Below are 53,077 nucleotides of genomic sequence, written 5' to 3' on the forward strand. Positions count from 1 at the left end.
GATGAGCTTAACCGAACGCTATCAAAGTCTTCGTCAAGCTTGGTGAACCGCCGGATGCGGACCCGCATGTCCGGTGGTGTGAGAGGACGGGGGCTAGCCGCCCCCTCCTACTCGATGCTAAAATGGGTAGGGGCCGGGGCTTTATCATTGACCTGCCCCGCCCCCGTTGCTTATAATGGGGGGGTAAAATTGTTGGAACATGCCCGAGTGGTGTTCAGATGGTTTTACCCGGTGGACGCCAAAGAAGGGGGGTTCTCAAGAATCGCCATTATTTCCCTGGCCATGTAGAGGCGGTTCCTGTTCCGGCCTGTAATTTCGTATAGAACTCCATCCTTAACCAGGATTTCCATGTACCTTTTAGCCATGGAGTAGGTAACATTGAGTTTTTGGGCAACCTGGGGTATGCTTACGACAGGGAAAGAAAACAGAAGGTCACATAAACCTAGTAAGCCGCCAGAAATCCTTGATCGTTGAAAACGCTCCCTGTATGCCGCCTGGAGTTCCTGAAGTTTAGTCGCTCGAGTTAAGGCATCCCTGGCCTGGTAGCGTATCCCCCGCAAGAAGAAAGAGAACCAACTTTCCCATGCACTATTTGTGTTGACTGCTTGCAGTAAGTCGTAATAAGACCCGCGCTGGGATTCAAAGTACGGACTTAAGTATAGCAAGGGTTGCGGGAGGATATCCCAGGCGCATAGGAGCAATACGATAAGCATGCGGCCAAGACGTCCGTTACCATCTAAAAAAGGGTGGATAGCTTCAAACTGGTAGTGAATCATCGCCAGCTTTAAAAGCGGCGGTAGCTGTATATCTTCGTGGAGAAACTTTTCAAAGGAATCCAGTAAAGCCGGCAACTCAGAAACCGGAGGGGGTACGAAAACAGCGTTTGCTAGAGTGCTCCCCGGCGGCCCTATCCAGTTCTGGACCTTTCGAAATTCTCCAGGCGAGCGACCGGCGCCCCGGACCTCTTCAAGCAAAAGGGCGTGTAGTTCCCTTAGCAATCGAAGGCTTACTGGTAGCTCTTTGAGTCTTTGTAAACCGTATTCCAGAGCACGAACATAATTGAACACTTCAGGAACATCTTTCCTGACGAAATCCCCGTTCCACAACCGGAGCTGGCCCGACGCTTCGTAAACGTAAAGATCAGAAAGGGATGCTTGTGTTCCTTCTATGCGTGAAGAGAGCACGGCTTCATGCCGGAGAAACGGCCTGATCAATAGGTGAGGATTTGGAATCATCTTACCCAAGCCGGAAAGTTCTCCTATGGCACGGTCAGCGGCGGAAAGTTCAGCAATAAGCTGAGGAGTCCAGTTAATATCGGGTGGGAGCGGGTCCGGTATAAATGCCCACCCTCCTTCCTGAATACGAATTATTCGGCCGTTGGGGCGAGGGAAATCTTCCGGTTTCAACGAATCACCGCCTTAGTCTTATTGTACTAAAGTATAATTTCCTTTACTGTTATTATACTTTATGACCTGAAAATATAATAACCATATTCTGGTTAAAGGTCAACGTGCAAAATTTTGGTCCGGTACATGAATATCGTGTTTGGGTACCTATATCCACGAGCTTATGAACAGTGGTTTGGGGAACGTATATCACGGGGGTTTTTAAGCGTGTATCGTTTGGTTTACGCCGATGCCGGGGGGCGTTTTTACGATCATCCTGAAATGGCCGCCGTTGGACGGACCGGGGACCGCTTTGTGGAGATAACCCCTTCCGAGATGATGCCCCTGCCCCGGGGTGCTTCCCTGGTGCTCATACCGGCCGGCAGTCCGGTGGGGCTGGGCCGGCGGGGTAATTTTGTTCTGGTGGAAAGGGTGCGGGGGGCCCCCGTTTTTGCCGTGGCCGCCCTTTTACCCCAGGGTTACACCCGCACCCTCCTGCCGGCCTACCGCCGGCCGGCGGGGGAAAAGCCCCTGCCCCTTTTCGGTTATGCAGCGGTGGCCTGGCATAAGGGTGGTTTGTGGGTGGCCGCCCGGCAAACGGACAACCCCTACCGCTGGGATCCCGGGCATTACAATACCCCGGAGCTGGAGCGTTTGATTTCCGGGCGCCTGGGCCGCCATCCCGTGAATCCCATCCTGGTCCAGCTGGCCCGTTGCGCCCGGGAGTACTCCTGCTTTACCGCCCAGAACATTTTTTACCGCCGCTGGGAGGGGGGAGTGCCCGTTTCCCCCCGTTGCAATGCCCGCTGCCTGGGGTGTATCTCCAGTCAGCCGGCCGAATGCTGCCCCTCCCCGCAGGAGCGGATTTCATCCGCTCCCCCGGTGGAAGCGGTGGTGGAAGTAATGGAGGAGCACTTGAGACACGCCCCCGGGGCCATCATCAGTTTCGGCCAGGGATGCGAGGGTGAGCCGCTCCTGGCCGCCGGTACCATTGCTGCGGCCATTTCCCGGGTGCGGCGGCTGGTATCCCGGGGGACGATCAATATAAACACCAATGCCGGCCATACTGCCGGCATGGAAAAAATCATCTCCAGTGGGGTTGACTCCATACGGGTAAGTTTAATCAGCGCCAGACCCGGTATTTATCGTGCCTACCACCGGCCCCATTATTACGATCTCCACGACGTGCGCCGTTCCATCGTGCTGGCCCGGCAGGCAGGGGTGTTTGTTTCCCTGAACCTCCTGGTTCTGCCCGGCCTGACCGACCGCGAGGAAGAGATAAAAAGCCTCCTGGCCTTTATCCAGGAGACCGGGGTCCAGATGGTACAGTTGCGCAATTTGAACATAGACCCGGATTACCTCTTCGGCCGCCTGCCCCCGGCCCGGGGGGAGCTGGCCGGTATAGGAAAGCTCATCAGCCGGTTAAAAAAAGTGCCGGGTCTTCTGGTGGGAAATTTCAGCCGGGAGGTGTAGCCGTAGCGTACCGGTTTCTACCTTCTTTTTTGGCCCGGTACAGGGCCCGGTCGGCGGCCAGGATCAAACCTTCGGCGTCCCGGGCGTGATCCGGGTAAACCGCCACCCCCAGGCTAATGGTCAGACGCCCCCCCGGCTGCTTTTCGCCGTGGGGGAAGGAGTGTTTTTCCACCTTCCGGCGCAGTTTTTCCGCCACGGTAACCGCCCCGGCCGGCTCCGTTTGGGGCAGCAGGATGATAAATTCCTCCCCGCCATAGCGGTACACGGTATCCGCGTCCCGGGTGTTGGAAACCAACAAGGCGGCCAGCTGCCGCAGGACTTCGTCCCCGGCCAGGTGCCCGTTGGTATCGTTGTAATTTTTAAAGAAATCCACGTCGGCCATAATTAAGGCCAGGGAGATGGAGTAGCGCCTGGCCCGGGAAAGCTCCCGCTGCAGGTCGAGCGCCAGCTGGCGCCTGTTGTAAAGGCCGGTCAGGGGGTCCCGGCTGGCCTGGTGTACCAGGGTGTCCATCAACTGCTTGCGCCGGAGCAGGGAACGGGTGCGAATCAACAGCTCCCTTTTATCCACCGGCTTGAATAGAAAATCGTCCGCCCCGCATTCCAGGCCGCGAATTTTATCCTCCCGTCCCTGGCGGGAAGTGATGAATACCACCGGGGTATCCTTCAAGCCGGGGTTCTCCTTCAGGTGCCGGCAAACTTCAAAGCCGTCCATACCGGGCAGGACGACGTCCAGGAGGATCATGTCGGGTCTTTGTTGTTCGGCTATACGCAACGCTTCCGCGCCGTCGGCGGCAGTAATTACTTCGATGCCTTCCCCGGCCAGATATCCGGCCAGGATCTTGCGCTGCAGGGGGCTGTCTTCCACCAGGAGCACCCGGGTTGCTCTGCTGGGTGCCAGGGGCTGGTCGGCAAGTTGCTTTTCCAGCTGGCGCAGGGTAACCACCGATTTTAATCGCGCGGACAATTCCAGCCTGTTGATGGGCTTGTGCAACACTTCGTATACCCGTAACCACGGGCATTCGGGGAAGCTGTTCTGGGAACTGGTGATGAGAATCACCGGCAGGGCTTCCCCCTGCTCCTGTAAAAAAGTGGAGAGACAACCGGAATGTTGCTGCGGGTATGGAGGCTCAAAGACGAGAACATCGGACCAGCCCCGGCGAATGGCCTCAACGGCCTCCTCCTCCCGGGTGGTGATGAGCAAATTAAACAGCTCGTAATCCAGCTGTGAAGCCACGGTGGTGATGGTTTCGCGGCTGCTGGACAGCAGCAATACGAGAGGGTGAAAAACAGGGCCCGGCAAAGCAAAAACCTCCATTGATGCTGAAAGCATTATTACAGCGATATTAACAGGTATTACTGTCGCGTGTGGTAAGACGCTGCTATAAAAAGCAAAAGAACCTGGGCAGTTTGCTCGCTGCGATGTTAGTCATTGTAAAAACAAAGAATTGCTTCAAAGGGCTGTTTATTGATTGACTTGATAATGAATGCTCCTGGCTCTACATCATTACCTTATCATGAAATTTCTCTCAATTCAAGACTGACAAGTCTTGCCCCCCCTTCCCTCCTGTGTTATAATTAGTAAGTATGCAATTGAGATACAAGAGGTTTTTAGTGAGGTGATTTTCCAGTGAAGGAAGGCATCCACCCCAAATACGGGCCGGCAAGGGTAATTTGTGTCTGTGGCAACACCTTTGAAACCGGTTCGACCAAAAAGGAGCTCAAGGTAGAAATTTGTTCCAAATGCCACCCCTTCTTTACCGGTTCCCAGCGGACTGTTGAGACCAGGGGAAGGGCGGACCGGTTCCGCAAAAAATACGGCTTAAAGTAGGGTAGCAGAGCGGTGGCTCTGCTATTTGCTTGGAGATGCCGCCGCCCGTAAAAACAAAGATCGTTTGGCTTTTTTTGCGGCGGGTAAGCGCCGCCCGGGCGGTTTCGCCTCCAGTGAGCGTAAGGGGAGAGTATGATGGGCGATTTCCAATACGGCGGGCAGGCCGTCATTGAGGGGGTTATGATGCGGGGACCGGCATTAAGGGCCGTGGCGGTGCGGCGGCCCGATGCCACCGTGGTTCTGGATACCAGGCCCGTGGGTTCCCTGGCTGCCCGTTTCCCCGTGCTGAAATGGCCCTTCGTCAGGGGAGTGGTGGTACTAATTGAATCCCTGGTCATGGGCCTGGAGGCCCTCTCCTTTTCGGCCAACCAGGCCGTGGGGGAGGAGGAGGAACTGAGCACCCGGGACATTGTATTAACCCTGGCCGTGGCCTTGGCCCTGGGGATATTTTTGTTCGTGATCCTGCCCGCCGGTCTCGCTCATTTCCTGGCCGGCTTTATGCGGGGGGCTCTGGTCCAGAATTTTGTCGAAGGAGTCATTCGTTTGGGCGTCTTTCTCCTTTATGTGGCCTCCATTGGGATGCTGCCCGATATCCGGCGGGTCTTTCAGTATCATGGGGCGGAACACAAGGTGATCAATGCCTACGAGGCCGGCGAGGAGCTTACCGTGCCCAATGTACAGCGCCACTCCACCTTTCACCCCCGTTGCGGCACCAGTTTTATCCTCATTGTGCTGGTGGTAAGCATTTTTCTTTTCTCCCTGCTGGGTAAGCAGGTGCTCTGGTGGCGGATTACCTCCCGCATTTTATTGCTGCCCGTGCTGGCGGGAGTTTCCTACGAACTGTTAAAACTTTCGGCCAGGTACCCCGGCTTCTTCCTGTGCCGGCTTTTCATCGTCCCCGGCCGGTGGTTGCAGGGTCTGACCACCCGTGAGCCCGATAACGACCAGGTGGAAGTGGCCATCTCAGCCCTGAGAGCGGTGCTAGGAGGTGATGCAAGGCGTGCTCGACAAACTGGACAGCCTGGAGCAGCGCTATGAGGAATTAAGCAACCTTATTGCCGACCCGGAAGTAATTAACGACCGGTCGCGCTGGCAGCAATATGTCAAGGCCCACGCGGAACTGGAAGAGATCGTCGGCGTGTACCGGGAGTATAAAAAGGTGTGCCGGGAAATCCGGGAGGCAAAGGAACTCTTGCGGGAAAAGCTGGAGCCGGATTTCCGGGAACTGGTGGAGACGGAGCTTGAGGCGCAGGAGGAGAAGAAAGGGGAACTGGAGCACAAATTAAAAGTGCTTTTGCTGCCCAGGGACCCCAATGACGAGAAGAACGTCATTATGGAAATACGCGCCGGTACCGGGGGGGAGGAGGCGGCCCTTTTTGCCGCCGACCTGTTTCGGATGTACACCCGGTATGCCGAGCGCCAGGGCTGGAAAATTGATTTGATGAATACCAGCTACACTGACCTGGGCGGGATCAAGGAAGTTATTTTTCTCATCGAGGGCAGGGGGGCATACAGCAAGTTGAAGTTTGAAAGCGGCGTGCACCGGGTGCAGCGGGTGCCCACCACCGAGTCGGGGGGCCGCATCCATACTTCTGCCGCGACGGTGGCCGTGCTGCCGGAAGCCGAGGAAGTGGATGTGGAGATCAACCCCAACGACCTGCGCATAGATGTCTTTTGCTCCACCGGGCCGGGGGGGCAGTCGGTGAACACCACCCAGTCCGCGGTGCGCGTTACCCACCTGCCCACGGGGATTGTGGTCTCCTGCCAGGATGAGAAAAGCCAGCACAAAAACAAGGAAAAGGCCATGCGGGTCCTGCGGGCCCGTTTGCTGGACCGATTGCAGGAGGAGCAACAGCAAAAAATTGCCTCCGCCCGCCGCTCCATGGTCGGTACCGGGGACCGCAGCGAGCGGATCCGCACTTATAACTTTCCGCAAAACCGCGTCACCGACCATCGCATCGGTTTAACCATCCACCGCCTTGAGGAAGTGCTCATGGGCGAGCTGGATGAAATTATCGACGCTCTGGTCACCACGGATCAGGCCCGGCGCCTGCAACAGGTGGATAACGCATAAATCGAGGAGAGTTTTTATATGAATATCGCCGCCGCCCTGGCCAGAGCCAGGGCTTTCCTGCGCCAGAAGGGTATTGACGCCGCCCCCCTGGAGGCGGAGGTGCTCCTGGCTCATGTTACCGGCATGGACCGGGTGGGTTTATACCGGGAGGCCGGCCGCCTCCTCACCCGGGAGGAGGAAGAAAAATTCCAGGAACTTTTGCAGCGGCGCGCTGCCGGGGAACCGGTGGCCTACCTGACGGGTTGCCGGGAGTTTATGGGGCTTTCCTTCCGGGTCACCCGGGATGTACTCATTCCCCGCCCGGAAACGGAGCTTTTGGTGGAGACGGCCCTGGAGCTTCTAGGCCGCGGGGACGGCGCACGGGAGCTTTTGCTTGCCGACGTGGGCACGGGCAGCGGGGCCATTGCCGTGAGCCTGGCCCACTACCTGGGCAAGGGCACCATCTATGCCACCGACATTTCTCCGGCGGCCCTGGCGGTGGCCACCGAAAATGCCCGGCGGCACCGGGTAGCCGGCCACATTATTTTTTTAGCCGGGGACTTGCTGTCCCCGCTGCAAAAAGTCCTTCCACCCGGCAGCCTGTCCCTGGTGGCCGCCAACTTGCCCTATATACCCTCGGCTGCCGTTGGCCGGCTAATGCCGGATGTGGCCCGCTATGAGCCGCACCTGGCTTTGGACGGCGGTTGTGACGGCCTGGAGCTCTACCGGCGCCTGGTTCCCCAGGCCCGGGAGTTGCTGGCGCCGGGTGGATACCTGCTCATGGAGATCGACCCCTCCCAGGCCCCTCTCATGGCCCGGTTGCTTCCGGAAGGCACCTGGTGCTACCAGGTGCGGCGGGACCTGGCCAGCCGGGAGCGGTTGGTGGTAGCACAGCGTATGGCTTCTTCTCCCCCCGGGAGAACCCTTCCGGGGTAATGTACTAAAAAGCCGTCCACGCGGTGAGTACACCGGTGAAAAAAATTAAGAGGCCGCTGGTCACCGTGAGCCAGCGCCAGCTGCGCTGACCCAGCATGTTCTGGGCCAGGTGGGAAAGCTTCACGAACAAAAGCCCTACCCCCACCAGGGCCAGCGCCCCTCCCAGGCCAAAGGCTACCACCAGGCTCAGGCCCACCAGGGGTGTGCCGCTGCCGATGGAGAGCAGCATTACCGTTAAAGCCCCCGGACAGGGGACCAGACCGTTTGTGACTCCCACCAGTAACAGCCCCCAGCGGTCCCGGCGCACCCCGGTTCCCACGGGCAGGTGTCCCGGCCGGCCGCAGTGGGGGCAGCAGCCACCCCGCGTAAAAAGCAGCCGCAGGCCGATAAAAGCAATGAGGACGCCCGAGATCAGCTGCAACCACACTTCCAGTTCCTGCCTGGGTACTCCCGCCGCCGCTACGGTGAGCCAGGTGACCCAGCGGGTGCCCATGGCCAGGACCAGCACCACCAGGGTATGGGTGGCCGCCGTGATCAGCCCTAAAAGCAGCGCGTCTACAGCCCGTCCCCGGGAAAGGACCAGGTAGGCCCCCATGATGCCCTTGCCGTGTCCTGGTTCCAGGGCGTGCAAAACCCCCAGGCTGAAGGCCGATAAATAGGTAATGCCGAAACTCAAACCCCTCACCCCGACCGCAAAAATTCCCCCGTTTATGCTGCCAGTATGACTGAAGAGGACACTACAGCATATTACCCCGGTGCCATTTTTTAGAACGGCGGTTCTTGACAAAAGATGGGTTATTTGATTAAATAATAAATGTTAGCACATTGGAATGATTCTGATCTAGGAGGCATAACTATGAAACTGGAGGAGGCGCTGCACAAGCTAAAAGCGCAGGGTGTGCGCCTGACGCCGCAGCGTCAGGAAGTGCTACGCATTTTGATCGAGGAGACGGATGGGGAGGAGCACCTCAGCGCCGAGGAAATCTGGCGCCTGGTCCAGAAACGTTACGCCAGCGTCAGTTTTGATACCATTTACCGCACTTTAAACCTGTTGATCCGTTGCGGTCTGGCCAGCGAACTGGATTTCTCCGACGGCTGCCGGCGTTTCGAGTTTGCCGGTAACGGGCACCACCACCACCTGGTTTGCCTGAAGTGCGGCCGGGCCGAGGAACTCGCCTTTTGCCCCGAAGACTGCCTGGCCCGGGTGCAGGTCGAAAGGCCGGGGTTCAAAATTACCGGCCACGCGTTTAAAATCTACGGATATTGCCAAAGATGTCAGTAAGTACAGATAGAACATTCAAGAGGCCGCTCTAGCTAATTCTGCTTTAAAAACAAGCGGCAAGATACAAATTATGGTGCCTGCTGTTTTCCTTTCCGGTTTTCGTGGTTTCAATCGTTTCTCCGGGACGACATCCGCCCTTGCCTGTTTTGGTTCTGGCATAATACGTGTGGGGGTGTAAGAACTTGAAAAAAAGGGTGCTTTTTTTGCTTGTTGTAGCCCTGCTGTTGTTCAATATACCCGGATGCGGCACCACTACTGCATCCGGCCCGCCGGCGGATGGGAAAATAGCGGTGGTGGCCACAATCTATCCCCTTTACGATTTTGCCCGCCAGGTGGGGGGGGACAGGGTGGAGGTGACCAGGCTCCTGCCTGCCGGCGCGGAGCCCCACACCTGGGAACCGACGCCCAGAGATATGGCTGCTCTTACCCGGGCAAAGGTCTTCATCTATAACGGCGCCGGTATGGAACCCTGGGTCCAGCGGCAGTTGGGCATGCTTGAAGAAAAGGGGGTAAAAGTGGTCGAGGCCAGCCGGGGTGTGGATCTTATTACCGGTAGCCCGGAGCACCGCCATGAACACAACGAGGGAAAGGCAAGGGAAGAAATCGCAGGTGTGGACCCTCATGTCTGGCTGGACCCGGTACTGGCGCAGGAAATGGTAAAGAATATACGGGATGCCTTTATGGCCGTGGACCCGGACCACGCATCCTACTACAAATCCCGGGCCGAAGAGTACATAGCCGAACTCCGGGACCTTGACCGGGAGTACCGGCAAGCCGCGCAAAGCTTCAAGAGGCAGGAGATCGTTACCTCCCACGCGGCCTTTGGATACCTGGCCCGGCGTTACGGGCTGCGCCAGGTGCCGGTAATGGGTCTTTCTCCCGAGAGCGAACCCGATCCGGCCCATATGCGCGAGATTGTGGCCTTTTGCCGGAAACACAACGTCAAGTATATTTTCTTTGAAACCCTGGTTAGCCCCAAAATATCCCAGGCCCTGGCCCGGGAAGTGGGGGCCCAAACACTGGTGCTCAACCCCGGGGGGAACATAACCCCGGAGGAGGAAAGCCGGGGGGAAAATTACCTTTCCATCATGAGGCAAAACCTGGTCAACTTGAAGATTGCCCTGGGGGAGAAATCATGAATCCGGTAGTGGAAGTACGGGATTTATTCTTTAGCTACGGTGAGGAAATGGCCCTGGAGCGGATTAACCTAACCGTGGCCAGGGGGGATTTTTTCGCTCTGATGGGCCCCAACGGTTCGGGTAAGACTACCCTGGTAAAGTTGATCCTGGGTCTTTTGAAACCCCTTTCCGGAGAGGTAAGGTTGTTTGGCGTCCCGGTACAGCGTTTTCACCGGTGGCACCGGGTTGGCTATGTGCCCCAGAAGGCCACCAGTTTTGATGTCCGGTTTCCGGCCACGGTGGAGGAGGTGGTCCTGTCCGGCCGTTTCGGCCTCCTGGGTCCGGGGCGCCGGCCGGGGAGGGAAGACCGCCGGGCAGTGGAGGAAGCCCTGGAACTGGTAGGAATGGGCGACGCAGGCCACCGAATAATAGGCCGCCTTTCCGGCGGACAGCAGCAGCGGGTGTTCATTGCCCGGGCGCTGGTGGGCAAGCCCGAACTGCTGGTGCTGGACGAGCCGGTGGTGGGTTTGGACAGCCGGGCGCTTGACTCCTTTTATTCCTTGCTCGAGCACCTGAACAGGGATATGGGCATTACTCTGATCACCGTAACCCATGACACCGGCGCCGTGGCCCGGCGGGTGGGCAAGGTGGCCTGCATCAACAAGCGTTTAATTTGCCACGGCACCCCGTCCCAGGTGTTGACAACCGCCAACCTGGCCCGCCTCTACGGGGCGCCGGTCCGGCGGGTGGTACACAGCCACTAGACAGAAGCAGAGCCGTGTTTTGGTGAGTGCTAGGCGGCACCAAAGCGGGTTCACTGAACATTTACCAGTTAAAGAAGGGGACTCATGTATGGGGGAAATTTTCGCGTATGATTTTATGGTCCGGGCGCTGCTGGCCGGGCTGGTGGTGGGCGTCCTCTGCCCGGCGGTGGGCGTGTTTCTGGTTATGCGCCGTTATGCCTTCATGGCCGACACCCTGGCCCACGTCTCTCTGGCCGGGGTGGCCCTGGGCATGATCCTGGGTGTTTTCCCATCCCTGACCACCCTGGGGGTGACCCTGGCGGCGGCGGTTGGCGTCGAGCGCCTGCGGGCCACCGGGCGGCTGCACGGGGAGGCTGTCCTGGCCCTGATGATGAGCAGCGGGCTGGCCCTGGCCGTGGTCCTGATCAGCCTGGCCCGGGGTTTTAACGTGGACATTATGGGCTACCTGTTCGGCAGTATTCTCACCGTCGGCTCTGGGGACTTGCTTCTGATCCTGGCGGTGGGAGCTGTAGTCCTGGTGATGCTGTCCTTTTTTTACAAAGAGTTGTTTTTTATCTCCTTCGATGAGGAATGCGCCCGGGTGGCCGGTTTGCCGGTGGACCGCCTGAATGTGCTCTTCATCCTGCTGGTGGCCCTGACTGTAACTGTAGCCACCAGAGTGGTAGGGATTTTGCTGGTCAGCGCCCTGATGGTCATCCCGGTGCTTACCGCCCAGTTGTTCTCCGGCAGCTTCCGGCGCCTCTTCTGGCTTTCCCAGGTCCTGGGTATAACGGTTTGCTTCTGGGGTCTGATCCTCTCCTACCATTTGGGCACGGCTCCCGGCGGCTCCATCGTCCTGCTGGCGGCGGCGGTTTTCGCGCTGGTCCAGCTCGGTACGGCTGCCCGGCGTGCCTGGCAGCGCCGCCACCTGGCCAATGGCGCGGAAGAAAAACTCCCCCTGGTGAAACTGGGGGAGCGGGTGTCCGGATCGTAGTACGGAGCGACGGGGAGCGACCGGCGCCAGGTGGTTAGATGAGAGTTCCTAAAAAATATGCAGGCCTTATCTCTTTCAGGAATGATTACTGTTCGAAAGCTTCTTCCACAGCTTTTAAAACAAATTCCGCGTCCCTGATGGCCATATCGGCGTCTTCCAGGCCATATTCCTCGGTAGGGATGAAATCCTCGGCGCCGTAAAAGCTTAATTCCCTTTCCTTGCGCAGGCGCTTGGAAATTTTTTTGACCTCATCCAGGCGTTCGTTCAGGGCTGGAGGAAGTAAATGGCGGTGTTTTTCCAGCGTGCGCCCCACATCGTGTATTTTGGGGACTTCCACGCCAATTGCCCTTAACACGGCTTTTAGCAACAGTTCCACTAATTCCTGGGCCTCTCGCACCACATCGGAGTAGGCCTCATTTTCTTTGTAAAAATTGAGTGCTTTAAAACGCACCCGGGCCTTCTTCAGGTATGCTGCGGAAAGTTCATCTGTTTTCAAAGGTCTATCCCTCCCGGGAAACCTAAATTTTCCGCCTGCCATTCCCATGTGTTACTGCGCCGCACTTTACGTGCACCTGATTGCGCCAGTATGTTTGCCGTAGCACTGATAATGCGGGCAATTAAACCGGCGGGGTCATAAATAATTAAATGATGCCCAACCAGATCGTAATATATCGGGTGTAACTTTAACGCTTCCTCCCTGGTCAGGATGTAAGGAGAAAGTTCGCAAAGGATGTCTTCCTGTTCATATAACTCCTGGGCCAGGGATTCGTGTTTCATTTCTATATTTTCCACGAATTCCTTCAACCGCCGGCTGAAACCGGGGGCTTTTTTCAAAATAATCAGCACATCAAGATCGGAATTTTTACGGTTGTCTCCCCGGGCGTAAGAACCAAAAATGGCGCATCCCAGCAGGCAATCGCCATAGTAATCAAGGATCTCCTTTAGCACGGCGATAATATACTGCCGGTGGTGGGCCGAAAAAGTCTTCAGTTGGGAAACGGGGCTTTCCAGCATCTGGGACGACCCCTCCTTTAAGATTGCCTGTTATCAAGCGCAGTTGATTTGTCGGTGGAGCGGATCACCGGCCAGATTCTACCACAGAAAGGAAGAACAGGCAACTATTTAATCACCAGCCGGCGCATCAGATAGAGGGGCAGGGGAAACAACACGGCGGTTAATGTCACCAGCCACATAAAATCCCAGATCAACGCGGCATGCACCCGGCCCAGCACCAGGCCGCGTACCAGGTTGACCACGTGACAAAGGGGGCTGGCCCAGGCCAGCGTTTGTATTATCCGGGGCAGGCCGCTCAAGGGGAAAAAGACGCCGGAAAAGAGAAAAAGGGGCGTCATGATCAGGGAGAAGAAATAATTGAAATTTTCTATGTTGGGCACGAGCCCCGTCCAGATCATGGAAAGAACGGCAAACAAGAACCCCCCCACGGCCAGCACCGGGGGCACCAGCAACGCCCAGGGCGAGGCCACCAGGCCCAGGGCCAGGATGACCACCAGGATCACCGAGCCGTAGAGGACACTTTTAAAGGTGCCGTACAGTATTTCGGCCACAATTACATCGTCTATGCTCACCGGGGTGGCCACCATGGCGTAGAAGGTTTTCTGGTACTCCATGCGCACGAAAGTCCCGTAGGTGCATTCGTAACTGGTGGCGAACATGGCCGAAGAGGCCACCAGCCCGGGAGCCAGGTAGTTCAGGTAGGGCAATCCTTCCATGGGTTGCACGTAAGCGCCCAGGCCCAGTCCCAGCGCTGCAATGTACAGGAGGGGTTCAAAAAAGTTAAAGGAAAGGTTGGTTTTCCAGTTACGGCTGAAGACAATCAGATGGCGGCGCAGAACCTGCCATACCAGCGGGGAAACGTCCAGGGATTTCATGCCCGCAACCCCCTTCCGGTGAGCTTTAAAAACACGTCTTCCAGAGTGGCGGGGCGCAGCAACAGGTGGGAGAAACGCACGGGCATGCCCTGCAGGGCCTGGAGGACGGTCTGACCGTTATCCCGGGGGAAAAGGAAGAGGCTGTCCCCTACCGCCAGGTGTCCTCGGAGCAGGTGATTTGTTCGCCCCACAATCATTGCCGTTGTATCACCGCAGTCCGCGGCCGGCTGGAACTGCCCGGTGCACTCCACCCGGCCCAGGCCCACCTCCACCACTTCCCGGCCGATGTGTTTGGCCACCAGTCCCTGGGGATCGCCTTCCTCCAGAATTTCGCCCCGGTCCATGATCACCAGCCGGTCGCAAAGCTGGCTGGCCTCTTCCAGGTAGTGGGTGGTCAGCAGCAGGGTCACCCCCCGTTCTTTCAGGCGGCGCAGGCGCTGCCAAACCAGGTGGCGGGCCTGGGGGTCGAGCCCCGTGGTTGGTTCGTCAAGGATCACCAGGTCGGGGTTGTTGATCAGTGCCCGGGCAATGGTCAGGCGGCGTTTCATGCCCCCGGAGAGGCGGTCCACCCTGTCGTCGGCCCGGTCGGCCAGGTCGAAGAATTCCAGCAGTTCCATGGCCCTGGTACGGGCGGTGGCGGTCGGGATGCGGAAATAATTAGCGTAAACCAGCAGGTTTTGCAGTACCTTTAAATCCGGGTCCAGATTGTTTTCCTGGGGCACCACCCCCAGGCGGCTTTTTATTTCCCGGGGCTTTTTTTGTACTTCCATGCCCAGGACGGTGAGCCTCCCGGAAGTAACGGGGGACAAACAGTAGATCATATTCACGGTGGTGGTTTTTCCCGCCCCGTTGGGGCCGAGAAAGCCGAAGCACTCCCGGTGGCGCACGCGAAAGTCGATGCCGCGTACCGCCACTTTACCGTTGTATTCCTTGGTTAGCTTTTCCGCAACTATGACATCCATCCTCGTCTCTCCGGTGAATGTTGTCGCCCGCTTCAAACTTTATTCTATAACAAAAAAGGCTTCCCTACCATGGGGCAATTCCCCGTGGTTGTATCTTTTTGGCGCCATTTTGTGGTATACTTTTTGTGGTATACTAACAGGCAAAGTTTACAAGTCGAAGGTGTTACCATGGAGCAGCGGACAGCGTACTGGCGGGTGGATCCTACCAGACCCGATCCCGGGATCATGGCCCGGGCCGGGTTAATTTTGCGTCGGGGAGGGCTCGTGGCCTTTCCCACCGAAACGGTTTACGGCCTGGGAGCCAATGCCCTGGATGGCCTCGCCGTAGCCCGCATCTTTGAAGTCAAAGGACGTCCCCAGGACAATCCCCTGATTGTCCACGTGGCCGACCGGGAAACGGCGTGCCGGTTGGTCCGCAGGGTGCCCGCCGGTGCGGGCAAGCTGATGGACGCCTTCTGGCCGGGGCCCCTCACCCTGGTGCTGCCCGCGGCACCTGTTGTTCCCCGCCAGGTCACGGCGGGGCTGGACAGCGTGGGCATACGCATGCCCGATCATCCAGTGGCCCTGGCCCTGATTGCGGTTGCGGGCGTGCCGGTAGCGGCGCCCAGCGCCAACCTTTCCGGCCGCCCCAGCCCCACCACCGCCGGGCACGTTCTACAAGACCTGAACGGTCGCATTGAAGTCATCCTGGACGCCGGTCCAGCGGGGGTGGGTCTTGAGTCGACAGTGCTGGATCTTACCGGGGATGTACCCGTGATTCTCCGTCCGGGGGGTATAACTCGCGAGGAACTGGAAAAGGTTATTGGTGAAGTGCGGGTAGACCCGGGCGTTGATGGACGGCCCGGCGGAGAGTTCCGCCCCCGTTCGCCGGGCATGAAGTACCGGCATTACGCCCCCCGGGCTCCCCTGGTGCTGGTGGAGGGTGAGCCGGAACGGGTGGCGGCCCGCTTGAAGGAACTGGCCGGAATTTACCGGTCCCGGGGTCTGCGGGTGGGGGTCCTGGCCACCGCCGAGACGGCCGGGGAATACAACGGGAACCGGGTGGTGGTGGCCGGCCCGCGGCAGGACCCTGCCGCCATTGCTTCCCGTCTTTTTGCCGCCCTGCGGCAGCTTGATGAGCTGGGGGTGGACGTTATTCTAGCCGAGGGTATTGAGCCCCGGGGTTTAGGACTGGCCGTAATGAACCGCCTGCGGCGGGCCGCGGGCAACCGCATTGAGCGGGTGTGAGGCTCACCGGAGCGAGCGAGAGCCAAAACAGGCCAGGTTGGAAAGTGGGGATAACTCAGCATAGAAGGTGTTTTCTGGAGGCAGCAGCGGTGAGTATTCCAACCTTGCTTTTGCTGGCGGTGGCTCTGGGCACCGATGCCTTTTCCCTGTGCCTGGGCATTGGGATGACAGGGGTCAAACGCCTGCAAATATTGCTTATTACTTTGACCGTGCTTCTTTTTCATATTGCCATGCCCCTTGTGGGCTTTCAAGCAGGGGAACTGGTGGGGGGCCTCCTGGGTCGCGCGGCCACCATAGCGGGAGCAGTGCTGCTCCTTTACCTGGGGCTGCGCATGATCAGGGAAGCCTTTAGCGAGGAAGAACCGCGCGTTGTTCTTCTAAACAACTGGGGGTTGTTTCTTTTGGGGGCCAGCGTAAGCATGGATGCTTTGAGCGTAGGTTTTACCCTTGGTACCCTGCGGACGCAGCTACTTTTTACCGTAATCACCTTCGGGCTGGTAGCCGGCCTGATGACCTTTTCCGGGCTGGTGCTGGGCCGCTACCTGGGGCATGTGGTGGGGGAACGGGCGCGGCTTTTGGGCGGGCTGATCCTGGTGGGTATCGGGGTTAAGCTCTTTTTATGAGTGCGGTATACCGGGAGGCATGATTTATGGCGAAGAAAGTGCTTTTTGTGTGCACCGGCAACACCTGCAGGAGCAGTATGGCGGAGGCTCTGGCCAGGGACATGCTGGCCAGAAAGGGTTTGCAGGGGGAGATTGAAGTCGTTTCCGCGGGGATAGCCGCCCTGCCCGGTAGCGAGGCATCGCCGCAGGCTGTGGCGGTGATGGAGGAAATGGGCCTGGATTTGAAGTCCCACCGAGCCACCCTGCTTACCCGGCGGGATGTGGAAGAGGCCGACCTGGTGCTTACCATGACTCAAAGCCACAAGAAGCTGATCCAGGAACAGGTACCGGATCTGGGGGGGAAAATTTTCACCCTGGCTGAATATGCCGGCAGGGGCGGCGATGTCCCCGATCCCTTCGGTGGGCCGGTGGATGTTTACCGCCAGTGCGCTGGCGAGCTGCGTTATCTCATCTCCCTGGTGCTGGACAGGCTGGCCGCCGAAATGGCCGGACCGGCACAAGCAAGCACGGATTCCGGGGCGGCCCCGCCTTCCGGCGACCAGGGGGAAGCAGGTAGCGACCCGGGAGCGGCTCCGCCAGGCAATGGTCAAAAGGCATAACCCGGGCAGCCGGGGCCCGCATAAATTGAAGCAGGAAAATAGCGTTTTTTGTAGAAAGAAACTGGTTGTATTTCTTCTCTTGAGAAAAGGGGTGAAGTTGGTTCGTGCGGATTGCCCTGGCCGCCGACCACGGTGGCTTTCGTTTAAAAGAAGAGGTTATTTCTTTTTTGCAGGAGAACGGAATTGCCTACCATGATTTCGGCACCTATTCGGAAGAAGCAGTAGATTACCCCGATTTTGCTCTCCCGGTTGCCGAGGCCGTGCGCAGCGGGGAATACCAGCTGGGCATCCTTTGCTGCGGTACGGGCATCGGGGTGGCCATTGCGGCCAACAAGGTGCCGGGTATCCGGGCCGCTCTTTGTCACGATACTTTTTCCGCCCGGGCCTCCCGGGAGCACAACGATGCCAACATCCTGACCATGGGCCAGCGGGTAATCGGCCCCGGGCTGGCCCGGGAGATTGTGCGGGTGTGGCTGGCTTCTCAATTTGCCGGCGGGCGTCACGCCCGGCGGGTGGCCAAGATCGCCGAAATTGAAAAGAAATACGGCAAAAGAGAAACGAAAAGCGACATCATGCGCAGAATGTTCGATCAAGGAATGACCGTTGCTCAGATAGCAAAGGAGCTGAACGCAAACTACGCGTTCGTCTACGGTGTGATTAAACGGTACAAAGAGGAGCTTGAAGCTCAGAAATAGGTGGTGGCAACGGCCGTTAGCCGCAAAAGCACGTCGTGGGGGAGGAACCGACATAATGGATATGAACAGACCTTTAGCTGCAGTGGACCCTGAAATTGCCCGGGCAATTGAGCTGGAGTTGGGCCGCCAGCGCGATACCCTGGAACTGATCGCCTCCGAAAATGCCGCCAGCCGGGCGGTAATGGAGGCCCAGGGTTCGGTGCTCACCAACAAGTACGCCGAAGGTTATCCCGGGCGGCGTTATTACGGTGGCTGCCAGTTCGTAGATATTGCGGAGGAACTGGCTATAAACCGGGCCAAGGAGCTGTTTGGTGCCGAGCATGTCAATGTGCAGCCCCACTCCGGTGCCCAGGCCAACATGGCGGTTTACTTCGCCCTGCTGGAACCGGGAGATACCATCCTGGGCATGAACCTGGCCCACGGCGGCCATCTCACCCACGGCAGCCCCTTGAATATGTCCGGAAAATATTTTCGTGTGGCTTTTTACGGGGTAGAAAAGGATACGGGCCTGATCAACTACGAGAAGGTTTTTGCCGCCGCCTTTGAACATAAGCCGAAGATCATCGTGGCCGGGGCCAGCGCCTACCCCCGGGCCATTGACTTTTATAAGTTTAAGGAAATCGCCGAAGAAGTGGGGGCCTACCTGATGGTGGACATGGCCCACATTGCCGGGCTGGTGGCCGCCGGTGAGCACATGAACCCGGTGCCCTACGCCGATGTGGTGACCACCACCACCCATAAAACCCTGCGCGGCCCCCGGGGCGGCATGATTTTATGCCGGGCTAAATATGCCCCGACTATTGACAAGGCGGTCTTCCCGGGTATCCAGGGCGGGCCCCTGATGCACGTCATTGCCGCCAAAGCTGTAGCTCTTAAAGAGGCGCAGCAGCCGGAATTCAAGGAATACCAGCGGCAGATCGTCAAAAACGCCCGCGCTCTGGCCCGGTTCCTGATGGACCGGGGTTTTGAACTGGTCAGCGGCGGCACCGATAACCACCTGATGCTGGTGGATTTGCGCAACAAGGGGGTTACCGGCCGCGAGGCGGAAGCCATCCTGGATTCCGTCGGCGTAACGGTAAACAAAAATGCCATCCCCTATGACCCGCAGCCCCCGGCGGTGTCCAGCGGAATACGCATCGGCACGCCGGCTGTGACCACCCGCGGTCTAAAGGAAGCGGATATGGAGACGGTGGCCGAAATCATCCACCTGGCTTTGAGCTTCCGGGATAATCCAGACAAGCTGAACCGGGTGCGTGAAATGGTGGCCGGGCTGTGCCGCCGGTACCCGCTGTATTAGGCGGGGCACTAAGAGAACAAAGGACCGGCGCACTGCCGTTCCCGGAGACCGGAGGTGAGCGGCCCTGGTTAAAAGACCTTCATTTGATGAGATTTATATGGAAGTGGTCGACGTTATTGCCCGGCGCTCCACCTGCCTGCGCAAAAAGGTGGGAGCTGTAATTGTGGTGGACCGGCGCATTATTTCCCACGGTTACAACGGGGTGGTCAGCGGAGCGGAGCACTGCATTGATACCGGCCAGTGCCTGAAGGATCTGGCCGGCCGGGAAGACTACAAGCCCTGCGTTCACGCCGAGCAAAACGCCATCTGCCTCTGTGCCAAGCGGGGCCTGGCCGTGGGCGGCGGCACGCTTTATGTGAACGCCGACATCTGCTTGACCTGCGCCAAGCTCATTGTCTCCTGCGCCCTGTCCCGGGTGGTGGTGCGCCGGGATTACCGGGGCACCGAGGAGGGCATAGAGTTCCTGCGCCGCCACGGCGTGCAGGTGGACCTGTGGGAGTGACCGGCCATCGCCAGACGAAAGGCAGCCCTTTTCGATATCGGAGCCACCCTGATCACCGGACCGGAAGTGTCTCCAACCAAACAAATTGCCCGGCTGCTGGGGTTGCCCCCGGAGCAGGACCGGCTGGTGGGGGATGTAATTATGTGCCGGGAGTTTGCTGGCCCCCGGGAGGTCTGCGCCGCCCTGGCTGAAGTGGCCTCCCTGAGTCGGCAGCATGAGGAGGCCCTCTCGCGCCTCTGGGCCGACCAGGAGGTGGCCGCGGTGGAAATACCGGGCGCGGCCCGGGCGGTAGCGCGGGCCCGGGAGCTGGGCTTTGCTGTGGGCCTGGTTTCAGACATCTGGGTTCCCTACTACCAGGCTTTTTTGCGTGCCTGCCCGGATATCGCTCCCCTGGTGGATTACGCTGCTTTAAGTTTTCGCCTGGGCAGGAAAAAGCCTGCGGAAGAGCTCTACCGGGCGGCCCTGGAGGCCCTGGATGCCGACCCCCGGCGTTCTGTCATGATCGGGGACACCTATGAAAAGGATATCCTGCCGGCCATAAACCTGGGGCTGGCCACCATCTGGGTCCTTTCCCGCCCCGAGCGGGAGTACCCGGCCATGGCCCGGGTGTTATGGGGTGAGTGGCCCCGGCCGGATATCATTGTGCCGGATACGAGCCGGCTTGCCCGGGTCCTGGACGAACTTGAACAAAAGAGGAGAGGTACTTGTACATGGAAATAACCAAAGTGGTACGCCATACACCCGGGGAACTTGTGGACAAACTGCGCCGGGTTACTATGCTCACCGACCCGGACTGTTACATCTACCGGGACGTCTTCATCTCCCTGGAAAAAATTCACACCAATTACCTGGCGCCGGCCCAATCATATGTGCTCACCGGTGAACTGCAAAAGGTGCGGGAGCTTAAGTGGGAACTGGCCCGCCACGGGTGCGACCTTTTCCATCTCGACGGGTATGTCACCCTTTACCTGGCCGGTTACGACGAGCCGGTGGACCTCCTGCCGCCGGTCATTGAGGAATCGGTTGAGGCCGACGGATCGGTATTCAACATCATCTGCGACGGCATGCACCGGGTCTACCTGGCCCGCCTGGAATGGATCGTTCCCCAGGTAATCTTTATCCGGGGCGTGCCGAAGGACAAGCCCTATTACGCCTATCCCCTGCCCGGTGGCTGGTCCCAGGTGGTTTTGCGGGAGGACCTGCCGCCGGGATTCATCAAAAAGTGGCACCGCATTGCCGGGTATAAATCCCTGTACCGCAACTTTAATTCCGCCTTTTACAATGTGGGTGGTCCCCGGGGGCACTTCCGCAAAGGATGAGGGGATGGAATTTACTCCCTTATATTTCAAGGATAAGCTGCATATAGTTAATCCGCGGGGATTTGTCGTTTAATTACCAGTCCAAGGAGACAAACTATGCTCAAGGTTCTCACTGTTTTCGGCACCCGGCCGGAGGCCATCAAGATGGCCCCCCTGATCAAGGAACTGCAGAGGCACCCGGACCGGCTCCTCTGCCGGGTGGCCGTCACCGCCCAGCACAGGGAAATGCTGGATCAGGTGTTACATCTTTTTCAGATTGTTCCCGACCACGACCTGGACATCATGAGGCCCGGCCAGAGCCTCTTCGACATCACCCGCCGGGCACTGGACGGCCTGGAGCAGGTCATGGCAAGAGAAAAGCCGGACCTGGTGCTGGTGCACGGCGATACCACCACCACCTTTGTGGCTGCTCTAGCCGCCTTCTACTTTCAAATACCGGTGGGCCACGTGGAGGCGGGCCTGCGCACGGGGGATAAATATTCCCCCTTTCCCGAGGAAATCAACCGCCACCTCACGGCGGTGGTGACGGACTTGCACTTTGCTCCTACCGCCACCGCCCGGGATAACCTGCTGCGGGAAGGGGTGGCCCCGGAAAAGATCTTTGTCACGGGAAATACTGTCATCGACGCCCTGCTGGCTACGGTGGACCCCCATTACCGGTTCGGCGATGCCGGACTGGCCGGCATAGACTACCGGCGCCGGCGGGTGCTGCTGGTGACCACCCACCGTCGGGAGAACCTGGGCGAACCCATGCAGGAAATTTACCTGGCCCTGCGGGATATCGTTGCCCTTTATCCCGATGTGGAGGTAGTTTTTCCCGTGCACAAAAACCCGGCGGTGCGGGGGGTGGTGCAGGAGGTGCTGGGGGAGTTGCCCCGGGTGCACCTCATCGAGCCCCTTTCCTACCAGCCCTTCGTTAATTTGATGAACCGGTGCTACCTGGTGCTTACGGACTCGGGCGGTTTGCAGGAAGAGGCCCCGGCCCTGGGCAAGCCGGTACTGGTGCTACGCAACACCACCGAACGTCCCGAAGCCATACGGGCCGGTACCGTGCGCCTGGTGGGTACAACCCGGGAGGCGGTTTTCAACGAAACCCGGCTCCTGCTGGACGACGCAGCCCGCTACCGGCAGATGGCCGAAGCGGTGAACCCCTACGGGGACGGCCGGGCTTCCCGGCGCATCAGCCAGGCCATTCTGTACCACTTCGGCCTGAGTGACGAACCGCCGGAGCCTTTTGAGTAAATGTTCAGTAGAACCGCTCTGTTAACTACAAAGGCACGGCGTTGTCCAGAGCGAGCGATTTTGCGGAGCGCCGGTAACAGCACCCGGTGAAGCGAGGTTGCCGGCTCGGCTCTCGAGGACGCCAACGAAACCAAGCGAAAGAAATGTGGAAGAACCACATCGGGTAGAAAAAGTGAAACAGCATAAAAACAGTATCGATGGCAATCCGCAGAGAGCCAGAGCCGGCCCGAAGCGAACCGTGGTGCTGTCGGCGCGGAGCACATGAGTGAGCGGGACAACGCCGTGCCTTAAGCAGGTTGACTGAACATTTACCCTTTTGTAGCCTTTAAATAGAACGCAGGCATTTCTCACGAAAAAAGTCTTCAGGCGGTGAAGGAATCAACGAGTTTATGTAGAACAATAACTTTGTGACGGGTGTAACGCAGCCGACATTTTTTCTGACAAAAAGTGACAGGTTGCCGCACCCGCACCAGGAAAGGTGACATACCATGGGCGAGCGCCGGGTGGGGGGCCGCATCCTGTCGGCCCTGGCCCTTACCACCACCATCGGCATGGAAATGGCCATCATGGTTACCGCCGGGTTTTACACCGGCCGGTGGCTGGATCACCAGTTACATACCGGGCCCTGGCTGATGACGGCGGGCATCCTTTTGGGGGTAGCCGCGGGCATCTGGGGGGTCATCCAAACCGTGTCACGTTTTTTCAAAAATTGGGGGTAGAGCCCTGTGCCTTCCTTGCCACCCGTTCCCGAACTGGATAACCAGTTAAAGCGCACGACCCGCATCACCGGGGGGTTAATGACTCTGGTGCTCCTGGCCATTGCGGCCAACCCGGGAGATTCCCTGGCCTGGGGCCTTTTTCTCGGCCTGGCCACCGGGCTGTACAACACCATTTCCCTGGCCTTGCGGATCAAGCGCCTGGGCTCACAGGACAGGAGCGGCGCCCGCAGCTACATGCGCCAGGGTTTGATCATGCGCCTGGCGCTGGTGGCGGTAGTAGTTTTGCTGGCCGGCCGGGTAGCCCATGTAAATGTGTACTGGCTGGGGGCGGGCCTTCTGGCTGTTCCCTGTATCACCGCCGTGGACGCGGCCCTCAGGGCGGCTCGTCTGAGCCGTTCCGAAGGAGGGGTGTTTTCAAAGGTAGAAGAAAAAATTTAAAAAGGGGGAGGTGATAATTGGTGAAAAGCCTGGAACAAGTTCACGAGGAACTAAACGTATGGGGTTTCCCCCACCATCCTTGGGAATTTACCGTGGGCAACACCCATATTGTCCTGAATCCCAAGACACTGGTGATGACCTGGATCGTCATGCTGCTGGTGATCCTCTTCACCGTTTCGGCTACCCGCAATATGAATATGAAGCGGCCGGGTAAACTCCAATTGGTGGTGGAGGAGATCTTCCAGTTTTTGCGGGGCCTGGTTTACGAAAATATGGACCCCAAAAAAGGCGCGGGCCTGATGTCCCTGATCTTTACACTCTTCATCTTCCTTCTCTTCAGCAACCTCTGGGGCCTGGTTCCCACCATGATGTCGCCCACCGCAGATGTGAATACCACCGCCGGGATGGCCATAATGGTTTTCTTCCTCGTCCAATTCATGGGGATCCGCTACAAAGGGGCCGGGCATTTCAAGCACTTCCTGGAACCATTTCCCTTCTTCCTGCCGCTTACCATTGTCGAAGAACTGGCTAAACCGGTAACCCTGGCCTTCCGTCTTTACGGGAACATCTACGGCGGCGAGGTTCTCATTGCGGTTCTCCTGGGGCTTTTAGGCCTGAACACCTTTGTCTTTGGCGGGTTTATCCCTTCGGTGGTGTGGCTGGCCTTCAGTATCTTTGTAGGGTTTATCCAGGCCTTTATCTTTACCATGCTCACCATTGCCTACATTTCTCAGGTGGTTAAAGAACACGAACATTAAGTTTTTCCCATCTCTATATATAGAGACATGGCTTTAGCAAATGGGAATTTTGGGAGAAAGGAGGGGAAAGTGATGGATGTGGGAGCTGCTGCTGCCCTCGGTACCTCTTTAGCCGTAGGTCTGGCCGCTCTGGGTGCCGGTATCGGTGACGGTCTGGTTACCGGCCGCACGGTGGAGGCGATGGCCCGCCAACCCGAATTAAGAGGTAACCTGCTGACCACAATGTTCATCTCCGTGGGTCTGATCGAGGCCCTGCCCATTATCGCGGTAGTTATTGCCTTCATGCTGTTTGGTAAAATCGGTGGTTAAAGCAGGTAACGGTGGGCAAAAGGTGGCATAGCGGGTTTTGCATTACCTGCTATTGCCTCCCTTTTGTCCCCGGCAACGGGTAGTAAGGAAGGAGGGGAACCGGTGGAAGCGCTGGGAATTAATCATACCCTGCTGGCCCAGATCATTAACTTTGTCATTTTGCTCATATTCCTTCGTCTGGTTGTCTACAAGCCCATCGTCAATATTCTGGAACAACGCCAGCAATATATAGCCAATAACGTGGCCGCCGCCGAAGAAGAGCGGAAACAGGCCGAGGCGCTGCGCCAGCAATACCTGGCCGAAATGCAAAAAGCGAGGGAAGAGGCCCAGGCCATCATCCAGCAGGCCACCAAGGCCGGTGAAGAAAAGGCCCAGGAGATTGTTGAAGCAGCCAGGGCCGAGGCGCAACGGATCAAGGAGAGCGCCCTTGAGGAAATTGCCCGGGAGAAGGAGAAGGCGGTTGCAGAATTGCGCGACCAGGTGGCTTCATTGTCCATCCTGGTGGCTCAAAAGATCATCAACCAGACCATCACCCCCGAAATTCAACACAGCCTGGTCCAGGAATTCATTAAAGAAACGGGGGATCTGCCATGTTAAAGGGGGCCGTAGCGCAGCGTTATGCCCAGGCCCTTTATGACCTGGCGGAAGCGCAAGGCCTGGTGGATCAGGTGGAACAAGAGCTAAGGGCGGTAGATCAGGTCATAGCTGATTCCCGTGAATTCCAAAAGGTGCTCTATCATCCCCGCATTACTGCACAGGAAAAGAAAGATGTGCTGAAAAATATCTTCTCCGGCAAGATTTCCCCAGTTACCGAGAATTTTCTCTTTTTACTGGTAGACAGGCACCGGGAAGCCTTCTTAAGTGATATTGTGGCCCATTATTCCAGCCTGGCCGACCGGGCCCGCAATATCGTGAAAGCTGAAGTAACCAGTGCCATCGAACTTACTAAAGAAGAAAAGAAAAAACTGGGGGAAGTTTTGAACAAAATTACCCGCAAGAAAGTGCAGACCGCATACAGCGTGGACCCCGCGCTAATTGGCGGGGTGGTGGTGCGTATTGGCGACCGGGTTATCGACGGCAGCCTGCGTACCCGGCTGGCAACCTTAAGAGAGCACCTCAGGCAAATAAGTTAAGGCGATAGGGGTGAAATTAGGAGCATGAATTTGCGACCGGAAGAGATCAGTTCGATCATTCGGCAGCAGATTGAAAAATACCAGGCGCAAATTGAAATGCGCGACGTGGGTACCGTAATCCAGGTCGGCGACGGTATTGCCCGCGTCTACGGCCTGGAAGACTGCATGGCCATGGAACTGCTGGAATTTCCGGCACCCGAAGAAGGCGCTGAACCCACCCTGGGTATGGCCCTCAACCTGGAAGAGGACAACATTGGTTGTGTGTTGCTCGGTGCTTACACCCACATCAAAGAAGGGGACACCGTTAAACGTACGGGACGTATTGCCTCCGTACCCGTGGGCGATGCCCTGATCGGCCGGGTGGTCAACCCCCTGGGACGCCCCCTGGACGGCAAGGGCCCCATCAAGAGCGACAAGTTCCGTCCCATTGAGCGTATAGCCCCCGGCGTAATCACCCGTAAACCCGTGCACCAGCCCCTGCAAACCGGTTTAAAAGCCATCGACTCCATGATCCCCATCGGCAGAGGCCAGCGGGAATTGATCCTCGGCGACCGGCAAACCGGTAAGACAGCCATTGCCGTGGACGCTATCATCAACCAGAAAGGCAAGGACGTCATCTGTATCTATGTGGCCATCGGCCAGAAAGCCTCCACGGTAGCCAACGTGGTGCAGCGACTGCGGGATTTCGGCGCCATGGATTACACCATCGTGGTTTCGGCCACCGCCTCCGACCCGGCACCGCTTCTGTTCATTGCCCCCTATGCCGGCTGCGCCATGGGCGAGGAGTTTTTAGAGCAGGGCAAACACGTGCTCATTATCTACGACGACCTTTCCAAGCAAGCCGTAGCCTATCGCGAGCTTTCCCTGCTCCTGCGGCGTCCCCCCGGCCGTGAAGCCTATCCCGGTGACGTGTTCAACCTGCACTCCCGCCTGCTGGAGCGGGCCTGTAAGCTGAATGACGACCTGGGGGGCGGTTCCATAACTGCGCTACCCATCATTGAAACCCAGGCCGGTGACGTTTCGGCCTACATTCCCACCAACGTGATTTCCATTACCGACGGCCAGATTTACCTGGAACCCGACCTGTTCTATGCCGGCGTCCGCCCGGCCATCAACGTGGGCCTTTCGGTATCCCGGGTGGGTGGCGCCGCCCAGATCAAGGCCATGAAGCAAGTGGCCGGACGGCTGCGCCTGGACCTGGCCCAGTACCGCGAGCTGGCTGCCTTCGCCCAGTTCGGTTCCGACCTGGACAAGGCCACCCAGGCCCGTTTGATCCGCGGCCAGCGCATGGTGGAACTGCTCAAACAGAAGCAATACGCCCCCATGGCGGTGGAAGACCAGGTTATGGTCATTTACGCCGGTGTAAACGGCTACCTGGACGACCTGCCGGTGGATAAGGTTCTGCCTTTTGAAGAGGAGTTCTTGAACTACATGCACACAAGCCATCCGGAAGTGGGCGAAGCCATTGCCAAGACCGGTGAGCTGTCCAAGGAAACGGAAGAAAAACTGAAAGCGGCCATTATCGAATTCAAGAAGGGCTTTGTGGCCCGGACGGCCTGATCAACGCTTCCCGGTCTTCCGGTAGTAGCGACGCGAGGTGGTGAAAAAGAGTGCCAAGTTTACGGGACTTGCGGCGGCGTATTAAAAGTATCAAGAGCACCCAGCAGATCACCAAGGCCATGAAGGCGGTTTCCGCCGCCAAGATGCGCCGGGCCCAGGAGCAGGTTCTCTCGGCCAGGCCCTACGCCCGGCGGATGAAAGACGTGCTGGGGCGGGTTGCCACCGCCGCGGCCGGGGTTAAGCACCCCCTTTTGGAGGTACGGGAGCCCAGGAGGGTGGCTTATGTTCTTATCACGGCGGACAGGGGGTTGTGCGGCGGCTTTAACGCCAACCTGATCCGCAGGACCGTTCAGGAGACAAAAAACATCAACGCTGAACTGAGCCTGGTCTGCGTTGGGCGCAAAGGCCGCGACTATTTCCGCCGCCGGGGTTACAATATCGCCCAGCAGTACGTGGGCCTGGGCGAAACCATTAAATTGAGCCACGCCCAGGAGGTTGCCCGCTACGTTATGGATAAATATGCGGCGGGGGAATTTGATGCCGTCTACCTCATCTACAGCGAATTTGTCAACGTGCTGGTGCAGCGGCCCAAGGTGGTCAAACTTCTCCCCGTGGAACCTCCCGAGGGGCAGGAAAACGGCGAAGGAAAGCCCGGCAGGGTGGAGTATATCTTTGAGCCCTCGGCAGAAAGCGTATTGTCCGAGCTGTTGCCCATGTACGTGGAGAACATGGTCTTTCACGGCCTTCTAGAATCAAAGGCCAGCGAGCACAGCGCCCGCATGACCGCCATGGACAACGCCACCAAGAACGCTGGCGATATGATCGACAGGCTGACCCTGTCCATGAACCGGGCCCGCCAGGCCGCCATTACCAAGGAAATTTCCGAAATTGTCGGCGGAGCGGCGGCCCTGGAATAAACGTTACCGTTCCCCTGGCTAACACAAGCTTCGCGCGAAGGAGGTACGGAGTAGCTGATGAATGTTGGTCATGTAGTGCAGGTCATTGGCGTGGTGGTGGACGTCCGCTTCCCACCGGGCCAGGTGCCTGATATCTATAATGCCCTGAAGATCCGCCGCGAAGGGCAGGAGGACCTGACCCTGGAGGTGGCGCAGCACCTGGGCAACAACATCGTGCGCACTGTGGCCATGTCCTCCACCGACGGTCTGGTGCGGGGCATGGAAGTGATTGATACCGGCAAGCCGATCACCGTTCCCGTGGGGCGGGCCGTCCTGGGCCGCCTGGTGGACGTGCTGGGCGAGCCCATTGACGGCAAAGGCCCCATTAAGAGCGACTTCTATTATCCCATTCACCGGCCGGCACCGCCCCTGGCCGAGCAGTCCACCCGGGCCGAGCAGCTGGAGACCGGCCTGAAGGTGGTCGACCTGCTGGTGCCCTTCCTGAAGGGCGGCAAGATCGCCATGTTCGGGGGCGCCGGCGTGGGCAAGACGGTTATCGTGATGGAGCTGATCAACAACATTGCCAAGCAGCACGGCGGTATCTCCGTGTTTGCCGGCGTGGGTGAGCGCACCCGCGAGGGCAACGATCTCTACCGGGAGATGACCGAGGCGGGCGTGCTTGACAAGACCATCATGGTGTTCGGCCAGATGAACGAACCGCCGGGGTGCCGCCTCCGGGTAGGCTTGACCGGGCTGTGCATGGCCGAGTACTTCCGGGATGAAGAAGGGGCCGACGTGCTCCTGTTTATCGACAACATCTTCCGTTTCACCCAGGCCGGTTCCGAGGTTTCCGCCCTCCTGGGCCGGATGCCTTCGGCCGTGGGTTACCAGCCCACCCTGGCCACGGAAATGGGCCAGCTGCAGGAGCGGATTACTTCCACCATGAAGGGTTCGGTTACTTCAGTGCAGGCCGTGTACGTGCCCGCCGACGACCTGACCGACCCGGCGCCGGCGACCACCTTTGCCCACCTGGACGCCACCGTGGTGCTGTCCCGGCAAATTGCCGAGCTGGGTATTTACCCGGCGGTGGACCCCCTGGATTCCACCTCCCGCATCCTCGACCCCAACGTGGTGGGCCAGGAGCACTACGAGGTGGCCCGGGGCGTGCAAAAGGTTCTGCAGCGCTACAAGGAGCTGCAAGATATCATCGCCATCCTGGGTATGGAAGAACTATCCGACGAGGACAAACTGATCGTGGCCCGGGCCCGGAAGCTGCAGCGCTTCCTGTCCCAGCCCTTCCACGTGGCCGAGCAGTTCACCGGCCGGCCGGGCGTGTACGTGCCGCTCAAGGAAACCATCCGCGGGTTCAAGGAGATCCTGGAGGGCAAGCACGACGACCTGCCGGAAGAAGCCTTCTACATGGTGGGTACTATCGACGACGCGGTGGCCAAGGCGAAAAGCTTAGCAGAGGGAAGTGCGTAAAATGGCGGAAAAAACCCAACGCCTGGAAATTGTCACTCCCGAGCGCAAGGTTTACAGCGGCGATGTCCGCTTTGTGGTGGTGCCGGGCGTGGAAGGCGAACTGGGCTTCCTGCCGGATCACGCTCCCCTGGTCAGCGCCTTAAAAATCGGCGTGATGAAGGTCCAGGAGGATGGCAGGACCTTCAAGGTGGCGATAAGCGGGGGATTTGTGGAGGTGCGGAACAGCCGGGTCACCGTTCTGGCCCGCACCGCAGAGCGGGACAACGAAATCGACCGGGAGCGGGCCGAAGCGGCCAAAGCCAGGGCCGAACAACGGCTGGCTGCCAGAACGCCGGACATTGACGTGGTCAGGGCCGAGCTGGCCTTGAAGCGAGCCCTGGCCCGGTTGAAGGCGATATCGTAATTGAGGAGTAGATTAAGGTGGCAGTTAGTTCTGCCACCTTTTAGTTTTTGCTCGCCTGTATGAACAGGAAACTTTTGGGCAACAATGTGGGATAAGTACGGCCCGGACCCTGAAGGCATGTCCGCCGCGCCCGGAGCATATAAATTTCAACAGGTGGACAGGGGAGGTGGAGATGGTGCGCAGGCTGCTGCTGGGCTTGATCTGTATTATGCTGTCCCTCACCATGGGTCTGCCCGTGCTGGTGAACTACCTTTCGCCTGTCCGGATTCAGGAAAGGGAAACCCGGGTACGCCTTTACGTCCACAGCACCGGACGGATCGAGGAAATCCCCCTGGAAGAATACGTCACCGGGGTGGTGGCCGCCGAAATGCCGGCGGCCTTCCCCGTGGAGGCCTTGAAGGCCCAGGCGGTGGCAGCCCGCACCTATATCGTGCGCCGGCTGAACGCCGGCGGGGTAATAAATAACGACCACCCCGGGGCCGACGTATGCGATGACCATACCCACGGGCAGGCCTGGATTTCCCGGGAGGAGATGCGCCGGCGGTGGGGCACCCTCCGTTATTACGAGTACTACTACAAGATTAAAAAGGCGGTCGATGAAACCCGGGGCATGGTTTTAACTTACAATGGACAGTTGATAGAAGCCGCTTACCATGCCTCCTGCGGCGGACGTGGCACGGAGAGTGCCTCCGCAGTGTGGGCGGCGGACCTGCCCTACCTGGTGGGTGTGCCCTGCCCCCACGACGCCGATCCGGAACCCGTGCGCACAGTGAGTCTCCCCGTGACCCAGGTGGACCGGGCCCTGGGAGTGAGCGTGGAAGCCGTGCCTGTTGCCGCCGCTGGCCGTACCGGTGGGGTAAAAAGCCTCCTGGAGGTCCTGGAACGGACTCCCGCGGGCCGGCCCAAAACCGTACGCATTGGGGAAAAGAAGATGGCGGCTACGCTGGTGCGGGACCGCCTGGGCCTGCGTTCCACCGATTTTACCATGACCTTGAAGGGTGATCGTGTGGAGATTACCACCCGGGGCTACGGTCATGCCGTGGGTATGTGCCAGTACGGAGCAAAGGGTCTGGCCGAGCACGGTTACACTTTTGACCGCATCCTGAAACATTACTACACCGGGGTGGAGATCACCCGAATAAATTGATCACCAAATGGTCACAATACTCCTAAAAGCTTTTACAAGCTTGTCGGGAGTGATTAAATTGTGGCCCTTTGGCAAACGCCTTTCCGAACAGGATCCGGTGGAAAAATACCGCCGTTGGCTGCGCCGGTGGCTGCTGGGCAACTGGCTGCGCTATGCGGTGGTAAGCACCGTTGTTGTTACTTTGGTGATGATTTTGATCTGGGCTATGCTAAACACCTGGCAGCCCACAGGTTCGGTTCCCGTACCGGCTCCGGGTAAGGACCGGGGGGTGCAGTTGATGCACTCCCGGCCTGCAAAAGCAACCCAGCCAGCTGACGGAAAAACATTGGCCGGGGATGACAGCGGCCGGTTTGAGATTTACGCCCCGGTGGACGGCCAGATCGTTCAGGCATACGGGTGGGGCTATTCCGAAGTCTACGGTGACTTTCGATTCAACCAATCGGTTGCCTTTGGAGCTGGTGCCGGTGCCCTGGTAACAGCGGCGGCTCCCGGAACGGTCAGGGCGGTGGAGCCGGGGGCGGCCGTCGGGCAGTTTGGCGAAAAAATTGAAGAAACTTCAAGAACTTCGAGCAACCAGGTTCCCCTGAACTATAAAGTCACCATAGATCACGGTTACGGCTGGCAGACCGTCTACAGGGGGTTGGGGGAAGTGCAGGTGAAGGCTGGGCAGCACCTGAGCGCCCGGGCACCCCTGGGCACCCTGCCCCGGTCGGAGAAAGTGCTGGAATTTACCCTGCTTAAAGACGGCGCTGCCCGGGACCCAGCCGGGTACCTGGTGGAAAACATTCACCGGTGGCAATCCGGGTATTAGTTTAGGCCCGCGATGTTTTGGCAATTTTCCCGCTCCCGGCGCATATATATTCTATCAGGTACCATGCCGGGGAGGTAGGGCAATGCAGGAATACATCCAGAAAAGGGTACTGGACATTTGCGCCTATATCCTGGAGACCAGGGCCACCGTGCGCCAGGCGGCGCAGGTGTTTCAGGTGAGCAAGAGCACTGTGCACAAGGATATGACCGAACGGCTGCCTTCTTTGAATAAAAAGCTGGCCCGGGAAGTAAGGGCCATCCTGGAGCAGAATAAAGCCGAGCGGCATTTAAGGGGAGGGGAAGCAACGCGGAAAAAGTACAAGGAAGCGTAGAAAATTTTAAAGCCGGGCTAGAGGAATTTGGCTGATAATGTAGAAACCTACCAATCATGCCTTTCGGAAATAATGACCCTATCCCCGGCCCGTACTGCAAGGGGACAGGCCGGGCGGGCCCTAATTAACCGGTTACGTGGTTGAAGTAGGAAAGGAGACCATCCCAATGCTCGGCTTGAATAACGACATCGGTATAGATCTGGGTACTGCAAATGTGCTGGTTTATGTAAAGGGAAAGGGCATTGTCCTGCGGGAACCTTCTGTGGTGGCTATAAACAAAGAAAATGCCCGGGTCATCGCGGTGGGTTCCGAGGCCAGGCGCATGCTAGGCCGCACCCCCGGCAACATTGTGGCCATGCGACCTTTGCGGGACGGCGTCATTGCCGACTATGACGTGACGGAAAAAATGCTGCGCTACTTTCTCAGCCGGGCCGGCGGAAAAAAAGGCCTTTTCCGCCCCCGGGTAATGGTCTGTATCCCCTCCGGCGTGACCAGTGTGGAAGAACGGGCCGTGCGCCAGGCGGCCATCCAGGCCGGTGCCCGGCAGGCCTACGTTATCGAGGAGCCGCTGGCGGCGGCCCTGGGGGCCGGGCTGGACATTTCAGAACCTACCGGGACCATGGTGGTGGATATCGGCGGCGGCACCACCGATGTGGCCGTCCTCTCGCTGGGCGGGGTGGTATGCAGCCGGTCCCTGCGGCTGGGTGGAGACAGGTTCGACGAGGCCATCGTGCGCTACGTGCGCCGGGTGTTCAACCTGGCCATTGGGGAGCGCAGCGGCGAGGAGATCAAGATCAATGTCGGCAGTGCCGACCCGGCGAATGCACCCCGGCGGGAAATGGAAGTCCGCGGGCGGGATCTGATATCCGGCCTGCCCCGGGCGGTGGTCATCAACACCCACCAGGTTCACGAGGCCATTTCCGAAAGCCTGGAGGCGGTGGTGGGGGCGGTTAAGGAAGTGCTGGAGCACACTCCACCGGAACTGGCCGCTGATATAGTGGACAAGGGCATCGTCCTCACGGGGGGCGGGGCGCTGCTGCACGGCATCGATACCCTGTTGAGCCGGGAGACGGGCGTCCCGGTACATATAGCTGAAGACCCCCTCTCCTGCGTGGCTCTGGGAACGGGCCGGGCGCTCTCCATGCTAAACGTTCTCAAAGCCAACTCTCAACGCAAAAAGCGGCTATTGAGCATGAAGAAGATAGGTTAGGCGGGCAATCGCAGGGTGAACCTCCCTCGGGACAAGCCCGGGGGCTTCGTCCCCCCAGCACTCAACACCCAAATTAAGTTCTCACTTAGAAGTCAAGTGTTGCGATGGGTGTTGAGTGCTGGGTCATGTCGTCGGAAAGCCGCCCGCAAAACCGCAGGTCTTACGCTTTCCTTGTGAGCTACATGGCCGCGTCACCGCAACCAGGCCCGGTCCATAGGCGTCTACTACTTCGCCATGCGGCTACGTAGATACGTGCTTACTTCAAAGCACCAATCTCTTTCGGGAATCAGTTTTACGCAGCGGCCCATTGACCCGCTGCAACCCCATACCGATTGTCAAAGAGCACAGGTATATTATACCATGGGAATATATGTTTGGGAAGTATTTGTCGCCCTAACGGGCGACGCCCCTTTCATCCTACCCCACAAGGAGGTAGGTTTTCAGGGGCGGATTTTTATAAACGGCTGCCGGAAGGAGGGATCGCCGTGAGCCTGCCCGTACCTCCGGCGGGGGAGATAATCCTCACTTACGATGATTACCTGCAGCTGCCCGACGACGGGAAACGCTACGAGATCCTGGAAGGGGTGCTGCATGTGACGCCCTCGCCCACCACCCGCCACCAGCGGGTCTCCCGCAACCTGCATTTCATTTTACATGCCCATGTTACGGAAAATAACCTGGGAGAGGTTTTTTTCGCCCCGCTGGACGTGGTTTTCAGCAACATCAGCGTTACCCAACCCGATCTCCTTTATGTTTCCAGGGAAAGGCAAAATGTGATCACTGAAAAAAATATTACCGGCGCCCCCGATCTGGTAGGGGAGATTCTCTCCCCATCCGCATCAGGCGTTGATCAGGTTACGAAAGCCCAGGTCTACGCGCGCTACGGCGTACCCTACTACTGGGTGGTGGACCCGGAGGGAAAAACGGTAGACGAATTTCGCCTGAAGCGGGGAATTTACATGCCGGTGCGCCGCTGGGAGCAAAACGCTCAATTTACCCCGGAGCTGTTTCCCGGCCTGGTGGTGGAACTGGAGAAGGTCTGGGCGTGAAAAGGCCGTCATATTCCACGGAAAATGACGGCCTATGTTTTCAAAATATCCTGCAATAATTCAGACGCCCTTACTATTTTTATTCCAGCATACTCTCCTAACTGTAAGAGATGCTTGTCACCGGTGACAATATAACTGGCCCTTCCGGCTATAGCGCATTCGAGAACCATGTTATCGTCCGAATCCGCTGTAATAATATCCACCTTTTGTACCGGCCGGACAAAGACAATTACCGGCAATAACCTACCGATAAACCCGTCAATTTCCTCATCCTTAAAACCAAACTTGGGATATTGGGTTACACGGTAAAACTCGCTTAAAATCTGCGCGGAAAGGCAGAGCTCCAATTTTGACTCCAACACCATCTCGACAACGGCGGCCTCTGCACCCTTCCAGCCCAGGGCTGAAATGAGGACATTGGTATCCACCGTTATCCTCATTCTGTGACGCCTCGCGCCCATTTGATGGCCGCCTCGACATCATCGGGGGTTATACCTTCCCTTTTGAACCTTTCCCTGATCGGTCTGGCAAAATCATCGAAATCATTGGGCGGCACCATTTTCTTTATTTCCACGCGGGAGCCCTTCTTCTCAAAAAGAATGTAGTCCCCTTTTTTGATGTTCAGGAATTTCCTCAACTCCAGGGGAAGGGTTACCTGTCCTTTTGTGGTTATCCGGGCGATGTAAAGCTCGCTCATAATAATCATCCCCTTGGTAATACATTCTTGCTTGTAGGATATCATGACCTTTCTTATCAATCAAGAACCAATGTGTAAAAATTTTTTGCTCCCAACCCTTCCCGGTGAAACTTTTTACCCCAAAAAAACGTCTTAATGGTGGAAGCCAGAAGAAGGGGGAAGGGTGGTTGATAGTTAAAAAACTTAAGTATTTTATCTTACCGGCAGGAAAGTCCATTTTCTGTGTCGAACTATCATTTCAGCCAGGAACAGGAAATGAGCCCTGTTCTTTTTAAGGAGACCGGATTATGCGTAAATGGTTTCAGCGCTACCGTTTGCCGGCGGTTTTGCTTTTTCTGGCAGCGGGAATTGGTTTGCTTTTTGCCTGTGCCCTGCCGGGTCTGGAAAAGGCCAAAAACCGGGCTGATGCCGGAGCGCCTGGTACCCCTCCCGGCGGCAGGGATAAACAGGTCATCGACGCCGGCCCGGATGACCGGGGCCTGTATTCTCTAAACCTTTCCCGGCACCTGCAGCCGGCTGAGCTGGAGCATCTGCGCCGGCTGGCCGAAGTGGGCGATTACACCGGCGGGGAAACGCTTATCGTGCGCTGTTCCGCAAAACTGGTCAAGGACCTGGTGCCACTGGGCTTTATTAAGGAAGTAAAACCCTACGCACCGGAGGAAAAGTTGAAGACCCTGGTAGAGGCCGGTTTGTACGCTAAGGAAAAGGAATCTGTAGAACACTTAGCCAGAGATGCGGCGAAACCGCCAGGGGGTGCTCCCGCACCGAACGACGGTGCTTCCGGGGATGACGGGATTACCGTCAACCTGGTGGTCTTTCACTCCCGGGACAAGGATGATCTGGCCGTGTTGGTGAAAGCCAGCGGGGGAGAAGTGTTGCGGGGGCTGGATGAAGAGGGAGTCGTGCTGCGGGCGCGCCTGCCCCGAAAGGAACTGCCTGAGCTGGCCTCCTCGCCCCTGGTGCTGCGCATCGAACCGTACGCCGACCCGCGTTTCTTAAACGACCGGGCGGCGGGTATAGTGGGTGCGACCCCCCTGCAGGCCCCGGGGTTTGTCGCTCCCGGCGGTTTAAACGGCGCCGGGCAGGTGGTGGCCCTGGCCGACAGCGGCCTGGGAAACGGGGACCTGGAGAACCTGCACCCCGACTTAAAAGATACACCGGGGCAAAAACCAAAGGTAATCATGCTCAAGTCCTGGTCCGGCCGTGTTAAGGCCGATGACCCGGTGGGGCACGGCACCCACATGGCGGCCACCATATCGGGAACCGGTGCCGCTTCCGGGGGGCAGTTTGCCGGCCTGGCCCCGGGGGCCAGCCTTTATTTTCAGGGCATCCTCAATAAAGAGGGGAGGATCGACCCCCCGGCGGACCTGACGGCCCTGTTCCGCCCGGCCTACGCGGCGGCCGCCCGCATTCACGTGGACGGCTGGGGCATTCCCGTGAATGCCTACCTGAGCAGTGCCGCCCAGACCGACGCCTTTGTGCGGCAAAACCCGGACTTTCTGGTCATCTTCGGTGCGGGCAACTCCGGGCCCGGTGCCGGGACCCTCACCGCCGAAGCCAACAGTAAAAACGCCCTGGTGGTGGGGGCAAGCGAAAGTGTGCGTCCTGCCTTCGGGCCAGCCAGCGACAACGCGGGGGAAGTGGCCTCCTTTTCCAGCCGTGGGCCGGCCAAAGACGGGCGTATTCGCCCCGACCTGGTGGCGCCGGGGACTGGTATTGTTTCGGCCCGTTCCCCCCTGGTAAAGGGGAATTTCCCGGCCAACCCGCAGTACACCCGTCTACAGGGAACCAGCATGGCCGCAGCCGTCACCGGCGGGGCGGCCGCCCTTTTGCGGCAGTACTTCCAGCAGGAGGGATTAAAAGCGCCTTCGGCGGCCCTGCTCAAAGCGGCCCTGATCAACGGAGCCGCCCCTATGGACGCGGAAGGGGCGGGGTTCGGCCGCCTGGATCTAACCGCCACGGTGCTGGGGCTCGCGGAAAAGACCTTCCTTTACGCCGATGAATCCGCTCCCCTGGCCGCTGGGGAAAGTAAGACCTACCGCTTCACGGTGGAAGATACCTCCCGCCCCTTCAAGGCCACCCTGGCCTGGACCGACCCTCCCGCCGAGCCGGGAGCGGACCGGGCGCTGGTCAACGACCTGGACCTGGTGGTGGTCGGCCCGGACGGCAGGGAATACCTGGGTAACGATAAGGGCGGGGGCGGGCGGGACGACCACAATAATGTGGAACAGGTGTTGATACCACACCCCGCCAGGGGTACGTATACGGTTATCGTGCGGGGCACGGACGTGCGCCGGGGCGCTAAACCCGCCTCACCGCCCGGGCAGGATTTCGCCCTGGTTTATGGCCAGCCTCTGGGTAAAAAAGTTATTGCCGCTGCGGATGAAAAAAGCCGCCAGGTGCGTTTCACCGACGGCGTCACGGCTTCCTTCCCCGGGCAGGGGCGCATTGCCCTGGGCGGCAAAACCCCGCCCTGGACTATAGACCACGCCCTGCCCGGAGCGGAGGCCTATGTGGATGAAGGGAACCGCATTCTTTACATAGTGGGCAGCGTCTGGCGGCAAAACGCGGTGGAACTGCTGCCCCTGGCGGCGGGCACCCTGCTCCAGGAAGCCAGCTCCCGGGTGCGGGAAGGGGGCTTTTACCTGGACCGGCGGGCGGAAAGCCCCCTGTGGGTCAACGACAGCCCGGCCGGTGTGCGGGATATTCCTCCCGGTGTGCGGCTGTGGGCTTCCATAAATCCCACCACCCAGATGGCCTGGCGGGCCTGGGTTTGGTTCCGGGAAGAGGAGGGAATTATTGACCGGGTGGATCTGGAGCACGGGCAAGTTTACCTGCTGGGGCAGCAGCAACCCTACCGGTTGGCCGCCGGCGCCAGCTGCGCCTTTGACGACCAGCTGGCAGCCGCCAGCCCGGAGGATTTGCCCTACGGTTACCCGGTAACCGGGGACCCGTCTCAACTGGCCCCGGGGATGAAAGTAAGGCTGATGCTTTCCCCGGGCCAGGACGAAGTGGTCTACCTGGCGGTACAGCGCACCCTGGCCGTGGGCACGGTGGAGGAGATGGATCCCGGCCGGAGCTGGTTGAAGCTGCAGGGGGCGGGGCGTTACCGGCTCATGCCCGGCCTTCCGGCAACCCTGGACGGGAAGTCCGCCTCCCCCGGTGATATCGCCCCGGGAGACCATGTTTGCCTGCTTTTGGCGGGCGACCAGGCCATATCCATAGACGCCCACCGGCAGGTGATCTACGGGCAGGTGATCTTTTATAAGGAAGAAAGCAAGTCCCTTCTTCTAGTGGACAGCCGGAATAAAATGCACTCCCTGACCATTACCCCCGACACCCTCTTTTTCCGATGGGGCCGGCCCAATGAGCCTTCCACATTGCTGCCCGGAGAATGGGTACGCATAACTCTGGCCAAAGGTATGAGCGGCGCCCTGCGGGTGGATGTGGCCGAAGTGGCCTCCAGCGGCAGCGCCCGGCTGGACGGGCTGGACCCGGTCCGCGGAACGATTAATTTTTCCGGGGACCGGGAAGGGCGCCTTTCCTCGCGTACCCTGATCACCAAAAACGGCTTTCCCGTGGGCGCGGATGACCTCCTGCCCGGGGAAGAGGTGGAATTCACCATTCTGTCCGGCCTCCAGGGGAAAACGGGGGTGGTGGCGGCCATCAAGGCCCATTCCCGGAGCGGGGTGCCTGCTCCCTCCCTGCAGGCCACCTGCCGGCCGGCAGGTAATGGTTTTATAATAAAAGGCAAAACCTCGGCCACAAAGATTTATCTATATACGCAGGAGGGTGATTGCCTGCCGGTAACGCTCGCCCGGGGCTACTTTGAAATCAATCTGCCCCGGAATACCGGCGATATCCTGCAGCTGGTGGCGGTTGACTCGCGAAGCGGGGGTGTAACGGGTGAATACCTGACCGTACCCCTGGAGGCCCTGTTCAGCGACCTGCAGGGCCACTGGGCCGGGAAGGAAATCGGGGAACTGGCTCAACTGGGCCTGGCCGGCGGTTATCCCGGCGGAAAGTTTTGTCCGGAAAAAGCGGCCACCCGGGCGGAGTTCACCCTGATGCTGGTGCGGGTGCTGGGGTGGGGCGGCAGCAGCGGCAGGGGGCCGGCGGCTCCGGACTCCGGCGGCGACGTTCCCGGAAAAGGCCAGGATTCCGGCGCCCGGGAGGGGTCCGGGGTTTCCATACCCTCCGACCTGCCGTCCTGGGCCGAAAAAGGAATCCGGGAGGCCCTCCTCCGGGGCATCGTTTCCGGATACCCGGACGGAACCTTCAAGCCTGATCACCCGGTGAGCCGGGTGGAAGCGGCGGCCATCCTGGCCCGGGTGCTGCAGGTGACCGGCCTGGCAATGTCGGATGCCGGTGACGGTGTGCAGCCCCGGCAGCCGGCCGCTTCGGGCGGTCAGGCTATAGCAGGGACAGGCTCTTCATCCCCTTACCGGGACTGGAACGCCGTCCCGGGCTGGGCGCGCCCTTCCGTAACCCTGGTGACGGAAGCGCGGCTGATGGTTGGGTATCCCGGCGGGCGCTTCGGCCCGGCCCAACCACTCACCCGCGCCCAGGCGGCGGTCATTGCCTGGCGTTTGCGTGCACTGATAACTGCCTCCGGCTGAGGCTTTTCTTTTTTTTGTTCCAATGTTAAAATTCGTAAAAGGGAAAGTTTGCTCAAAAGGAGTGTACCATGGACGCAATGGCACAAACGCCGGGTTAAAAGGGGTGATAAGAATGGAAGGCTTAACCATCTTGACGGACCGCCGTTACACCTATGAGGATTACCTGAAGCTGGATGATGGCCGTGATTACGAAGTTGTCGGGGGGAAACTGGTTATGGTACCCAGGCCCAGACCGCGTCACCAGAAAATTGTCTCCCGCCTGGTTACTGTGCTGGAGGGTTACTTGCGGCAAAATCGTGCAGGGGAACTGTATTTGGACGTTGACGTGCTTTTCGGTGACCAGGTGGTTTCCCCCGACCTGGTGGTTATTTTAAAAGACCGGCTTTCCATTGTCCAGGAAACCAATATCAGCGGCGCCCCGGACCTGGTGGTGGAAGTTCTATCGCCCTCCACGGCCAAATACGACCGCAAGGAAAAAAGCCAGCTTTATTACGCCGGCGGTGTGCAGGAATACTGGCTGGTGGACCCGTCCCTGCAGCTTGTGGAAGTGTTTGTGCGGGGGGAGAAGGATTGGAACCGCAGCGGGATTTACGACGAAGGGGAAACGCTGGTTTCCCCCTTGCTGCCCGGGCTGGAAATTGAACTGAAAAGTATTTTCATGGAATAATTCTCGCAAGCCGGGGGTTTAAAGATTAGATGCCAACAGTTTCAAAACCGTACTGCTTGAAATGCCGGTCAAAAGTTTTCTGTCAGGTAGTAGTCATGTTTTTCGGCCAGGTCTACCGGTCCCTTACCCTTACCAATCAGTTTAAAAATAGCATCCCTGGCAGATGCCTGTTTGAATGGTGTAAACTTGCGCATGATAATTTCGTCACCGTTGATATAAACGGCCAGGTGATCACCTTCCTTTATACCTATTAATTTTCTGGCCCGAACAGGAATTGTCATCTGTCCCTTTGAAGTTACCTTGACCACTTCAAAATATTCGGACATGGAAGCACTCCTTTCATGGTAAGATTTCCTTACATATATTTTAAACTTCTCCAGCTTTGAAAGTCAACAAAAAGCCGGGCTCAACATTAAGCTGAACCCGGTTTAAAATTCAATGACTACTCCTGCAGCCATACCACCACTACCTGCTGGCCGGCTTCCTGATCCCACGCGGCCAGCTGCTGTTCGAGGGACTTGATCTCCCGGTCCAGGGCGGCGATATCGGCTTCTTCGGTCATTTGGTTGCGTTTGGCTATGAGGGCCTGGTAGCGGTCCAGGGCGGAGGCGAACTGCTGGGAAATGTCCTGGCTCTGCTGCTGCCGGTCCACCACCCGCCCCAGGCCGGAGGCCGTGGCGGTGAAGGACGTGGCCCGCTCCACCGGAACCACAAAGCGCATGATTTCCACCGTATGCCCATCCACCCGCTGCTGGCCGTAGCTCTGGTAGCTGCTACCTCCCGCTGCAGCCAGCAGTGTCTTTTTCGCCGCCTGCAGGTCGGCCACCTGCACTTTTAACAGCGTGCTCTCAATGGTGCGGGCCTGGTTCAGGAATTCACGTGGTTCAATGGCGCCACCGCTGCCACCCCTGTTGCTTCCAGATTGCCCGGTGTTTGCCGCTATGGCGACGCCCTGTTTGTTGTCACTTTGCCGGGGCTGTTCAGGCCGGCTCTTTTGTACTCCCCCGTTTACAGCCTGGCCGGGAGCGGCCGGCTCATTGGAACGGTCGCTTTCCTTATTTGCCTTATCGACCCTGTCGCGGGGTCCGGCGGGCGCGTTTTCCTGCCCACCGGGGGCCTGGGTTTCCCGGGTCCCGTTGTTTAAACTTGCCGGCACATCCTGACCCGGCTTATCCGTGTTTACTATTGTGCTACCGTTGCCCGGGGTCTGTTCGATTTGTCCGGAGTTATCCAACACCACGGGCGAACCGTTCATCCCCGCCGGGGACCACCAGTAGCGGGCGGCAAAGCTGGCGGAACCCGCCAGCAATATGACCACGGCGGCCGCTGCCGCCACGCCCCTGCGCCAGGCGCCTGACAGCCCCTGCCACCAGCGTCCGGGCGCCCATATCCGCGCGGTATGGACTTTTTTTCGTCCGAAATCGCCCGTCTGAGCGGCAGGAAGAATCTCCGCTCCGGGCATTCCACCGGCGGCTGCCGGTTTTGCCGCTTTATGAACGTGCCGTACAGGCACTTCCGGCCCGGCAGAGCCTTCGTTCGCGCTATAAACCTCCCGGGCAGATAAGGATTCCTTCAGCCGGGACATTACCTGCGCACTGAACCCTTCCGGCGGTGCCACCTGCTTGGACAGGCCCTTCAACGCCCGAGTTATGGACTGCCATTCGGCCAGTTCTCCGGCGCAGGCCGGGCACTCCTGCACGTGTTCCTGGAGCCGGCGGGCTTCTTCTTTTACCAGTTCCCCGTCCAGCCAGGAGTAAAAAAGTTGTCTCGCTTCCCGGCATTTCATGGTGTTTCACCTTCTTGTCGCGCATCCACATGCCCCGGAAGGGCAACTCACCTGGTCCGGCCTGCGCCGGCCCCTTCCTTTAAGACTACCGCCGCCCCGGGCCTGTTTTTCCCACCGGATACATCTTCGGCGGTCAGGGCTAATACTTTTTTCTTTAAGGCGTCCCGCGCCCGGTTCAGCCGGGACTTTACCGTTCCCAGGGAAAGACCGAGCATCCGGGCTATTTCGTCATAGCTGTAGCCTTCCACTTCGCGCAGGATGAGCACGGCCCGCTGTTCGTCAGACAGTTCCTTCAAGGCCCGGCCCACTAGGCCCCGGAATTCCTTTTCCTCCAGTTCCTCCTCCGGGTTGCCGGTAGCGGCCGCTACCTCCCGCGTAACCTCTCCGTCATCGGTATGTACCGGCTCGTCCAGTGAAATGAGGTTCATATTGCCGCGCCGCCGTTTCATGTTCAACCAGAGGTTGACGGCAATGCGGTGCAACCAGGTGCCGAAATCCGCCTCAAAACGGAAGCTGCCAAGTGAGCGGAATGCCCGGATAAAAACCTCCTGGGCCAGATCCTGGGCATCGGCATGATTGCCGGTTAACTGGTAGCTCAGGCTGTATACCCTTTGCTGGTACATCTGCACCAGCTGCTCGAAAGCTACCAGGTTTTGTTCCCGGGAACGCTGTATCAGGTGTTTGACGGCATCCAAGGGGAAGCCACTCCTGCCAGATGCCCCAAACCTCGTCTTACCTGTTAGACACCTTTTTACGGACAAAAGTTCCGGCCCGCAAAGGGTTGGGGCAAAAAATTTTTCATTAATTCCTGTACGCAATGCCGGATTATTTTTAGAGGTAATTCTCCCGCCATTGATTAGCGGAATGTTGCAGGAAATTACCTCCAAACCGGGCACCATACGGTTTTATTTCATATATAATACCATGTTCCCTCCCGCCGGGCAATTGGTTAACCATTGAAACAATAAATATGATTAATTCCTGCATTTCTCGCCTGTAACCTTCCGGTTTCCAGTTACCGCGCATCAAGAAAAATATCCGGATTAGTAACGGAGGAAAATCATAGAAACAATCGAAATATATCTTCCAGCAAACGATTTTGGGGGAAGGAGATGAATGTGTTGAAGTTTCGCAAGGTCGTGGCCATCATCTTGACCGCCGTGCTGCTGGCGGCTGTGGTAGCAGGGCCGGCGTCCGCGCGACCTCTGCCCTTGTTGTCCGGTGTGAAGGGCGGCAAGGAGGCGGTCCCGGCGCCCTATGTGCCCGGTGAGGTGATCGTCAAGTTCAAGCCAGGGGTTAAGACGTCAGAAGCCAAAAGCCGGCTGTTTGCCGCCCACCGGGGCCTGGGCCTGGCGGATAAAAAAACCCTGCCAAATGGGGTTTCACTTTTTCAAACAAATGAGGACATACAAGAGGCTATAGAGGTCCTGAAAAAAGACCCCCGGGTGGAATATGTGCAGCCGAACTATATCTACCGCGTTTGTGAGGTAAACGTTAACGACCCTCTCTACAACTTGCAATGGGGCCTGGTGGATGAAGTCTATGGCACAAAGGCTCCCCGGGTATGGAATGATGCAACAGGAGAGGGCATCATTGTGGCCGTCATCGACACCGGGGTTGACTATAACCATCCTGATTTGAAGGATAACATCTGGCGCAATACCGGGGAAGAGGCTGATAACGGCATGGACGACGACGGCAACGGTTACGTTGATGATACGGTAGGATATGATTTCATTGGCAGTGACTATCTAAATTCCAAGCCAGATAACGATCCCATGGATCATTTCGGCCACGGCACCCATGTGGCCGGGATCATCGCTGCCGTGGCCGGCAATGGCCGGGGCGTTGCCGGAGTGGCTCCCGGGGTGAAAATCATGGCCCTCAAGGCGGCGGATGACAGCGGCGTTCTTACCACCGGGGCCATTGTGGCGGCTATCGACTATGCCGCAAAAAATGGGGCAAATGTGGTGAACATGAGCTTTGAGACCCCGCAATTTGACCAGTCCATGTACAATGCCATCAAAAATCACCCGGACATACTTTTTGTTGCTGCTGCCGGAAACGAAGGGCGGGATAACGATGCCAACCCGCATTATCCCGCCGGCTTCTCTATGGATAACGTGATAGACGGCGTTACATATCCGGCTCTGCCCAACATCATCAGCGTGGCGGCTCTGGCGGATCCGTCCGGTTCCAATAGGGGAGGCCTGGCTTACTTCTCGAACTACGGGTTAAAGTCCGTAGCTTTAGCCGCGCCGGGAGAGGGCATCTTGAGCACCGTGCCCACCTTTGGTGACGCCGGAGTGGCCCTGGCGGTTTACGACGCCGTCTATGGGGGCAGGGCGGTGCTGTGGGGTTTCGGCGCGGAGGCACTGAGTACAGCCGGTGCGGTTTATGACAGTGTGGTGCGGGCTGTATACAACTTCCTGGACATAACCCCTGAGGAAACAATGGACAGGCCCCTGCTGGTGGTGGACGACGACCAGTCGGGTGAAGAAATAGATACACCATACGGGTCTTTAACTCTGCCCGATGTAAGTAACTTGTATCTTAACGCCCTCTCCACGGCAGGCTACGTTTACACAACCTGCCAGGTAGCTTCCGGTGGAGATTGCCCTCCGGTGGATGCGGCGGTCTATGCGGGCGTGCTCTGGTTCACCGGCCTGGCGCCGGGGAGCGCCTGGCACTGGGATGGAAGCTCTGGATTGGTTGTTGACAGCCCGAACCTGACGGTGAACGACCAGGTTTACCTGGCCAACTACCTGGAAAACGGGGGCAGGCTTTTCTTAAGCGGGTGGGCTGCAGCTGCCGGCGCAGGGGATTTTGTGAAGGATTATCTTCATGCCCAGATGACCGGTCAATCGTACAACCTGCTGGCAGCCGACGGCCTGGAGGAACCGTACCGGGGAGTTTCTTATGAATTTACGGCTCCCGCATACTTCTCGCTTTTCCTGCCGGCTTCGCATGCGAAAATTGCATTACTTCCCCGGCCTTACGCTTCCTGGGACGGAACCTCCATGGCCGCGCCCTTTGTATCCGGCGGGGCGGCGCTGGCCCTTTCGCGGGTCCGGACCCTGGGGGTTGAACTTGCTCCCGGCCAGTTAATCAGTATATTGAAACAAAGTGTTACTTCCCTGGACAGCCTGAAGGCCGGGGTGACTTCTGGCGGCACGCTGAACCTGAAGCAGGCCCTGGACCACGTCAACGCCCTGCCAAAGCCCGGCAGCACTGGTGGCACTGGCGGCAGCGGCGGTGGTGGAGGCGGCGGTAGTGCACCGGCCCCGGCGCCCGGCGTTGAACCAGCCCCGGGTACCGCTGAACTGAAGGCCACGGGTGAAGCACAAAAGGTGGAAGTGTTAAACGGCCTGGTGGCCATAGATGTTCCCGCCGGTGCTTTGCCCAAAGATGCCAGTCTGACCATTGCGGTGGCCGCGGAAACTCCGGCCAGTTCCCCTGCGGGGGCCGTAGCGGCAAGCCCGGTACTGAGCTTCCAAACTTCTACTCCCCTGGCCAAACCGGTGAAGGTCGGCATCAAATACGATGCATCCAGGCTGGGAAGCCTGGACCCGCGGACGCTTCAGGTTTTCCGGCAGAACGACGACGGAACCTGGGCGGCGGTGGGCGGCAGGCTTAACCGGGAAAAGGGCACCGTGGTGGTAGAACTGAGCCATTTTTCCAGCTACGCCATCTTTGCTCTCAAAAAGACCTTTAATGACGTTGGTGCCCACTGGGCGCAGAAGGACATCGAGCTTATGGCCGCCCGGGGGATCATTGGCGGCTATGAGGACGGCACTTTCCGGCCCGAGAAACCGGTAACCCGGGCCGAACTGGCCGCGTTGTTGGTGAAACTCCTGGGCCTCTCCGAAATGCGTCCGCAGGCCCCCACCTTTGCCGACGTTAAACCGTCTGCCTGGTACTATGGGGTAGTGGAAGCAGCGGCCTGGGCCGGGCTGCTTGCGGGTGACGGGCGCAACTTCCGGCCGGACGCCACCCTCACCCGGCAGGAGATGGCCGCCGTGGCGGTACGCCTGGCCGGACTGACCGGCAGTTCTCAAACGGTAAGCTTTGCCGACGAGCGGGAAATCGCTCCCTGGGCGCGGCAGGCGGTGGCCGTCGCTTACGCCCGCGGCCTGATGCGGGGTGTGGATGACCGGCTGTTTGCACCCTCGTCCGTGGTGACCAGAGCGCAGTGTGCAACGCTTCTGGCCCGCCTGGGCGACCGGCTGGGACTCTTCGAGGAAGCCGTCACCCTGGAAGGCAGGCTCGTGATGAGCACCGTTGAGCGTCCGCACTACGAGCTGCTCGCGGGAGACGGGAACTACGTTTTAATCGCAGACCGTTCGGATCAGGCCCTCTCCCTGTGGCTCGATGCCCACCTGGGCCGGAATATACGGGTGAAGGGTTACCTCGTCCCGGGACCCAACATCTACATGCGCGGACCGGTCCTGCGGGTGATCAACGCCGAATCAACCGAACTGTAAGGAAAAGGGGCGGTTTTTCCGCCCCCAAAAATTTCTATAATTACTGTGTTCCGGTGGTTGTGGCAGGTGTTCTCTCATGATAAGATTAAATTATAACAGTGCGGGCAACTTTAATTTAATGGAGGCACCCCCCTTGAAAGGATGTGTTGCCTTTGAGTACGGTGGCTAAAAAGCTCAGCGCGCTGGCATCATCGAAAAGGCAGCCGGGCAGCTAAATTTCCACGCCATGCCGGCGGATGTTTTCCCTCAGTTCCGGCCCGGCCGCTTCCATCAACACCAGGTCCACGGAAAAAGGTTCCGCTGCCGCCAGTACATCGGCATAGAGCCGCCAGAAATCCGCCTCCCGGGGCAGGCCCGCCACAGCCAGGTCGATGTCCGAATGCTCGTCAAACCGGCCGCCTCCGGCCAGAGAACCGAAAAGCCAGACCCGGCAGCCGCCATGCCGGCGGACTACACCGGCGGCCCGTTTGGCGGCGGCCAGGGCCAGCTCTTTTCTTTGAGCCAGTTCCTTTTTACGCTGCTCCCGCCTTTTTAAAAGCCCGGCCCGCATTTCAGCCAGATCCTGCTCACTGTAGGCCATGGTGATCACCACCGTTTTGTTCCCTGTCGTCCGCCTCCGCTAGCATATCCAAAAAGGAATTGATTGTCCGCTGAAAATGTTCCACCGTATCCGGCATGGCTTTAACCAGGGATTCCATGCGCTCCCACTCCAGATCAAAACCGTAACGGTGGCGAAAACGGTGGCGGAAGCTCAAAAAAGGGGCCAGCTCACCGGCCAGTTCGCTGGTTATTACCGGGGGGCGAATCCCCTTCAAAGGCAGGGTCATTTGCTCCAGTAACAGCCGGTGCCAGCTTTCACTTTTGGGAGCGGTCCTGTCTATTTCCTTGGCGATATGCAAAAAAATCTTTTCGCACCCGGAATAAAAATCGTGCAGAATAGAGCCGAGGGCGCGCAGGATGATGGTGTTTTTTACCGGTCTGTTTTTATAGGGCTTTAGCGTCTTTTGCAGTTCCTCGCTCAGCCGTTCCAGTTGCTGTAACTCCAGGCGGATGCGGGATTCCAGTACAAGGAGTTCGGCAGTCACCATAAAACACCTCTTGAAACAATATTATATCACCAATCGCTCCGGGCCGTTAACCGGTATCAGTACCGGGATTGGATTTACGGCCTTTTTAATTGCTTCCCGGACCACTACCTGGTAAAATGAAGATGGTGATATAGATGACCGACGACATGCCAAAGGATAAATATGACACCACTATGAAGGAACTCTTTACAGACAGCGAAGAGGACCTGATCCGCTTTTTCTGCCAGATAGAAATGCAGGTGATCCGGCAATTGAATATCAAATTTCCCCTGGTGGAGAAAAAGAGAAGCGATTTGATCCTGGAATGCCGGACAGAAAAGGGACCCGCTGCAGTGCACATGGAATGATTTTCCGGGAGGTGGAAAACATGCTCGATCTGGAACAGTCTGCCGGTTACCGCAGGATTTTTAATAAGGGCATAGAAAAAGGTATAGAAAAAGGCATAGAAAAAGGCATGGAAAAGGGGAGGCGGGAAACGCTCAGGGAGAATGTTTTAAGGCTTCTCTACCGGAAGTTTAAAAAACTCCCCGCTCCGTATGTAGAAAAAATAAGGACGCTGGATGAATATGCCCTGGGCATGATTCTGGACAACATCTTTGAAATCAACAGCCTTTCCGAGCTGGAGGAATACCTGTAAAGGGCACCTGCGTAAAATCGCATCATTATTTACAGGTCAAGAAAAAAGCCCGGGGATTACAGCACCAGCCCTTCAGGCAGGCGGAATATTTCTTCCCCGTTGGCGGAGAAACCGGGAAGAAGGGGAGAGCTAAGTGTATCTTCCGGGCCGTACGCGCCGGCCAGAAGCCACCCCTTTTCCCCCGCACTGAATATTTCCACGGTCTGGGCGAAAGGATCCACCACCCAGTACTCCTTCACGCCGTGTTTCAGGTAGAGCCTGCTTTTTTCCAGCCGGTCGCGGCGCCCCGAGGCCGGTGAGAGAACTTCCACCACCAGATCCGGCGCGCCTTTCAAGCAATTTTCAGTGAGCAGGTCAAAGCGCTCCCGGGAAAGGTAGAGGACGTCCGGCTGCAGAACCAGGTTGTCGGCCAGCACCACATCGAAAGGCGCAAATAATACCAGCCCCATGTTGTGCTTATCCACGTAGGCCCGTAATAGCCCGCCGACGTTGGCCGCTATGTACTGGTGCAAAAAACCGGGCGAAGGTGTCAAAATCAGTTCCCCCTCGATCAATTCGTACCGCCGCCCGTCGTCGATTTGCAGGTAATCGCCGTAAGTCAGTGTACCCCGGAGGGAAGATTCCCTGGGTGCTGCCTCGGTCACTGAAATCACTCCCCGCCTCTCTATTCCCTTTGCCATTCTTGAATCCAGACGATCCAGGGAAGATGCGCGCCGGCTGCGTTGAACAGGCGGCGGTCGCCCGTGACCGGCTTTACGTTTCTGGATGCGGCCAGGACAAACGAGACGTAACAATCAAAGTAAGAGTTCAAAATACACCCGGCAAGAAACAATGCGTGAGCAGCAGCTTCATCCCTTTTCCAGCAGCATTAATGCTTGTCTTGTTGTGCATACACGGGTCAGGGCCCGTACGTCCGGAGTATGCAGGTCCTTGTCCCCGCTGACGAAGATGTCCGGATTCGCGAGCAGTACCGAGGCCAGGACAGCAGCGTCTTTCGGGTCGCGAAGGTACCTTGCCGCCTCCCAAATTTTCTCCGTAGGGGGCATTGGATGTTTTTCAACCTTGAAGGATTGCAACATGATGTTAATAAGCTGTTCTCTGCCTGGGAACTTGCGCGTCAGCACTTCCCGGGTTTCCGCCAGGAGGAAATCGTCAACCACGAGAACATGATCTTCTCGAATGACTTCCAGCAAGCGTCGCTCCGGCCCAGAAAAAACCATGCCAGAGATGAGCACGTTGGTATCAAGCATTACTCGCACAGTTAATCTCCCGCCGGATAAAGTTTCTTGATCAGTTGTTCCCGCACGGCCTCGACCTCCCGCTCCAGGTCTTCTCTGGTATATCCTTTCTGGCGGGCTTCGGCTTCCAGCTCCTCCAGAAGGCTATCCAGGGGAGACACGGGTTCCAGAACCACCCTGCCCCTATCAGCATACACCCGCAGTTTGGTTTTGGGCGTTAGACCCAGGGCATCGCGGATGGGTTTGGGAATTGTCACCTGACCTTTAGGAGTTGGAGATACGAACTCCACATGCATCTCTCCTTTGGTGGTTTTCTTACTATAGTCTAGCATGAATTCATACGGTAAACAATAGGAAAGAAGGGCGCGCAACCCGGATCGCGGTTGCGGATACCATCAAGACCACCAGTAATATCCTGATAACCTCTTCGCGTATCATTTCCACAGCCTGTGGGGTTACCCACTTCATCTGGAAGCCAGCTCCTCCAGAGCCGGCCTGTACTGCTCAATGATCTCCCTGGCCAGTTCCAGATCCTGCCTGACAACAAGCTTTTCGACAAGCACATCCAGGACCTGCTTCAGCTCACCGGGCGGGAGCTTGAGTAGCTCATCTGCAAGGACTTCACGGGTCATGAAAACCACCTCCTGCTCTGATTACACACCAAACAGAGTGTTGCTGCGACGAACTTTAAAAACATATCCCTTGACGTAGACCATTTGGCAACCGCTGTTTGCATTGTGCCGGCGGCTCTCGAAAAAATTTTTTTCTTCCGGGTGGAACTTTTTCGCCCTTCCAGTTGTCTAACTAACCAGGTAACCGAGGAAAGCCCGTCCAGGCAAGGAGGAATTCTGGAGGGTGATGTAGAATATCCCTACCTCGGTGGCTTGCTGGTTAACGAGGGTGCTACTGCACCCGGAGGAACAAAGTGGCAGCACGCAACGCAGCCCGGACGAACCAGGAGACGGGAAAACGGAAAAGGGGGGATGGGCGGCAGGAAAAGCCCTTGCCAGGTACGACGATTGAAAGCAAATCGGCAAAATACATTTTAAAGGAGGTTAAAACTGGATGCGTAAATCCAGGAAACTGATTGCCATCCTGGCCACCTTGGCCCTGCTGGCGACCCTGCTGGTGCCGATGGTGGGACCGGCGAGCGCGGCGACAGAAAACCGTGTTTCGACGGTTCCTGTTATAGCCGACGACGCTAAAAATCAGCCACTCGGAGTTTTGACTTTTAAAGAAGATAGTGATTTCCCCAGCGATTTGGTGGCTGGTAGGACCTTTACTATTACGTTTCCCTCTGGCGTAAAAATTAAAAATACATTTGACACAGTGCAAAATTTTGTATATTGGTCTAACAGTGGTAACAGTGGTGGTGCTTACACCGAACTTAATGTTGCGAATGTAAAGAAGACTGGCGACTATACTGTTGACATAACTCTTCCTTCTGGTATCAACGATAATGTGGATGCCATTCAGATTCGCCCGATTGTTGACATTGACGGATTCGCTGGCGGCGACATCGAGGTCACTGTAGAAGGCTTTGATTCCGGCATTACTGGCGGCAAGTTCGTTTTAGGACGAGTGGCCGGCGGTGATACGACCGCTACCGCAATTGAAGTGAAAACTATCGGCGAGAGTGGTCAGGGCGGTGCCATTCGGATTACCGAGAATGCTGTTGGCGCTATCGGTAATGGTGTGCAGAAAATCACCATTAAGCTTCCGGCCAAATTCAAGTGGGATAGCAGAATGGACAGCAGTGAGATTAGCTTCTTAGGCGGGCTAAGTGGCTCTGTTGTCACTGCGACCAAAGTTGATGGTCGTACCTTCGAGTTCACGTTTGATCCCGTAGACTCGAGGGCTCAGCGGGGTATCATTCAGATTGATCCCTGGATCGTGGCGGAGGACGGTGCCAATTATGGCGATGTCGAAGTAAGCATTTCCGGGGACAAGATTGATGATGCTGACCTGGTAATTGCTAAATATGTAGACTTTGGTGTCACGGTCAAGGCTGATGGAGATCCAGAAGAGGTACTTGCCGGTCAATTTGATTCTGAGTTAACTAAAATTTATATCAAAGAGAACGTAGACAATTCTCTTATCGCCAACCGTAAGACCAAGATTGAGTTTCCGAACTGGGTTAAGATTACTGATGTTGATGTAACTGACGCTAAAAACATCAGCGATCCCAACACTGGCGACGGTAAGAGTGCGGAAAATTCTTTCGAGGATGTCATTAAGGCTGACATCGATGGTACCAGCAACGAAGTAGAGTTTGTAATTCCTGATGGTAATGGGAAGACTGAGTTTAAGCTCAAGTTTACCGTCTCAATTAAAGCTAATGCCAGCGGTGACATCGTAGCAAAGGTTTCCGGTCGTGGCGGCGTTGAAGGCGAAGTCCTTGTCGGTAAGGCACTAACTCCCGTGACTGTCACATCCGAAGCTAAGGACATCAAGGTAGGCGTAAAGGGACAGCCGATTGGAGACATTATCATTACTGAAACGAAGAAAGAAGCTTTAGCTGAAGGTAATTTAATTGTGGAGCTTCCGGATGGTGTAGAGTGGTCTAGCGATCCTGTTGTTGAGGTTATTGAAGGTAATGTTGACATCGATACCGACGGGATCGACACGAATGATAATGTTTTGACCATCCCCATTGACAATGCCAGTACTAAGCCTAGCAAGATCAAGATCTCTGGAGCGAAGGTTGACCTCGACCGTACCATTCCTGAGGGGACCGTTGAAGCTTCCATTAAAGGTGATGCTGTTGTAGCCAACGATAAGAGCAAGCAAGGTTGGTTGTTTGGTACCTCTAACCCAGGTAGTGATGGTTCTGCCACTGCTCTGGATGAAGGTGAATTTGATCAAAGCAGTTGCGCGAAAGTTGTAGTTGCCAACGTTGTCACTCCCGCTCCCGGCGAGAAGACTGCTACCGTAGTGTTCAAGGTCAGCGACACCAAGTTCACCGTGAACGGTGTGGAGCAGACCATGGATGTGGCCCCGTACGTGAAGAACGGCCGGACCTACGTTCCCGTGCGGTACTCCGCCCAGGCCGTGGGTGTGGCTCCTGAGAACATCCTCTACAGCGGCGGCAAGGTGACCCTGATCAAGGGCGACAAGGTCGTCCAGTTCACCATCGGCAGCAACGTCATGCTGATCAACGGCGTGGCCGTGACCATGGACGTTAAAGCTGAAGTGACCAACGGCCGGACCATGCTGCCCTTCCGTTGGGTTGCCCAGGCTCTGGGTGCCAACGTGGATTGGGATCCGAACAGCCAGGCCGTCACCATGACCCTGTAAAGCTTCTAAAGCAAACCGGGCTGGAACACCTGATGATTCCAGCCCGGTTTTTTCTTTGTAAGCGTCAAACCCTACCCACCTGGCACAATCCCCGGGTTTATAGGATAATCTTCCTATCTCAATATTTTTCATTGATGCTCTAAAAAGCTGT

General features: G+C 57.8%; 57 protein-coding genes and 1 pseudogene. 39 read left to right on the forward strand and 19 right to left on the reverse strand.

The window, feature by feature from the left end:
- Positions 1-224: 224 nt before the first annotated feature.
- Entirely contained in the window at positions 225-1,406 is a 1,182-nt protein-coding gene (locus BUA65_RS09985; RefSeq protein ID WP_072869368.1) for a Fic family protein, read from the reverse strand.
- A gap of 207 nt (positions 1,407-1,613) precedes the next feature.
- On the opposite strand from BUA65_RS09985, the gene BUA65_RS09990 reads away from it, so the two are divergent.
- Positions 1,614-2,858 carry a radical SAM family protein gene (locus tag BUA65_RS09990; RefSeq protein ID WP_072869370.1) on the forward strand — a complete coding sequence of 415 codons (1,245 nt, stop codon included), beginning with the start codon at positions 1,614-1,616 and terminating at the stop codon, positions 2,856-2,858.
- Here the strand turns inward: BUA65_RS09990 and BUA65_RS09995 are convergent.
- Positions 2,842-4,158, reverse strand: coding sequence for a diguanylate cyclase (locus BUA65_RS09995; protein WP_165613233.1), 1,317 nt, complete (start codon positions 4,156-4,158; stop codon positions 2,842-2,844). The genes BUA65_RS09990 and BUA65_RS09995 overlap by 17 nt on opposite strands.
- A 327-nt stretch (positions 4,159-4,485) precedes the next feature.
- Between BUA65_RS09995 and rpmE the strand changes: the two genes are divergently transcribed.
- The 4 genes from rpmE (at position 4,486) to prmC (ending at position 7,675) form a co-directional block, all read left to right on the forward strand.
- Positions 4,486-4,686, forward strand: a complete 201-nt coding sequence (rpmE, locus tag BUA65_RS10000; RefSeq protein ID WP_072869371.1) for a 50S ribosomal protein L31 — start codon at positions 4,486-4,488, stop codon at positions 4,684-4,686.
- Between the two features lie 132 nt (positions 4,687-4,818).
- Positions 4,819-5,724 carry a DUF1385 domain-containing protein gene (locus BUA65_RS10005; RefSeq protein ID WP_072869373.1) on the forward strand — a complete coding sequence of 302 codons (906 nt, stop codon included), beginning with the start codon at positions 4,819-4,821 and terminating at the stop codon, positions 5,722-5,724.
- Positions 5,687-6,760, forward strand: coding sequence for a peptide chain release factor 1 (gene prfA, locus BUA65_RS10010; RefSeq protein ID WP_114281487.1), 1,074 nt, complete (start codon positions 5,687-5,689; stop codon positions 6,758-6,760). The genes BUA65_RS10005 and prfA overlap by 38 nt, the downstream gene beginning before the upstream one ends.
- Positions 6,761-6,778: 18 nt before the next feature.
- Complete coding sequence (gene prmC / locus BUA65_RS10015; protein WP_072869377.1) at positions 6,779-7,675, forward strand: peptide chain release factor N(5)-glutamine methyltransferase; 897 nt, start codon at positions 6,779-6,781, stop codon at positions 7,673-7,675.
- Positions 7,676-7,679: 4 nt separating this feature from the next.
- Here prmC and BUA65_RS10020 read toward each other — a convergent pair whose 3' ends face one another.
- Entirely contained in the window at positions 7,680-8,360 is a 681-nt protein-coding gene (locus BUA65_RS10020) for a nickel/cobalt transporter (RefSeq protein WP_084062273.1), read from the reverse strand.
- 171 nt (positions 8,361-8,531) lie between these two features.
- Here BUA65_RS10020 and BUA65_RS10025 point away from each other — a divergent pair, with 171 nt between their 5' ends.
- The 4 genes from BUA65_RS10025 to BUA65_RS10040 all read left to right on the forward strand — a co-directional run bounded on the left by BUA65_RS10025 (position 8,532) and on the right by BUA65_RS10040 (position 11,812).
- Positions 8,532-8,957, forward strand: coding sequence for a Fur family transcriptional regulator (locus BUA65_RS10025; RefSeq protein ID WP_084062275.1), 426 nt, complete (start codon positions 8,532-8,534; stop codon positions 8,955-8,957).
- Positions 8,958-9,139: 182 nt separating this feature from the next.
- Positions 9,140-10,096, forward strand: coding sequence for a metal ABC transporter substrate-binding protein (locus BUA65_RS10030; protein ID WP_072869381.1), 957 nt, complete (start codon positions 9,140-9,142; stop codon positions 10,094-10,096).
- The gene (locus BUA65_RS10035; protein ID WP_072869383.1) at positions 10,093-10,839 is read left to right on the forward strand and encodes a metal ABC transporter ATP-binding protein; all 747 of its coding nucleotides are present in this window, start codon (positions 10,093-10,095) and stop codon (positions 10,837-10,839) included. Before BUA65_RS10030 ends, BUA65_RS10035 begins: the two co-directional genes overlap by 4 nt.
- Before the next feature lie 88 nt (positions 10,840-10,927).
- Positions 10,928-11,812: a metal ABC transporter permease gene (locus BUA65_RS10040; RefSeq protein WP_072869385.1), complete on the forward strand. Its 885-nt coding sequence runs from the start codon at positions 10,928-10,930 to the stop codon at positions 11,810-11,812.
- 85 nt (positions 11,813-11,897) lie between these two features.
- On the opposite strand, the gene BUA65_RS10045 is transcribed toward BUA65_RS10040, so the two are convergent.
- From BUA65_RS10045 to BUA65_RS10060, 4 genes are all read right to left on the reverse strand, one after another.
- A complete protein-coding gene (locus BUA65_RS10045) occupies positions 11,898-12,308 on the reverse strand; it encodes a HEPN domain-containing protein (protein WP_072869387.1) in 411 nt (136 codons plus the stop codon).
- Complete coding sequence (locus BUA65_RS10050; RefSeq protein ID WP_072869389.1) at positions 12,305-12,826, reverse strand: nucleotidyltransferase domain-containing protein; 522 nt, start codon at positions 12,824-12,826, stop codon at positions 12,305-12,307. Before BUA65_RS10050 ends, BUA65_RS10045 begins: the two co-directional genes overlap by 4 nt.
- A gap of 104 nt (positions 12,827-12,930) precedes the next feature.
- Entirely contained in the window at positions 12,931-13,701 is a 771-nt protein-coding gene (locus BUA65_RS10055; RefSeq protein ID WP_072869391.1) for an ABC transporter permease, read from the reverse strand.
- On the reverse strand, positions 13,698-14,663 hold the full coding sequence (locus tag BUA65_RS10060; RefSeq protein ID WP_072869393.1) for an ABC transporter ATP-binding protein: 966 nt from the start codon (positions 14,661-14,663) through the stop codon (positions 13,698-13,700). The genes BUA65_RS10055 and BUA65_RS10060 overlap by 4 nt, the downstream gene beginning before the upstream one ends.
- 168 nt (positions 14,664-14,831) lie before the next feature.
- On the opposite strand from BUA65_RS10060, the gene BUA65_RS10065 reads away from it, so the two are divergent.
- The 24 genes and pseudogenes from BUA65_RS10065 (at position 14,832) to BUA65_RS10180 (ending at position 34,413) form a co-directional block, all read left to right on the forward strand.
- A complete protein-coding gene (locus BUA65_RS10065) occupies positions 14,832-15,890 on the forward strand; it encodes an L-threonylcarbamoyladenylate synthase (protein WP_072869454.1) in 1,059 nt (352 codons plus the stop codon).
- An 89-nt stretch (positions 15,891-15,979) separates the two neighbouring features.
- Positions 15,980-16,513 carry a manganese efflux pump MntP gene (locus BUA65_RS10070; protein WP_072869394.1) on the forward strand — a complete coding sequence of 178 codons (534 nt, stop codon included), beginning with the start codon at positions 15,980-15,982 and terminating at the stop codon, positions 16,511-16,513.
- A 26-nt stretch (positions 16,514-16,539) separates the two neighbouring features.
- Positions 16,540-17,112, forward strand: a complete 573-nt coding sequence (locus tag BUA65_RS10075) for a low molecular weight protein arginine phosphatase (protein WP_072869396.1) — start codon at positions 16,540-16,542, stop codon at positions 17,110-17,112.
- 104 nt (positions 17,113-17,216) lie between these two features.
- Positions 17,217-17,660 (forward strand): annotated as a pseudogene (gene rpiB / locus BUA65_RS10080) (ribose 5-phosphate isomerase B); the annotation flags it as partial.
- 202 nt (positions 17,661-17,862) lie between these two features.
- Positions 17,863-19,104, forward strand: coding sequence for a serine hydroxymethyltransferase (gene glyA, locus BUA65_RS10085; protein WP_072869398.1), 1,242 nt, complete (start codon positions 17,863-17,865; stop codon positions 19,102-19,104).
- A gap of 64 nt (positions 19,105-19,168) precedes the next feature.
- A complete protein-coding gene (locus BUA65_RS10090) occupies positions 19,169-19,606 on the forward strand; it encodes a deoxycytidylate deaminase (RefSeq protein ID WP_084062277.1) in 438 nt (145 codons plus the stop codon).
- 66 nt (positions 19,607-19,672) lie between these two features.
- Positions 19,673-20,326: an HAD family hydrolase gene (locus BUA65_RS10095; RefSeq protein WP_072869401.1), complete on the forward strand. Its 654-nt coding sequence runs from the start codon at positions 19,673-19,675 to the stop codon at positions 20,324-20,326.
- Positions 20,317-20,925 carry a hypothetical protein gene (locus BUA65_RS10100; protein ID WP_072869403.1) on the forward strand — a complete coding sequence of 203 codons (609 nt, stop codon included), beginning with the start codon at positions 20,317-20,319 and terminating at the stop codon, positions 20,923-20,925. Before BUA65_RS10095 ends, BUA65_RS10100 begins: the two co-directional genes overlap by 10 nt.
- A gap of 96 nt (positions 20,926-21,021) precedes the next feature.
- On the forward strand, positions 21,022-22,167 hold the full coding sequence (gene wecB, locus BUA65_RS10105) for a non-hydrolyzing UDP-N-acetylglucosamine 2-epimerase (RefSeq protein ID WP_072869405.1): 1,146 nt from the start codon (positions 21,022-21,024) through the stop codon (positions 22,165-22,167).
- Between the two features lie 488 nt (positions 22,168-22,655).
- Positions 22,656-22,886: an AtpZ/AtpI family protein gene (locus BUA65_RS10110; RefSeq protein WP_072869406.1), complete on the forward strand. Its 231-nt coding sequence runs from the start codon at positions 22,656-22,658 to the stop codon at positions 22,884-22,886.
- A 6-nt stretch (positions 22,887-22,892) separates the two neighbouring features.
- The gene (locus tag BUA65_RS10115; RefSeq protein WP_072869409.1) at positions 22,893-23,324 is read left to right on the forward strand and encodes an ATP synthase subunit I; all 432 of its coding nucleotides are present in this window, start codon (positions 22,893-22,895) and stop codon (positions 23,322-23,324) included.
- A 17-nt stretch (positions 23,325-23,341) separates the two neighbouring features.
- Positions 23,342-24,082 carry a F0F1 ATP synthase subunit A gene (gene atpB, locus BUA65_RS10120; RefSeq protein WP_072869410.1) on the forward strand — a complete coding sequence of 247 codons (741 nt, stop codon included), beginning with the start codon at positions 23,342-23,344 and terminating at the stop codon, positions 24,080-24,082.
- A gap of 72 nt (positions 24,083-24,154) precedes the next feature.
- A complete protein-coding gene (atpE, locus tag BUA65_RS10125; protein WP_013824414.1) occupies positions 24,155-24,391 on the forward strand; it encodes a F0F1 ATP synthase subunit C in 237 nt (78 codons plus the stop codon).
- 102 nt (positions 24,392-24,493) lie between these two features.
- Positions 24,494-24,988, forward strand: coding sequence for a F0F1 ATP synthase subunit B (atpF, locus tag BUA65_RS10130; RefSeq protein WP_013824413.1), 495 nt, complete (start codon positions 24,494-24,496; stop codon positions 24,986-24,988).
- Positions 24,982-25,524, forward strand: a complete 543-nt coding sequence (locus tag BUA65_RS10135) for a F0F1 ATP synthase subunit delta (RefSeq protein ID WP_072869412.1) — start codon at positions 24,982-24,984, stop codon at positions 25,522-25,524. The genes atpF and BUA65_RS10135 overlap by 7 nt, the downstream gene beginning before the upstream one ends.
- A gap of 24 nt (positions 25,525-25,548) precedes the next feature.
- Positions 25,549-27,084: a F0F1 ATP synthase subunit alpha gene (gene atpA / locus BUA65_RS10140; RefSeq protein WP_072869414.1), complete on the forward strand. Its 1,536-nt coding sequence runs from the start codon at positions 25,549-25,551 to the stop codon at positions 27,082-27,084.
- A 50-nt stretch (positions 27,085-27,134) separates the two neighbouring features.
- Entirely contained in the window at positions 27,135-28,001 is an 867-nt protein-coding gene (gene atpG / locus BUA65_RS10145; RefSeq protein ID WP_072869416.1) for an ATP synthase F1 subunit gamma, read from the forward strand.
- A gap of 57 nt (positions 28,002-28,058) precedes the next feature.
- The gene (gene atpD, locus BUA65_RS10150; RefSeq protein ID WP_072869417.1) at positions 28,059-29,462 is read left to right on the forward strand and encodes a F0F1 ATP synthase subunit beta; all 1,404 of its coding nucleotides are present in this window, start codon (positions 28,059-28,061) and stop codon (positions 29,460-29,462) included.
- A 1-nt stretch (position 29,463) separates the two neighbouring features.
- Positions 29,464-29,865 (forward strand): F0F1 ATP synthase subunit epsilon, encoded by a 402-nt coding sequence (locus BUA65_RS10155; RefSeq protein ID WP_072869419.1) that lies wholly within the window; start codon positions 29,464-29,466, stop codon positions 29,863-29,865.
- Between the two features lie 172 nt (positions 29,866-30,037).
- Positions 30,038-31,012, forward strand: coding sequence for a stage II sporulation protein D (gene spoIID, locus BUA65_RS10160; protein WP_439328940.1), 975 nt, complete (start codon positions 30,038-30,040; stop codon positions 31,010-31,012).
- A 58-nt stretch (positions 31,013-31,070) separates the two neighbouring features.
- Positions 31,071-31,823, forward strand: coding sequence for a murein hydrolase activator EnvC family protein (locus BUA65_RS10165; protein WP_072869421.1), 753 nt, complete (start codon positions 31,071-31,073; stop codon positions 31,821-31,823).
- A gap of 82 nt (positions 31,824-31,905) precedes the next feature.
- The gene (gene spoIIID / locus BUA65_RS10170) at positions 31,906-32,154 is read left to right on the forward strand and encodes a sporulation transcriptional regulator SpoIIID (RefSeq protein WP_072869423.1); all 249 of its coding nucleotides are present in this window, start codon (positions 31,906-31,908) and stop codon (positions 32,152-32,154) included.
- A 166-nt stretch (positions 32,155-32,320) separates the two neighbouring features.
- Positions 32,321-33,364: a rod shape-determining protein gene (locus tag BUA65_RS10175; protein ID WP_072869424.1), complete on the forward strand. Its 1,044-nt coding sequence runs from the start codon at positions 32,321-32,323 to the stop codon at positions 33,362-33,364.
- A gap of 485 nt (positions 33,365-33,849) precedes the next feature.
- Positions 33,850-34,413 (forward strand): Uma2 family endonuclease, encoded by a 564-nt coding sequence (locus BUA65_RS10180; protein ID WP_072869426.1) that lies wholly within the window; start codon positions 33,850-33,852, stop codon positions 34,411-34,413.
- A 32-nt stretch (positions 34,414-34,445) separates the two neighbouring features.
- Here BUA65_RS10180 and BUA65_RS10185 read toward each other — a convergent pair whose 3' ends face one another.
- Both BUA65_RS10185 and BUA65_RS10190 read right to left on the reverse strand, forming a co-directional pair.
- Entirely contained in the window at positions 34,446-34,853 is a 408-nt protein-coding gene (locus BUA65_RS10185) for a putative toxin-antitoxin system toxin component, PIN family (RefSeq protein WP_072869428.1), read from the reverse strand.
- A complete protein-coding gene (locus BUA65_RS10190) occupies positions 34,850-35,110 on the reverse strand; it encodes an AbrB/MazE/SpoVT family DNA-binding domain-containing protein (RefSeq protein ID WP_034634349.1) in 261 nt (86 codons plus the stop codon). The genes BUA65_RS10185 and BUA65_RS10190 overlap by 4 nt, the downstream gene beginning before the upstream one ends.
- Before the next feature lie 287 nt (positions 35,111-35,397).
- Here BUA65_RS10190 and BUA65_RS10195 point away from each other — a divergent pair, with 287 nt between their 5' ends.
- The gene (locus BUA65_RS10195; RefSeq protein WP_072869429.1) at positions 35,398-39,729 is read left to right on the forward strand and encodes a S8 family serine peptidase; all 4,332 of its coding nucleotides are present in this window, start codon (positions 35,398-35,400) and stop codon (positions 39,727-39,729) included.
- A gap of 112 nt (positions 39,730-39,841) precedes the next feature.
- Positions 39,842-40,396 (forward strand): Uma2 family endonuclease, encoded by a 555-nt coding sequence (locus tag BUA65_RS10200; RefSeq protein ID WP_072869431.1) that lies wholly within the window; start codon positions 39,842-39,844, stop codon positions 40,394-40,396.
- A gap of 68 nt (positions 40,397-40,464) precedes the next feature.
- Here the strand turns inward: BUA65_RS10200 and BUA65_RS10205 are convergent, their stop codons facing one another.
- The 3 genes from BUA65_RS10205 to BUA65_RS10215 all read right to left on the reverse strand — a co-directional run bounded on the left by BUA65_RS10205 (position 40,465) and on the right by BUA65_RS10215 (position 42,877).
- Entirely contained in the window at positions 40,465-40,722 is a 258-nt protein-coding gene (locus tag BUA65_RS10205; protein WP_072869433.1) for an AbrB/MazE/SpoVT family DNA-binding domain-containing protein, read from the reverse strand.
- 116 nt (positions 40,723-40,838) lie between these two features.
- Positions 40,839-42,182, reverse strand: coding sequence for an anti-sigma factor family protein (locus tag BUA65_RS10210; RefSeq protein WP_072869434.1), 1,344 nt, complete (start codon positions 42,180-42,182; stop codon positions 40,839-40,841).
- 47 nt (positions 42,183-42,229) lie between these two features.
- A complete protein-coding gene (locus BUA65_RS10215; protein ID WP_072869436.1) occupies positions 42,230-42,877 on the reverse strand; it encodes a sigma-70 family RNA polymerase sigma factor in 648 nt (215 codons plus the stop codon).
- Between the two features lie 417 nt (positions 42,878-43,294).
- On the opposite strand from BUA65_RS10215, the gene BUA65_RS10225 reads away from it, so the two are divergent.
- Complete coding sequence (locus BUA65_RS10225) at positions 43,295-46,666, forward strand: S8 family serine peptidase (RefSeq protein ID WP_084062280.1); 3,372 nt, start codon at positions 43,295-43,297, stop codon at positions 46,664-46,666.
- Positions 46,667-46,877: 211 nt separating this feature from the next.
- Here BUA65_RS10225 and BUA65_RS10230 read toward each other — a convergent pair whose 3' ends face one another.
- Positions 46,878-47,246: a nucleotidyltransferase family protein gene (locus tag BUA65_RS10230; RefSeq protein WP_013824393.1), complete on the reverse strand. Its 369-nt coding sequence runs from the start codon at positions 47,244-47,246 to the stop codon at positions 46,878-46,880.
- The gene (locus BUA65_RS10235; protein WP_013824392.1) at positions 47,233-47,754 is read right to left on the reverse strand and encodes a ribonuclease toxin HepT-like protein; all 522 of its coding nucleotides are present in this window, start codon (positions 47,752-47,754) and stop codon (positions 47,233-47,235) included. Before BUA65_RS10235 ends, BUA65_RS10230 begins: the two co-directional genes overlap by 14 nt.
- A 134-nt stretch (positions 47,755-47,888) precedes the next feature.
- Here BUA65_RS10235 and BUA65_RS18570 point away from each other — a divergent pair, with 134 nt between their 5' ends.
- Both BUA65_RS18570 and BUA65_RS18575 read left to right on the forward strand, forming a co-directional pair.
- A complete protein-coding gene (locus BUA65_RS18570; RefSeq protein WP_072869442.1) occupies positions 47,889-48,101 on the forward strand; it encodes a hypothetical protein in 213 nt (70 codons plus the stop codon).
- A 20-nt stretch (positions 48,102-48,121) separates the two neighbouring features.
- Positions 48,122-48,391 (forward strand): DUF4351 domain-containing protein, encoded by a 270-nt coding sequence (locus tag BUA65_RS18575; RefSeq protein WP_207543883.1) that lies wholly within the window; start codon positions 48,122-48,124, stop codon positions 48,389-48,391.
- Positions 48,392-48,447: 56 nt separating this feature from the next.
- Here the strand turns inward: BUA65_RS18575 and BUA65_RS10250 are convergent, their stop codons facing one another.
- From BUA65_RS10250 to BUA65_RS18265, 5 genes are all read right to left on the reverse strand, one after another.
- The gene (locus tag BUA65_RS10250; RefSeq protein WP_072869445.1) at positions 48,448-49,035 is read right to left on the reverse strand and encodes a Uma2 family endonuclease; all 588 of its coding nucleotides are present in this window, start codon (positions 49,033-49,035) and stop codon (positions 48,448-48,450) included.
- A 20-nt stretch (positions 49,036-49,055) separates the two neighbouring features.
- The gene (locus BUA65_RS18260; protein ID WP_165613234.1) at positions 49,056-49,202 is read right to left on the reverse strand and encodes a hypothetical protein; all 147 of its coding nucleotides are present in this window, start codon (positions 49,200-49,202) and stop codon (positions 49,056-49,058) included.
- Between the two features lie 37 nt (positions 49,203-49,239).
- Entirely contained in the window at positions 49,240-49,641 is a 402-nt protein-coding gene (locus tag BUA65_RS10255) for a putative toxin-antitoxin system toxin component, PIN family (RefSeq protein WP_242656303.1), read from the reverse strand.
- An 11-nt stretch (positions 49,642-49,652) separates the two neighbouring features.
- Positions 49,653-49,919 (reverse strand): AbrB/MazE/SpoVT family DNA-binding domain-containing protein, encoded by a 267-nt coding sequence (locus BUA65_RS10260; RefSeq protein ID WP_242655842.1) that lies wholly within the window; start codon positions 49,917-49,919, stop codon positions 49,653-49,655.
- A gap of 174 nt (positions 49,920-50,093) precedes the next feature.
- Positions 50,094-50,261, reverse strand: coding sequence for a hypothetical protein (locus BUA65_RS18265; RefSeq protein ID WP_165613235.1), 168 nt, complete (start codon positions 50,259-50,261; stop codon positions 50,094-50,096).
- A gap of 433 nt (positions 50,262-50,694) precedes the next feature.
- Between BUA65_RS18265 and BUA65_RS10265 the strand changes: the two genes are divergently transcribed.
- Positions 50,695-52,926 carry a copper amine oxidase N-terminal domain-containing protein gene (locus BUA65_RS10265; RefSeq protein ID WP_072869449.1) on the forward strand — a complete coding sequence of 744 codons (2,232 nt, stop codon included), beginning with the start codon at positions 50,695-50,697 and terminating at the stop codon, positions 52,924-52,926.
- The last annotated feature ends 151 nt before the right edge of the window (positions 52,927-53,077 follow it).

Origin of the sequence: Desulfofundulus thermosubterraneus DSM 16057 (assembly GCF_900142025.1) — a bacterium.
In the GTDB taxonomy this organism is placed as follows: domain Bacteria; phylum Bacillota; class Desulfotomaculia; order Desulfotomaculales; family Desulfovirgulaceae; genus Desulfofundulus; species Desulfofundulus thermosubterraneus.

Excerpts from the sequence above, each read along its gene's own strand:
- BUA65_RS10255 (WP_242656303.1), bottom strand. The coding sequence starts at position 49,641 with ATGCTTGATACCAACGTGCTCATCTCTGGCATGGTTTTTTCTGGGCCG.
- wecB (WP_072869405.1), top strand. The coding sequence starts at position 21,022 with ATGCTCAAGGTTCTCACTGTTTTCGGCACCCGGCCGGAGGCCATCAAG.
- BUA65_RS10060 (WP_072869393.1), bottom strand. The coding sequence starts at position 14,663 with ATGGATGTCATAGTTGCGGAAAAGCTAACCAAGGAATACAACGGTAAA.
- prmC (WP_072869377.1), top strand. The coding sequence starts at position 6,779 with ATGAATATCGCCGCCGCCCTGGCCAGAGCCAGGGCTTTCCTGCGCCAG.
- BUA65_RS10205 (WP_072869433.1), bottom strand. The coding sequence starts at position 40,722 with ATGTCCGAATATTTTGAAGTGGTCAAGGTAACTTCAAAGGGACAGATG.
- BUA65_RS10075 (WP_072869396.1), top strand. The coding sequence starts at position 16,540 with ATGGCGAAGAAAGTGCTTTTTGTGTGCACCGGCAACACCTGCAGGAGC.
- BUA65_RS10200 (WP_072869431.1), top strand. The coding sequence starts at position 39,842 with ATGGAAGGCTTAACCATCTTGACGGACCGCCGTTACACCTATGAGGAT.
- spoIIID (WP_072869423.1), top strand. The coding sequence starts at position 31,906 with ATGCAGGAATACATCCAGAAAAGGGTACTGGACATTTGCGCCTATATC.
- BUA65_RS18265 (WP_165613235.1), bottom strand. The coding sequence starts at position 50,261 with ATGACCCGTGAAGTCCTTGCAGATGAGCTACTCAAGCTCCCGCCCGGT.
- BUA65_RS10230 (WP_013824393.1), bottom strand. The coding sequence starts at position 47,246 with ATGGCCTACAGTGAGCAGGATCTGGCTGAAATGCGGGCCGGGCTTTTA.
- BUA65_RS10065 (WP_072869454.1), top strand. The coding sequence starts at position 14,832 with ATGGAGCAGCGGACAGCGTACTGGCGGGTGGATCCTACCAGACCCGAT.
- BUA65_RS10040 (WP_072869385.1), top strand. The coding sequence starts at position 10,928 with ATGGGGGAAATTTTCGCGTATGATTTTATGGTCCGGGCGCTGCTGGCC.
- BUA65_RS10225 (WP_084062280.1), top strand. The coding sequence starts at position 43,295 with ATGAATGTGTTGAAGTTTCGCAAGGTCGTGGCCATCATCTTGACCGCC.
- BUA65_RS18575 (WP_207543883.1), top strand. The coding sequence starts at position 48,122 with ATGCTCGATCTGGAACAGTCTGCCGGTTACCGCAGGATTTTTAATAAG.
- BUA65_RS10210 (WP_072869434.1), bottom strand. The coding sequence starts at position 42,182 with ATGAAATGCCGGGAAGCGAGACAACTTTTTTACTCCTGGCTGGACGGG.
- BUA65_RS10265 (WP_072869449.1), top strand. The coding sequence starts at position 50,695 with ATGCGTAAATCCAGGAAACTGATTGCCATCCTGGCCACCTTGGCCCTG.
- BUA65_RS10025 (WP_084062275.1), top strand. The coding sequence starts at position 8,532 with ATGAAACTGGAGGAGGCGCTGCACAAGCTAAAAGCGCAGGGTGTGCGC.
- spoIID (WP_439328940.1), top strand. The coding sequence starts at position 30,038 with ATGGTGCGCAGGCTGCTGCTGGGCTTGATCTGTATTATGCTGTCCCTC.
- BUA65_RS10035 (WP_072869383.1), top strand. The coding sequence starts at position 10,093 with ATGAATCCGGTAGTGGAAGTACGGGATTTATTCTTTAGCTACGGTGAG.
- BUA65_RS10110 (WP_072869406.1), top strand. The coding sequence starts at position 22,656 with ATGGGCGAGCGCCGGGTGGGGGGCCGCATCCTGTCGGCCCTGGCCCTT.
- BUA65_RS10135 (WP_072869412.1), top strand. The coding sequence starts at position 24,982 with ATGTTAAAGGGGGCCGTAGCGCAGCGTTATGCCCAGGCCCTTTATGAC.
- BUA65_RS10155 (WP_072869419.1), top strand. The coding sequence starts at position 29,464 with ATGGCGGAAAAAACCCAACGCCTGGAAATTGTCACTCCCGAGCGCAAG.
- BUA65_RS18570 (WP_072869442.1), top strand. The coding sequence starts at position 47,889 with ATGACCGACGACATGCCAAAGGATAAATATGACACCACTATGAAGGAA.
- BUA65_RS10190 (WP_034634349.1), bottom strand. The coding sequence starts at position 35,110 with ATGAGCGAGCTTTACATCGCCCGGATAACCACAAAAGGACAGGTAACC.
- BUA65_RS10235 (WP_013824392.1), bottom strand. The coding sequence starts at position 47,754 with ATGGTGACTGCCGAACTCCTTGTACTGGAATCCCGCATCCGCCTGGAG.
- BUA65_RS10175 (WP_072869424.1), top strand. The coding sequence starts at position 32,321 with ATGCTCGGCTTGAATAACGACATCGGTATAGATCTGGGTACTGCAAAT.
- BUA65_RS10185 (WP_072869428.1), bottom strand. The coding sequence starts at position 34,853 with ATGAGGATAACGGTGGATACCAATGTCCTCATTTCAGCCCTGGGCTGG.
- BUA65_RS10055 (WP_072869391.1), bottom strand. The coding sequence starts at position 13,701 with ATGAAATCCCTGGACGTTTCCCCGCTGGTATGGCAGGTTCTGCGCCGC.
- atpA (WP_072869414.1), top strand. The coding sequence starts at position 25,549 with ATGAATTTGCGACCGGAAGAGATCAGTTCGATCATTCGGCAGCAGATT.
- glyA (WP_072869398.1), top strand. The coding sequence starts at position 17,863 with ATGGATATGAACAGACCTTTAGCTGCAGTGGACCCTGAAATTGCCCGG.
- BUA65_RS10195 (WP_072869429.1), top strand. The coding sequence starts at position 35,398 with ATGCGTAAATGGTTTCAGCGCTACCGTTTGCCGGCGGTTTTGCTTTTT.
- BUA65_RS10100 (WP_072869403.1), top strand. The coding sequence starts at position 20,317 with ATGGAAATAACCAAAGTGGTACGCCATACACCCGGGGAACTTGTGGAC.
- atpE (WP_013824414.1), top strand. The coding sequence starts at position 24,155 with ATGGATGTGGGAGCTGCTGCTGCCCTCGGTACCTCTTTAGCCGTAGGT.
- atpD (WP_072869417.1), top strand. The coding sequence starts at position 28,059 with ATGAATGTTGGTCATGTAGTGCAGGTCATTGGCGTGGTGGTGGACGTC.
- BUA65_RS10050 (WP_072869389.1), bottom strand. The coding sequence starts at position 12,826 with ATGCTGGAAAGCCCCGTTTCCCAACTGAAGACTTTTTCGGCCCACCAC.
- BUA65_RS10005 (WP_072869373.1), top strand. The coding sequence starts at position 4,819 with ATGATGGGCGATTTCCAATACGGCGGGCAGGCCGTCATTGAGGGGGTT.